The following is a 57,671-nucleotide window of genomic DNA, read 5'->3' as shown; positions in this document are numbered from 1 at the left end:
AAGCGAACCTAGCCCTAACACGGCCAAACCGGCCACCCCCATGCCCATCACGGCCCCACCGGTAAAGGAGACTTCCAGAGCTTTAGAAAGGCTGGTTTTGGCGGCCTGGGCGGTGCGTACGTTGGCTTTGGTGGCAATGCGCATGCCTATGAACCCGGCCAGGGCAGAGAAAATAGCCCCAATCAGAAAAGCCAGGACAATGATGGGGGAAGAGTTCTCGCCCACGTAGCCCAGGTAAAAAAGGAAAAGCGAGGCGATGATGGCAAAGTAGGTGAGCACTTTGTACTCGGCTTTCAGAAAAGCCATGGCCCCCTCGGCAATGTAGCGGGCAATGGTGCTCATCTTTTCGTCGCCGGCGTCTTGCCTGGTAACCCAAGCCGATTTGATGGCAGTGTACAACAAGGCAACCAGCCCGAGGGCCGGAATAGCGTAGAGAATTGTCTGCATAAAGTAAGGCTTTGTTTGGTTAGGTTTGGACTATAAGCGTAGTAGCTCCTTGCAAGCTAACCTTTCTGGCCTAAAAAACAAATATACCTTATACTCTATGCTGCTTCTTTTACAGTTTCTGCATCAGGAGTTTATACAGCGCCACCATAGCGTAAATGTCATCTTTGTGCACGACTTCATCCGGGGTATGGACATTATCTTCGGGTGCCCCTATGAAACACCAATCCCAGGGGATGTTGCCGTAGTGGAGTTCCTTGCCGTCTGAGCCTCCGGCGCTCTCCACCTCTACCTGGAAGGGAATTTCAGATTCTTGCGCCAGTTTGATGATCTTCCGCACAAAACTCCGGCGCGGGATCAATGAATCTCTGAGGGAGATCGCCACGCCCTCCCCGGTCAACACGCCTTCAGTTACCCAGGTGATGTCTGAGATGAGCGCCTGGGTGATGCCGTAGGTCTCATGTATGTACTTAGCCAGGTAGCCCACTGACCCGCCGCCTGTCTCTTCCCAGCAACCAAAGGCAATAATGCCATCCTCCAGCGTCTCGGCCACCTGCAGCGCGTTCCAGACTCCCAGGCGGTTGTCCAGGTAGCAGCTTTGCACGGTTTCCTCGGTCTCCCTGAAATCGCACTTGAACACCAGTTCCGTGCCCCGCTCAATCTCCCGCCCAAAGTCATAGTGGAGCTCCTGTTCTTCCTCATCCACTACCAGCGTACAAGAGATTTTTCCCTGGCTGTCTTCCCCCACCAATTCAAAGCCCGTTTCCAGCCCAGGCCCTCCTATCTTGATGAGCTGCCGGCCATACCGCACCATGAACCCAATGGAGTCCATATGCGCAAAAATCACCGTGCGGGGTTTCCCGAAGACCAGAAGCAGGCAATCCTGAAAGCCTTCGCCCTGGATGATCTGCGGTTTTGTTTTCCAGGAGTCCTGCTTTTCCTGCACGTAGGCCAGCAGAAATTCTTTCATCTTTACCTCATTGCCAGAAGGGGCATGAACCTGGCAGAGTTGGCGCAATAATTCCATAGTTGTGCGTTTTTTCAAAAGTAATGGTTTTCCTTGTAGCGATTAAGCACGTTTTGGCAGTACTTTTGAGAAAACAAGGCAAAAGCGACCTCCGTAGTTTTACGCAAATTGAAACCTACTGAGGCAGACGCATGTTGTGGGGTCGGCTCTCTTTTTACCACCCAGTACCTTAGGCCTTTGTGCGTACAGGAGTGTTTTGGCAGTTTTGAAAAATTAATGAAAAAGATCCTTTTCTTCTTCCTTTTCCTCTTCCCCTTCTTGCAGGCGCAGGCGCAGGTACCTGATTCCACCAAACAGATTGACCAGAAACTTCTGGATTCGCTGCAGGCCACTATTCTCCTGGACTCCGTAGATGTGTTGCCCCAGGCCCTGGACATCAAAGGCTGGCTGTTGCTGAACGAGAGCATCATGAACGAGCTGGGCGGTGCGGTAGACAACATGTACAACTTCAAGTTCGAGACCGCCGAAAAACAGTTCAGATCCCTACGCCGAAGGTACCCCAAACACCCCATGCCTTATTTCCTGATAGGCCTGAGCCAATGGTGGAAGATGGTGCCCTCCAACATCACCGACACCCGCTACGACAATTACTTTCTGGCCTACATGGATACCACCATTACGCTGGCGGAGAACCTGTATGACAAGGACAACAAAAACCTAGAGGCGGCCTTCTTCCTCTCAGCGGCCAACGGGTTTGGGGCCCGCCTGCACGCGGAACGCAAGAACTGGCGCAAGGCAGCCATCATGAGCAACCGGGCCCTGGACTACCTGCAGAAAAGCAAGAAAGCTAACGGCCTCAGCGACGAGTTCCTGTTTGGCGAGGCGCTCTTCAACTACTACTCCATCTGGATCCACGAGAACTACCCCTTGCTGCGCCCCATCCTCTACTTCTTCCCCAAGGGGAACAAGAACCTGGGGTTGAAACAGCTGCAGCAAGTGGCCTTCAACGGCTTTTACACTGGCACCGAGGCGAAGTTCTTTTTGATGAAGATTTACGCAAATGACGCCAAAAACGGAGCCTCGGCCATGTCCTTGTCCCAATACCTGGCCAGCACTTACCCAGACAACCCCTATTTCCAGCGCTTCTACGCCCGCATGGCCTTCACCGAGGGCAACTTCCCGGTAGCCGAGCAGCTTTCCACGCAGATTCTGGACAAGATCAACCGCAAGGTATTCGGTTATGAAGCCATCAGCGGCCGCTACGCCAGTTTCTATCTGGGGTATATCAACCAGTACCGCAACCGGGATTATGCCAAGGCAAAGGCCTATTACCAGCAATGCATTACCTTTGCCGAACAGATCAATGAACAGGAGTCCGGGTATTACATCTCTTCCTTCGTCAACCTGGCTAGAATCAGTGACAAGGAGAAGAACGTGCGGCAGGCCAAGCAGTACTATGAGGTGGTGATGAAGCTGGCTGATGCTAAGACAGATTCAGCCAAAGAGGCGAAAGCATATTTGAGAAAGAACCGGAAGGTGAAGTAAACATACCACAATGGAATTAAAGGATTTATTTCTCACCCCTATATTTTTGATCATCATTTATGCAATTGCATATGGACTAAGATCTAAATTCACCAATAAGCAAACTAGGAAGTACTTTATCCCAGCATTAACATTAAAAATTATTGGAGCACTTTCACTTGGGCTAATATATCAATTCTATTACGGAGGCGGCGACACTTTCAATTACTATAATAGCAGTAAAATTGTAACACAGGCCTTTTATGACAACCCAAGTATTGGGATCAAAATCCTTCTCTCAAATGGAGAGTATGATCCTGAAACAATTCAATACACCTCTAAAATTTATTGGTACCAGTCGCCAACAGAGTTTATCATCATTAAAATAGGAGCACTTTTTGGCATAATAGGCTTGAACACCTATAGTGTTATTGCCATATTCTTTGCCACCTCCAGCTTTGCAGGTATTTGGGCTTTATACACAACCTTTTTGAAAATATACCCAGCCTTGTATAAGCAATTGGCAATACCGTGCTTCTTTCTTCCTTCTGTATTCTTTTGGGGATCAGGCTTTATGAAAGATTCTGTCACAATAGGGGCGCTAGGTTTATTATTCTATGGATTCTATATGTCCTTTATTGAAAAGAAAAAGTTATTCAGTTCTATAACCCTTACCATACTAGCAACTTACCTGCTTTTATCAGTGAAAGTATATATTTTACTTTCTTTTTTACCTCCCGCCCTATTCTGGATATTCCTTGAGAATAACAATCGAATAAAGAATAAACTAATACGTACCATTGCAAAACCAGTATTCATTGTCTTTGGGTTGTTAGTTGCCTATATAGGAGCTACTACGTTGACGGCAGGAGACGAAAGATATGATATTGAGAAAATTGGAGAACGCACCAAAATAAACAGTGAATACCTTAGTGAATATGTAAGCTCAGGCTCTGCTTATAACATAGGCACTTTTGATGGAAGCATTGGTAGCATGATTACGGTAGCCCCACAAGCCATTATTGTGGCATTGTACCGCCCATTCTTGTGGGAGGTGAGAAACCCCATTATGCTATTATCAGCACTTGAGGCCAGTATGTTTATTTTCTTGACGCTGCGTATAATCTTCAGGACAGGCTTCTGGAAGACAGTTCAGCTGATAAGTTCAAAACCTATACTTACATTTTGCATAATCTTCTCATTAGTCTTTGCATTTGGGGTGGGTACCAATAGTGGTAACTTTGGGACTCTAGTACGTTACAAAATTCCATTAATGCCCTTTTACCTTGCTGCTTTGTACATGATGCAAGCTCACCTAAAGAGACCAAGAAAGTTAAGGCGATTAGCAGTAACCGCATAAGTACTTTCTATTTTCATTCTTGCTTCTTTACCTAGTTCAATCCTTCTAGAGGAATTAACCAATAATTCTTCTAGCGCTGAATACCATTGGCTAGGCTCATCACAAATAAAGCCATTGATCCCATGGTCTACCACTTCTGTATTCATCCCAACCGGTGATACAAGGGCAGGTATACCTAAAGCCATGTATTGGAGGGCCTTAAAGGCACACTTGCCTTTGGCCCATTGGTCATCCACCAAAGGCATCACCCCAATATTCATTCTCAGCAAATCCTCAATTTCTGAATCTTTGTTCCAAGGTAAATAACGTAAAGACTTTAACTGAAACACCGGCTCTTTGTTTGATATCACCAAAAACAAAAAAGAATACTTTTCCTCAAGCTTTTTTAATACTGGAACAATCGTTTCAAGATATTTCATGGTAGAATGTGTACCTGTCCAGCCTATGACTACAGGTTCATTTTCCTGCTCTTTTAACCTATTATGATGCCCAACAGTATCAATAGTAGTTGGAATTACAAATGATTCTGAATTGAACTTTCTAGCATATGTCTGCAAGTAAGTGTTGCCACAACTCACTTTATATGCCCATTGACAGATCTGCCCCACTTTATGGTGCCATTTCAAACCTGCCACTATCTTATTAGCTTCTGAAGTATTCGGCATCCAAATGGCATCATCAAAATCATATATTATTTTCTTTTTCAGAACCTTGGCAACAATCCACTCAAACCAGGGAAGACCTATGGGGGTAGCTTCGCGGTGTATAAAGATGAATTTATACTTTTGTATCTTAAACAATAGAATAAGGCGACGAAGAAAGCCCTTGACAATGCCTGAGACCTTAGGCAGAGTATGTCCGGGTTTATAGAGAATATCCCAAGTTGAAGCATCAAGAAAAGGAGCAGTATCATACGTATAACCTGCATCATTTAATATATCTAGATACTGCTCAAACCTAAACCGCTGCGAAGGCGCTTTATGAGAAGGATAAGGGACAACAAATAAAATATTCTGTTCCAATATGAAAATTGTCTTTAGAATTAACGTTAAAGCTTCTCCAAAACATTACCTGAAGAACTTATCTTTAAGTATGTCTTAATCTTTACGTTTAATCTTGGCTTTCATCACCAATGCCACATAAAAAGCAACCTCTTACAGCCAAGCCTCTGTAAAACATAGTGAACGATTGTCTACTCCTTAAAAGTTCTAAATTTATTTTTTACCACATTAAAAAACGGAAAGGGCATAGGCCCTTTCCGTTTTTGAGAGTTCTACTTCTTAATCGTTCTTTCCACAGCAGCCTTAAGACCAGACTTCAAATTTTTAAGTAAACCTCCAGCACCTTCAGTATTTACATAAATAGTGTTATGCTCTTCTGCAATCTCATGAGCAGGCCTATCTTTCGTATAGTAATATACAGCCATAGATTTTCTAGAAAGATGCGGAGGGGTATTAAGAGGTTTAGGATGTCCATGAAAAGACACCTCATTCGTTTCAAAGATAACCAATCTATTGAATAGAGGTTCAATGTACTCAAGTTGCTTTTTCTTTTGCATATCCCAAAGCTCTAGATAGCCATTATAGTCTTTTTTCCAATCTTTGTTCATGTAGACAATTGCATTCATTCTACGGTGATATTTCGTCTTATCATGAATGTTAAAATCGACATGCACATCTAAAAAGGCTCCATTGGTAGATTGGTGCAGCCCCCCCCCAAAAAGGTCTTCATCTGCGAGTAAATTACCCACACCAGTTACAGACTCAAGAAAGTTTAAAAACTTTTTACCGTTCAGTTCGGCAAATACTTGTTGCATAAGTGGCATATCTTCCCCAAACTTAGTCATGGTAAACTTATTTTTTTGATTCACATAAGTTGTACCATTCCAATTCCCAGTTATTACATCAGGATAAGCTGCCAAAATTTTTTCAGCAGCTTGAATGTGGAAGAAATTATCATATACCAAATAATGAAAAGGCTTTTGAGGGTTATGCCATTGCGTATACAATACATCTTTGTTTTCCTCTAAGATTTTAAAGTCAATCAGTTCCATAAATGTTATCTTGAAATACTTTGATAAATAGTTCCTAATTTTTGAGTAGTGTTTACTTTGTCAAACTTCTGCCTAACATACTGTTTTGCTTCGGAAGCAAAAGTAGCCAATTTGGCAGGAGAATCGGCAAGATGAAGAATAGCCTTTTCCATGGCACTGACATCATTAACTGGGACTAGAATACCAGAGACCCCATTTTCAAAAAGCTCTGCTGGCCCACCACAATCTGTGGCGATCAAAGGTGTGCCAAAGTATAGAGATTCAAAACAAGTCAATGAGAACGATTCTGACTCAGAAAAGTTGAGCATTACATCAGCATCTTTGATTTCTTTTTCAATATCATATGTAAAGTCACAAAAAGTTACTATCTGCTCCAAACGATTCTGATGTACCGTTTCCTCTAATGACTTTTTAAACTCTTGATTTTTTTTCAACCCCATATCTCCCCCCACAAACTTTAACCTGATCCTATTATTTTTTTTAAAACAGCTAATAAAAGCTTTTAAACATTTATCCTGTCCTTTGCCTTGTATGTAGTTACTAAGATACAAGAATTTAATTTCCTGAGGTTGATTTATATGGTCAACTACTTTAGCAGGTAACTTTTCTTCAACCAATGCTCTGTCATAAACTAAAATTGCTTTTGGTTCATTTTCAAAGTGATTCAAAACAGCTTGGGAAACACAAATGATTTTATCTGAGAACTTCTTATTCAGTCTAGTCCAAACACCCCCAAATGGCCTTGGAAAAGAGAAAGGCATTCTACGCACATGTGTTACTAAAGCAGCATTATTACCCAATAAACGACTCAATACCCCTGTCATATTAAAAAAATCATTCATATGCAGTATGGATGCTCCCTCCTTCTTTAAAATTTTATTCAGTCTTAGACTATTAATAAACAACTGAGGTAAATATCTGAGCAAGTCTATTGGTCTACGACTTATTTCAACGAAAGGAAGGAAATAGATAGCAAACCCTGCCTCTTTTATTAAAGACGCAGATGTTGAACCTGATGGTAAAACGTAAATAAAATTAAACCTATCCCGAAGCTCCAAACTAGATGCAACGCTAGCTTTTAATGCTCCCGTTATTGCAATTGCATTATCAACAATTATTATACATTTTCTATAACTTCTTCCCATTTGTGTATTATTTTATCTGGCGCTAAAGCAGAAGTTCTTTCAATACCTTTTCTAGAGTAAGATACTCTTAGGCTTGAATTATCTAAGATTTTAATTAATGTATCAACCCAAACAGCTTTGGCCTCAGTAATATCTGAGGAAGATAACATTGGCATCAATACTCCATATTCAGAAAACTCAGCATTTCTAATTGGATGCTCCGGCTGAAAAAGAGGAGACAGAATTTCCCTAGGCCCAGTGGGACAATCAGCAGATATAACTGGTAAACCACAAATCATAGCTTCACATAGGGCCATTGGAAATCCCTCCCAAGCTGATGGAAATACAAACGCAGATGCTTTACTTAAATATTTGAATGGATTTGCCTGATATCCTAAAAAATAAACATCATAACTATTATTAAAGAGATCATTATTCCAAGCTTGGTATAAATTTAATCCACATCGTTTTCCTTCTTCAACTAAATCAGTTCTTAACTCTCCATCGCCAATAATGATTAACTTAGATTCAGGTTTATACTTCTTAACCTCAGAAAGAATAGAAAATATTGGTTTTTGGTTCTTTTGAGTTGCCAAGCGACCAGAGGTTATTAAAATATCACCTCTCTGAAACAATTCAGAATAAGTGGGCTCTAAAGGTTCAGAGGCTTTGGATTGAATTTCTTCAATATTAAAAAAGTTATTTATTGTTATAACTTTATCACTCTTTACTCTAAACTCATAAATTAACTCAGGATTAATATCTCGACTAACAGTCACAATTTTATCTGCGCGATTGTAAAGTGAAGGCATCAATATTTTTTTACGCATAAAACCAAACGCACCAGTAATATTTTTATCATGCAGCTTAGAACCATGTATGCATAAAATTACTTTTTCAGCACCTTTACTTAATAAATTAATATAATCAGCTCCTTCTAAATGGCTAATACAAATATCTACCTCATATTGCCTCTTTACCTTTTTAAGTTTTTGGCAACGTACAATAAAGTTTTTCACTTTTTCAAAAAGAGACCCACCACCAGGCACATCTAAATTAATAAGTTTATTTCCTGAGCTATAAGCTTTTTTCCCATCTGTGTTAAAAACGCACTCAATGACATTATACTTTTTCCCAAATGCAATACTATGATCATTGAAAACACGCTCTGCTCCACCAAACCCAACATTTGGAATTAAGAGTAAAATATTTTTTTTCTTTTCTTGACTCATCACATTTAAATAAACACTAAATATGGCTCACTAATTATGAAAGATTTGAATAAATCTGCACATAATTATTAACACAATTATTCATATCAAATTTTTGAAATGCTTTTTTAGCTAACGCACTATGTGCTAACAATAGATTTCTATTTGAATAATAAGCCATGAGGTAATCATAGAGCTGATCAACACTAAGGCTAGATCCATCAAAATCAAGCAAAAATCCGGCATCTTCTTTTGAAGAAGGATCAAATACCATTGACGGAATCTCACCAACTCTTGTAGCTATAACGGGCTTTCCACAATACAAAGCTTCAATTATCACAGTTGGCAAAGATTCATAGGGGAAAAGAGACGGTAAAACAAAAACGTCAAGTTTAACTATTTCATCCACAGGATTGGGATGAAAACCAACAAAATTAATTCTAGGATGCCTTTCATATTGTTCCTTTAGTTTATCAATATAATCACCTACCCCTACTAAGTTCAATTGGCAATCTTGTGGCATCTTTAAAAAAGCTTCTACCAAAACTGACCAGCCTTTTAATTTCACTCCTCTAGACACCATCCCAATAGTGAACACTTTATTTTGAATAGGTGCTGATTTATTAGAAAAATTAGCGGAAAATCCATTATATAATTTAACAACCTTAGAGGAAGGAAGTTTTAATTCATTACTAAAAAAATCTAACTGCTCATCTGAAATAACCACCCATTTATTTATCCGCTCCTTTATAAAACCTACTTTTTTAAATAAATTCAACCATCTTATATCTTGGCCTTCTTTAGCTTTATTATAATAATCTGAATAATCTCCATGAACAGTAGAAACTACTTTTAAGTCAGGATATTCTTCCTTTATAAGAGAAAACAAATAATCGACCTTAATTAAATGTGTATGAAATACACTATAATTACTTATAACCTTTCTCTCAATCCACTTTTTGGTTAGAAACGTCTGCAACGAAAAATCAACGGACAAAACTCGCAATAAGTTATCCAACCTTTTGATCCACTTCAAAAACGGCAGGGGGACCCTTTTAATAGTTAAGTCTTTATAATAATCAAGTAAATTTGGGTTTTCAATATCAGGATTAAGGTTCAGGATATCACAAGCAATTCCCACTTCGTTTAACTTTCGGCACAACCTCAACACAAATGTCTCTGCACCACCTGCATGCAATGTCTCAGAAACTAAAAGAACTCTCATCAAAAACAACTTCAATTATCAATTAAAAACTACAAACCACAACCAATCTATTGATATTTCTTAACTATATCCACCAAAACAATCGATTTTACATGCGTCTTTAATCTACACCAAGCGAAACAATTAAATTATCATAGACTTATACGTATTCTATACGATAGGTGAAGGTAAATAAGTCTTTACATTAAGCTTGCTTAACTGTATGATATATATATCGCCCTATAGCTTCAGGACTAACGCTATTATCATACCAATCCTTCACAGCCATTGAAAGTTGCTCCATCTTTTTGGTATCTGATAATAAATTCTCTACAATTGAAGTTACTACTCCCCAATCTGGTATTTCAATAATTGGGCACTGATTGAACAACTTCCTTTCAGGAAGAACCTCTGAAATAATGACACACCCTTGCCGCATTGCCTCATACAACCTAAAGCTTTCAACAGAAACACTACCTCCAGGGCAAAGGACAATTTTGCTATCTGCAACGATAGAACTATATTCCTTACTGCTTAATCCAGAATTAAAACCTGATGTAAACCTTATATAACTAGATGGGAATTTATGGTCAAACGTAAGGTTTAGCAGCTTTCTTAGCCGATGTTGCACAAATAATGGGAGTTTGAAACCTAAAAGCCAGCTAAAGAAATCACTTCTTCCCTTATGTAAATTGCCGCTAAAAAACACATTAATACTTCTTTCAGAGATTTTTTTAACTTTACTTTCACGAAAAGAATAGTTATATCCTAATGGTATACAAAAATGATTAGAAGCTTTCAACTCATTTTCAGAAATATATGCTTGAAAAGATACCTTAGATCTATTAATAAGAAAAGAATAATCGTGGCATTGTTCATCAAAAATAAGAAGTATCGTATTTCTATCAATTAGATCTTTGTTCAAAGCTTCACCCTCGTATCCATTTATAAAAACATATGAGTATTCAGATGGATCAACTAATTGTCTTTGGAAAGCCTGAATTACTTTAAACAAATAATCCTTCTCAGCTAACCCAGAATCCTCTAAAACCGATTTTTTATTTCCTATATAAATCTCCACAATGTCACAAAATTAATTGAAGGCTACTGAAAATCTTTGGCCAAATTACTTGGGAAAGAGACCATCATTTTTCAATGGAGACTTCATCAGAAAGTTCCCATACATCTTATACTCAGATTCAAAGAAAAGCATCTTGTCTACAGCCTCCTGCAAAACAGCTAGATCCAGATGGTAGCAGTTCTCTTTGTTTAACCCCCCCCCTATCACCACATCATAATACTTCACCCCTAACGTGTAAGCCAACCAATAATAAAAGCTAGGCATGTAATCCTGGGGCATAACCTCAATGATGTGAGCGTTCTCATGGTCCATAAACAGTTCCTGCACCAGACCCGCGCCATGCAAGGCAACCAAGTACTTTGTCGTCTGGAAAAGCTCCGTCTGCTCCTCCATGGTCAGATTCTCTGCGTAAACCGTTTCAAAACCATAGGAAGCCAGCATTCTCGACACCTCCTCCTCATTGGCAAGGCCCCGCCCGAACCTCTTTGCATCGCGGCTCAGGAAGACCTTCCGGAAACATTTCCTGGGCGGAAGGTTGTATAGCTGCCGTGTCTTCAACCATGGCTCTTTGTCGAAGTGCACACACTGGAGCCGGTAAAGCTTTTCTACCTTATACCACTCATCAGGCTCCTGCACCAACCAATTGAGGCCTCTGAACTTATCGCTCCTTCTGTACAGGTACTGGAAATATTTATGCTCGAAAACCCGTCTACTAACCAGGAAGGGAATGTTGTTTGGCAGATCCACCTTTTCAAGCATATGGATGCTGTTGACACCGTTCAGTAGATGATGGTAGTAGTTTTGGGATACATAGGCATCATAGGCTATAGCTTGTTTTATTTTTTTTGCATTCCACCTGTTGGTAATATAAGGTATAACATAAGGGAGTTGTGGTCCAGGCCATAATGCAGTTTGATCCACAACTTTATTGATTCCTACAATTCCTAAACCCCTGCTTGGTTCAACAAATACATCATTTATCTCTACAACATATTCTTCTTGCAAGGAACACTTCTTACTATCCAAACCAATTGACCCAGAATATGTATTATTCTTAAAAGCAATAGGTAAGTCATCAAAAACCCTTTTGCTTTTTTTATACAAGTATTGAATACTATTTCCGGCATTGATCCTTGTCCAATATAAATAACCAAGTCTCCTATTAACTCCTTTAAGGAGCCTGTCAAAAAACAAATACATATTCTGTTGGCATTACTTCATGATGAATACTGATGATTAAATCAAACTTTTCTAATCAATCCTCAACTAAATCAATTATGAGTAAACTCGGGTATTTAACATTTTAATAACAGCCTTCTCAAGAAGATCAATCTCTAGATAAAAAGCCTCTCCTCCTTGTAATGCCCCCCCTATCACCACATCATAGTACTTTATCCCTAACGTGTAAGCCAACCAATAATACAAACCTAGCATGTAATCCTGGGGCATAACCTCAATGATGTGAGCGTTCTCATGGTCCATAAACAGTTCCTGCACCAGACCCGCGCCATGCAAGGCAACCAAGTACTTTGTCGTCTGGAAAAGCTCCGTCTGCTCCTCCATGGTCAGATTCTCTGCGTAAACCGTTTCAAAACCATAGGAAGCCAGCATTCTCGACACCTCCTCCTCATTGGCAAGGCCCCGCCCGAACCTCTTTGCATCGCGGCTCAGGAAGACCTTCCGGAAACATTTCCTGGGCGGAAGGTTGTATAGCTGCCGTGTCTTCAACCATGGCTCTTTGTCGAAGTGCACACACTGGAGCCGGTAAAGCTTTTCTACCTTATACCACTCATCAGGCTCCTGCACCAACCAATTGAGGCCTCTGAACTTACCGCTCCTTCTGTACAGGTACTGGAAATATTTATGCTCGAAACAAGACCTAGTAATGAGGAAGGGAATGTTGTTTGGCAGATCCACCTTTTCAAGCATATGGATGCTGTTGACACCGTTCAGTAGATGATGGTAGTAATTTTTAGTTGCGTATCCATCATATAAAACAGCACTGTCTATTTTTACAGCATTATAACGGTTTAAAAGATATGGTAGAATGTAAGGAAACTGGCTATCTATTATTGTAGTTTGAAGAATCACTTTATTAGGGTACTTGATAGCTATACCACGTTCGGGTTCAACAAACGCATCCTTTACCAACAAAACAAACTCTTCTTGTTTAGCCCATTTATTGGTATCTTCTAACAGGTATCCATTATATTCAGGAAAATCAAATCGTATAGAAATTTTATTAAAAACATATTTGCTGTTTTTATATAGAAAAACTATATCATCATCTGTCTCAACTTTCTTCCAAAATGATTTTGCTATTAGTTCCCCTAAACCAGTCCGCCATAGAACAGCCCTAAAGATCCTTTTAATATCAAACACTAAGATAAAAGTAAAGATTTGAAACTATACATAGACAAAAACCAATACACTGAATGCAGACTTATTAAAGAAACTAAACCAAAGAGAACAAATACTAAAAGAACATAACACTCCTAAACGAACTTTCTCATTAAACAATAAATGTTCGAATAAAATAACCTAAAGTAGAGAAGTTCTTTAGATAAAAAGGATTTAGTTTAAAACATTTCCCCAATAAACTCAAAGCTTGCTTTCTATCTCTTTTATCAATGGATTTTGCAGCCCAAACCCTATATTGATCAGCCATAAACCTCTTGTTTTTAAGAAGGGAAACTTCCATAGCTTCTAGTGCAGTAAAGTTTTTTTGCTCCAACCAATCAGTCCCTGATAAACTTCTTTGTTTTAAAACTTTATTAAGCATTTCAATTACTATCAATTTACGAGTATTATCTAACACATTAGTAATTGAATCAGGATTATCTCTGTAAGAATATAAAGCATCTCTTAGACAGAATATATCAAAATTTTCATTTGCCTTAACTGTCCAATATAAATCGTCACCCATTCCAGAAAAGTAGTTAGTAAACAATCCCTTTTCCTTGTATACATCCTTGTGAACCATCAATGGCGGGAACCAAAATTCATAAGGCTCCCCAGAATATCCTTTATATAAAATATCAGCACTCGGAGCAATTGTAGCAAAAATGTTTCCCCTAGAATCTATTTTATTATAGCCTGAGGCCACAATTTTTATTTTAGGATTTTTCAAACAAACTTGAACTTGCTTTTCTAGACGAGAAAAGCAAGACACATCATCACTATCGTTTTGAGTTATAAATTCACCTTTTGCTTGAGAAATAGCAAAATTTTTATTTGCCACATATCCCATATTGCGTTCTTGCAAGAATAACCGAACTTTAGGATGATCTTTTAATGTACTAAGCCATTCCCTGGTTCCATCAGTTGATCCATCATCACTAATTATTAATTCAAAATTTAAATAAGTTTGTTTTAAGATTGAATTAACGGCATTTTCAATGAAGGAACGTGTATTATAAGCACACATCACCACACTCACCAACGGATAATTACTTTGTGCAACTTTAATTTTACTCATTGAAATCCAATAAGAACATAAAAACTATTTAATTACCAATTACAACCGTTGGAAATTTTATAAATCAAAGATCTGCTTAGCGTTTAAAGACTACTTCCATGGAATTAGCGCAAAACTGCAGGATTAAGATGCAGTATGATATGCGGAAAACTTTAAGCAATAAATGTTCATTCAAATCAACTTCAAGTTGCTCTTAATTACTGTAAGCTTATTTTTTAACTTAGTTTTAATTACACCAAAAGGATTATTTTTTTTATCATCAATAATATTGGGAAACTTGACAAACAGCCAATCATCTTTAAGCTCATTATACTCAAGGGAGTATGTATTCATTACAGTAGCGTATTGTTTCCATAATGAATACTGTACGCAATGTGTCAAAATCTCATTAACAACGTCTAACTTTTGGGCTTTAATATTAATTTTAACAGCTTCACTAAAATCCTCAATTAATAAATTATCTAAAAGAGTAATCCACTTTTCAAACTTTGTTTTTAGATCTTCAAAAGACCATACCCCCCCTTGATGTATTCTATATACAGCCATCGGAAGTGAAAAGTATTTAATCTTACCAAACTTTGCAAGAAACATGAAAAGAGGGTAATCACCCACTGATGAGTTATAGAACCAAGGAGGAAACTTTTCAATGAGATTATTCCGATAAACTACGCTTAAGGTTGAAATAAAATTACTTCTTGATAAATCTAGTATTGTTAATTCCTTATCCTCGCTTATTTCATTTCTTATTTCTAATTTCTTACTAGGAAGTAGGTTGTACTTTGAATGACAAGAAATTATAAAATCAGGATTTTCACTCAAGAAATCAATTTGCTTCTGCAACTTATTTTCATCGATCCAATAATCATCACCTTCAAGCATGGCAATGTATTCACCTTTGCACGCCTGCAGATTAGCGATCACGTTAGGCTGAGCCCCCATATTTTTCTCCGGCAACCTCAGCTTTATTTTGTCAGGATATTTTGCTTTGTATTCCAAGCAAACTTCTCTTGTTCTATCAGTTGAGCAATCTTCACCTATAACTAATTCAAAATCAAAATCAGTTTTTTGCATCATAACACTTTCTATTGCCTTAGCAATATACTCCACATGATTATATGTAATCATACAAACACTAACTTTCATGATTCTCCAAGTTTTTTTCTAAATTCATTAGATTTCTTTCTCTTTCTTTCAAAAATTTCGCAGGATTACCACCAACAATTGTAAATTCTTTTGTGCTTCTATTAACAAAAGAATGTGCAGCTACTGCTGTTCCTTTTTCAAGTATCACACCAGGCATAATAGTACTACCCGAACCAATTATGCTATATCTTCTCACAATAACTGGAGCAGACTTCGTGCCTAGAAACTCTTTTGGAACTGTGGCATTTGTTAGAGAATTACCACTATAATCATCTGTGGATGAGAAAATCCCAACATAAGGTGCAGTAGTTGTTAGATCCTCCAATACTACATCTTCCATCCCGTTCATAAAATTAAATGCCGAAATTTGAACATGATTACCAATTCTTAAACTGCCAGTACCTGAAATCGCTAATACACAGAAATTATCTATCCTAACATTATTTCCTATATAAATATTAGGAATGTTATAAAGTGTAGCGGTCTTTGAAATTTTCACATTTTTGCCTACTGCTCCAAAACCTAACACATTTATTTCCTCTTCCGAATAGTAACCTATCATAATAATTCATAATTATTGATTAGGACATTCACTTGCTCTTTGGAATTGAACATAAGAACATCTATGATCGACAACCAAGGCACGAATTCACCTTTAAATTGCTTATATTCTATAGCAGTTGGTTTAATAAAACTTAATTTTATTTTTTGTTTCTCAAAATACTCCTTAGAGTACAATTGCAGGCCGCCAATTGGATTTATATAATTTGCAGCTCCTTCTTGCATACATATATCTATAACCCTTTCCTGTCCTTTCATATGAGCATTCAAGTATCCTTGGGAAGTCTCCAGGATTGAAGTATTAATCTTCAAATATTTACAAACCTCTTTTAGACTATTAACAGCAAGATTAGAAATATCACATGTTACATTATCAAAAATTGAACATATCAACGGATTAACTTCATCAAAAAATGGTGCTTTTTTATAACTTTGAGATACGGTTCTATAAAACTTATCTTTCCATATTAAATATAATTTAATATTAACTTTAGTATCTTTTATCAGTTGAAAGCTACTTGCATTCTCTAACGGTATTGTAAAAAGATAAGGATTATTATTTACCAGTATATTATTTCTATTTATCCAACCACTCTTAATAAAATTTACATCATCATAAACAATAAACTTATCAACTGCTGCAATTAACTGAAAGTAACCAATGTAAGGAAGAACATACGGCTGCATTATAGCGACTGTAGACATTTAACTAGTTATTTTGTATTCTTAATAAAACTCTACTAATCATATCCTGCTCTTCCATTGAAAGATCATGATACATAGGTAAACACAAAACCGTTTTTGCTATTCTTTCTGAGAAAGGGCAACTTACTGGACTTACGTAATTCAACTGATTCAAGGAAGGATAAAAATATCTTCGAGGAAAAATACCCTGTAAATTAAGTGCCTCTACTGATTGAAGCAGTTGCTCCTCAGTTTTAAATATTACAGGAAAGTATGAAGCATTATAGTTATCTGTACCCTCAGTTATTGACAGAAATTGTACTTCTAGAGAGACTAACTTCTCTTTATAATAATTCCATTGTTCTTTACGTTTAACCATAATTTGATTAGCATATTTTAATACACATAACCCCATTGCTGAATGCAGTTCAGAATTCTTAGCATTGATTCCTATACCATCAAATGTAGATGGAGTTGTGTGACCAAAATTGCGTAATAAGGCCATTTTCTTCAACAAATTTGGTTGATTTGTAAATACCGCACCACCTTCTACTGTATGAAATAATTTTGTAGCATGGAAGCTAGTGGTACTAATATCTCCATATTGGAATACTGATTTACCTTTATATTTTGTACCAAAACAATGAGCAGCATCATATATTACTTTTAACCCGTATTTATCGGCAATAGTCTGAATTGCCTCTATTTCACATGGATTACCAAAAACATGTGTCGCTAAAATAGCTGTAGTAGTAGAAGTGATAGCTGCTTCTATTTTAGCCGGATCAATATTAAATGTATATGGATCTATATCCACAAATATTGGGTTGCATTGTTCCCAAACAATAGAGGATGTGGTAGCTACATAAGAAAAAGGAGTAGTAATAATTCCTCCCTTTAATTGTAATGCTTTAATAGCAATTTGAATTGCCACAGTCCCATTACTTAAATACAGCATATGAGGCACACTAAGATACTCTTTTAGTTTAAGCTCCAACTCGTTTAACAAGGGACCATTATTTGTAAGCCAAACTGTTTTAAAGATATTCTCAATATATTTCTGATATTCTTCAATGGGTGGTAGAAATGCTTTTGTTACATTTATATTCATTTTATGCTCTCCTTTTTTTACACTTTTGCTCCTACAAAAACATTTTAACTAGTTTACCACAAGTCATATAACTAATCATTAAACATCAATAATTTATTAAAACAACTTCCTTAAAGGTGTTATAATGATTATAAATATTTCAAATTTGAAAGAACTTTAAATACTATTATTACAATACATATTATTGCAACAATCCAAAGTACGGTTCCTTATTATAAAAAACGCAGAAATTAAATCTTTCAAACTACTTCTTTTATTACATCTTCATAAGAACGCTCTGAAACAATTCTTCCCTTATCCATCTCAAAGATTCTGTCACAGTCCCTAAGCGTGGTAATTCGGTGGGCAATAATAAAAATGGTTATATCCGTTTGAGAAAGCCGATCAATGGCCTCACTTACTTCACGTTCAGTATTAGTATCTAAAGCACTGGTAGCCTCATCCAAGACTAACACTTGGGTATTTTTGTATAATGCCCTTGCAATGCCTATGCGTTGCTTCTGACCACCAGACAATTTAGCACCTCTTTCTCCAATAAGTGAATGCACCCCTTCAGGCAATGATTCTACAAAACCTTTTAAAGATGCCTGCTCTATTGCATATTGAAGTCTACTTTGGTCTACATGTTTATCACCTAATGTAATATTATCTTGGATGGAAGACTCCATTAAAAAAGTATCCTGTTTTACATAACTCACAATATCATACCAAGAGAGCTTGTTTTCTTCTGTCAAGGGTTCTCCGTCTATCAGAATATTTCCTTTCTGCTCCACATAAAACCTTAAAAGTATATTCATCAAGGTAGTTTTACCAGAACCGGAAGAACCTATGATACCTACCTTTTCACCTTTCTTGATCGTTAAATTTATCTTATTAATAGTAGACCTTCTTGATTCTGGAAAAGAAAAAGATAGTTCTTTGAAAACAATTTCTTTTTCAAACTTAATGGGTCTATCTGAATTATTTCCTATTAAGGGTTGTCCAAACTCTTCAAAGACCATTAATTCTGTAATAGCGATTTCACTCTGCTTTAAGGTTACCATAGAGGTAAGCAATCTATTAACAGAAGGCATCAATCTATAGGCTGCTGCGGCAAAAAGGCCAACAATAGCTACCAAACTTGATGATCCTTCTATTATGATGGAGTATAGGAAAATAGTTACTACGCCCAGTATAGCAACCATTTCAATAATCTTCAATGGAATCAAAGAAAACAAGTAGGATCGGGCCTCTAACTCTTGGGTCTTTTTTTGGGCAGAAACAAACTGGTTTCTAAAATCACCTATTTTGTTCGCAAGCTTCAGTTCTACAAAACCATTGAAGGTATTGGAGAGAATACCATAGGAAATAGGCCTAAGGGCATTTAGCTGAAAGCCTATATGAGCCGAGCGCTTCTTTAGCAATTGATAGGTTAGGATTGCCGATGGCCCCAGCACACCTATAAGAATCACAAATAACACTGGTTGATATATCAGTATCCCTAATATTATTACCAGAATAATGGTTACCTCAGATAGCAAGGTAAAGGTTGGCCTGATTACTCCATTCACAAAGAACTGGGGCACATTCAATACATTATTCACCAACTTAGCAGAGCCTTCATTTGCAAAATGCCAGAAAGGCAGATTAGAATATTTAGTAAACTGTCTATTTATTATCTTAATCGCAATTTCTGAGGTGAATTTTACTTGTTTATAGCTTATCCAGGTGGTAAACATATTCTTCAATAAGAAAAAAACGAAGATACCTACAATTAAAAATATTAAGAAAAGCTTCTCACTTTGGAAATTAAGTGCTTCATAAACATAAGCCAAGTATTTATTTGACGATATCAAAGATGGTGTTGAAGCGGCCATTATTACAGGCACCAAAGATGCTAACCCAAACACATCTAATATTGATGCTAGCAACAACAATAAAAAGGTAAAAAACGCATAACGCTTTTCACTTTTATTAAGATAATAACTAATCCCCTTAAGTGCTTTAACAACTATATTTTGATCCATATTCCTTAACTTTTTGGCAAATTATGCAATACCTCAGCAGCTGGCACCCGCTTCTTAAAACACTTAATATGGTGCTAAGATCATTTATATAATATTTCCTTAACTATTTCTCTTTAGTAGGATTGATCTCCAAGAGAGAATATATCAAATGAAATAACCCCACGTATTACATCCCACTTCCCCTAAATGGCACCCTATCCTCCTACACCATCCACTTTTTCCACCAATGCTGGAACACCACCAATGCCCAAATGCGGGCGTGAATGTCTCCTGGATTCTTGGAGAAGAGCTGCGCCTTGAGCCGTTGGATTTCGGCCACGTTAAAAATCCCTTGGGCTTCTATAAACGAATCTGACAAGAGGTCATCCATGACCAAGGGACGGAGTTCATTTTGGAACCATTTCAGCAAAGGAACCTCAAAACCATGTTTGGGACGTTTGTACAACTCTGGGGGAAGCATCTGCCGGAAGGCATCTTGCACGATCTTCTTCTTCATGCCTCCGTCAATTTTAGAGGACTGAGGTAACGAGAAGGCGAAGTTCACCACTTTGTAATCCAGGAAAGGCGTTCGTACTTCTAAACTGTTGGCCATAGACATTAAGTCTACCTTTGTGAGCATGTCATTTGGTAACACCAACTGCATGTCAGTCAAAAGTACCTCGTTTATGTCCCCTTTTTGCGAAAGGTGGCTTAAAATCTTCAGGCGGCGTTTCTTATAGGTGTTCTTGGAAAGAATCTTTTTAGATTTCCCGCTGAGCAAAGATTTGGCATCTTCTTCGGTGGCAAAAGAAGCCCAGCGCCAATACCGGTCTTTAGCAGATAGGTTCATCCCTTCGCCAAAGCGTTGGAATTGCCTTATCCGGTTCCCGAAGGAGGAGTTCCTAGATTTAGGCATCATTTCCCACAGGGGCAGGAAGGCAGCCACTGCTTCAGCGGCAAATCCTCCTTGCCGCACCTTGTACTCTGCCATGTGCTTGTTATACCCGGCAAACAGCTCGTCTGCCCCATCACCTGATAAGGCCACCGTAACTTTCTGCCGGGTATAGTGGCTAAGTATATTCACCGCCAAAGCAGAAGAGTCAGCGAAGGGCTCATCTATGTAATCCAGTGCTCTAAACAGGTGTTCGTATAAATCATTATTGGTCAGGGAGAAAACCGTATGGTTGGTTTTGTATTTATCAGCCACCAACTTCGCATACTTCGTCTCATCAAAAAAGGGCTCATCCTTGTATCCAATGGAGAAAGTATTCAGGTGCTTTGTGTGCCGTGAAGCCAGCGCCACAATGGCAGAGGAGTCAATGCCGCCACTTAGGAAGGCGCCTAAGGGAACATCTGCAATCATGCGGCGTTGTACCGCACCATCCATGAGATCCACCAGCTTTTTCTGCTGCGCCTCATAAGAAAGGCTGTTGTTCTTTACCTTCTTCTCGTCGTACGGAATCTTATACCAGCGCTTAACTTCAACTTTGCCCTTTGTACTCACGGTAAGGTAATGACCGGGCATCAGCTTTTTCACCCCCTTGAAAATGGAGGCAGGACCTGGAATATAGTTCAGTTGCAGGTACTCATACAGAGAGGCATAATCTAGTTTCCGGGGAATCCCGAACGCTAACAGGGATTTCATCTCAGAGGCAAACACTAACTTATCCTCGTCTTGGGACACTAAGAGGGGTTTCACGCCAAATCGGTCTCTGGCCACAAACAGCGTTTCCTCTTCCTTATCATAAATGGCAAAAGCGAAAAAACCGTTCAGCTTCTTCAGAAAAGAGGGGCCTTCTTCCATGTAATACTTCAGTAGGACTTCTGTGTCTGACTGCGAGAAGAAGGTATAGCCTTTATTAACCAGTTGCTTTTTTAACTCCTGGTAATTGAAGATCTCACCGTTGAAAACGATAGTATAGCGTTTATCATCATTGTGCATGGGCTGGCAAGCCACCTCGCTTACGTCAATAATGGATAAACGCCGATGACCTAACCCGACGGCACCATGGGTAAAATGACCACAAGAATCTGGCCCCCGAAGCTCAAGAGCGTCTGTTGAGTCTGATAAACGTTGAATGGCCGAACGGCCTTCCTGAGTAAAAGCGAAGATTCCAGATATACCACACATATTGCCGCAAAGTTACGACATATCTATGAAATGGTTTTTACCTAGGCTTTATATATATAACTAAACTACAGGCTCCCGTACTTATCAACCCCAAAATCCAACCTTAAAGACTTGTCTCATAACACTCTACCGGAAAACTCTGACTAACATTAAAATAATATTATTTAACATTATGAAACTAGGTCTTTCCCTTTAGACTCCCTCCCATAACCAATAGGTAGCACAATCAACTAGTTTACAGTAGGCCAAACATTGCTAAGGGATCTCTTTTTTAAGAGACACTTGACCACCACCTAATTCCTTTGAAATCTAAGTTGCGTGCTTTTTTCTTCACCTCCGATCAGCACTTTTCTAGAACTGGCAATCAAGGCAATTTCTCTGGGCGAGCCTCCGTTTTTAGGTCGTTTCCAGGAAACAGGCTAGTAACGGAGACCTGCTTGTCTACGGGCCCAGAACTCTGCTGGAGCCGCCTTTTACAGGCTAGTTTAAGAAAAACAGGCCTGAAATGCGAAACAGGGTTTTATGTTAAACAGAAAGAGCCCTAACGGGAGAAGTAAGAATAGGTAATGGGACAAAATTAACGTTCGTCTAATTTCAACCTGTTATGGAAAGAATGGCAGGGATCAATCTCCCATGTCAAACCAGAACAGCTTTTACTTCTGGGCTAACGCCTCCTTTACCTCCTAAAAACAAAGAGGCTTGCTGTTATGGTGGCAAGCCTCTTTGTTTTTAGGAGGTAATAAGATTTACGAGAACTAGAAGCTTCTGGCCTCCACTTCAGCGGTTTCCACGTGCTCCTTGAAGTACTCCAGGGTCCTCCTCAACCCTTCCGCCCTGGACACCTGCGGCTCCCAGCCTAGGATCTCCCGGGCCTTGGTGATGTCAGGGCGCCTTTTCTGCGGGTCGTTCTCAGGCAGGGGCTGGTAGCCCAGCCTCAGCTCCACCCCCGTCAGGCGGCAGATCTCCTCGGCGAACTCCTTTATCGTCACCTCGCTCGGGTTGCCGATGTTGACCGGCAGGGCGTAGTCGCTCAGCAGCAGCCGGTAGATACCCTCCACCAGGTCGTCCACGTAGCAAAACGAGCGGGTCTGGGAGCCGTCCCCGAAGATGCTCAGCTCCTCCCCCCTCAGGGCCTGGCTCATGAAGGCGGGCAGCACGCGGCCGTCGTTGAGGCGCATGCGCGGCCCGTAGGTGTTGAAGATGCGCACGATGCGCGTCTCCACCCCGTGGTGGGTGTGGTAGGCCATGGTGATGGCCTCCTGGAAGCGCTTGGCCTCGTCGTAGCAGCCCCGCGGCCCCACCGGGTTCACGTTCCCCCAGTACTCCTCCACCTGCGGGTGCACCTCCGGGTCCCCGTACACCTCCGAGGTGGAGGCGATCAATAATCTCGCGCCCTTCGCCCGGGCCAAGCCCAGCAGGTTATGCGTCCCCAAAGACCCCACCTTCAGCGTCTGGATCGGGATCTTGAGATAGTCAATGGGTGAGGCGGGCGAGGCGAAGTGCAGGATATAATCCAGTTTGCCGGGCACGTGTACGTACTTGGACACGTCATGGTTATAAAACTCAAACTGACCCAGCTTGAATAGGTGCTCGATGTTCTGGAGGTCCCCGGTGATGAGATTGTCCATCCCTATCACATGGTAGCCTTCAGCAATGAAGCGGTCACATAAATGGGATCCTAAAAAACCGGCCGCGCCGGTGACCAATACTCGTTTTCTATTCTCTTTTGTCATTTCTAGTTTGTTGTCTCAATAACCGGTTGCACCTCCTGAACCCCTATCCCGTAGTAGGCAAAGCCCAACTCCTGGAGCTCCCGCGCTTCGTATATGTTGCGGCCGTCCATAATGACTTTGTTCTTGAGCAGCTTGCCGATCACCTGAAAGTTAGGGGACCGGAACTCGGGCCACTCCGTCACGATCAGCAGGGCGTCCGCGTCGATAAGGGCCTCGTACTCGTCCTTAGCGTATTCCACCTTTTCGTTATCCCCGATCATATGTTTGGCCTCCTTGATGGCCACCGGGTCATAGGCCTTAACCCTGGCTCCTTCAGCCAATAGCTTCTCTATGATCACCAAAGAGGGAGCCTCACGCATGTCGTCGGTCTTCGGCTTGAAGGAAAGGCCCCACAGCGCGAAGGTCTTGCCGGCCAACTCCCCGTTAAAGTGCCTCATCACCTTATTGAAGAGCACCTCCTTCTGATTCTCGTTAACGGCCTCCACTGACTTGAGGATCTGCATCTCGTAGCCCTGCTCCTGGGCCGTCTTTATCAGGGCCTTCACGTCTTTGGGGAAGCAGGAGCCGCCGTAGCCGATGCCCGGGTAGATGAACTTGTTGCCGATGCGGCTGTCCGAGCCGATGCCGCGGCGAACCATGTTCACGTCCGCCCCCACGATCTCGCACAGGTTGGCGATGTCGTTCATGAAGCTGATCTTGGTGGCCAGCATGGAGTTGGCCGCATACTTGGTCATCTCAGCACTGGGCACGTCCATGAAGATGATGGGGTGCCCGTTCAAGAGGAATGGCTTGTAGAGCTTGCGCATCACCTCCTCGGCCTGCTCGCTCTCCACCCCTATCACGATCCGGTCGGGCTTCAGGAAGTCATCGATGGCGGCGCCTTCCTTGAGGAACTCCGGGTTCGAGGCCACGTCAAAGGGCAACTCAAATGCCCGTTTTCTTAACTCCTCGGCCACCGCCTGCTTCACTTTCCTGGCCGTGCCTACGGGAACGGTGCTCTTGGTCACCACCACTAGGTAGTCGTCCATGTGCTGGCCGATCTCCCGGGCCACCCCCAGCACATACTTGAGGTCCGCCGATCCGTCTTCCCCGGGGGGCGTCCCCACGGCGATAAAGGCCGCATCACACCCCTTTATGGCCGAACTCAGCTCTGTGGAAAAACTCAGTCGTCCTTTCTCCACGTTGCGAAGAACCATCTCTTCAAGACCCGGCTCATAAATGGGCAGGATCCCCTGCTTCAGGTCCTCGATCTTCTTCACGTTCACATCAATACAGGTCACATCAATCCCGACCTCGGCGAAACAGGTGCCTGTGACCAAGCCTACATATCCGGTACCTACTACAGCTATTTTCATAATAAATATGTTTGTTAACATTTGAAATCACGGTTAAATATAGAAAAATATTTATTAAACCATAAATTCAAAAAAAATCTTAATCCTTTTATATAGAGCTCTTACTACTTTCTTCTCACTCTGAGGAATTACCATTTCTAAGAGAAAAATGTTTAGCCTCCGTCTTTAAGTACTTATTAGGTTATACAAATTAATAACATTCTCTCCACATCTTAATCATTAGGGATACTCAGTACTGTAATCAAACCCTAGTTTTAAATAAAAATCACGAAGGACTAAGCCCTATTAATTAAAATTGTAACAACGTTAAGTTTTTTTTTTGGAAATATTAAAGATAGAATTTACATTGACTGGGAATCATTTTAGCTTTTTAATCAGTAAATAAACTTAATCAAATATATGAACACTATTTTTAATAACACATACTTGGTAATAATGGCTGGAGGGGTAGGAAGCAGATTCTGGCCATTCAGCAGAAACAAACACCCTAAACAATTTCATGATGTCCTTGGCACAGGGGAAACCCTTATTCAATCTACCGTGAAGAGGTTTGCCCCTATATGTCCTAATGAGAATGTATATGTAGTAACCAACCGTGAGTATAAAGCATTGGTAGCAGAACAGTTACCTGACCTACAGGAAGGGCAAATTTTACAAGAACCTTTGGCTCTAAATACTGCCCCTTGTATTGCGTATGCATGTTTTAAGATTGCGAACCAAAACCCAGCAGCCACCATTATTGTTGCCCCTGCTGACCATGTTATTCTTCGGGATCAAATATTTTTAACCTGTATCCAGCAAGCCTTAGAGGCATCTTCTCATGAGAGAATTTTAGTAACCCTGGGGATTAAGCCAACAAGGCCTGATATTGGGTATGGGTATATTCAATATCAGGACAATGGAAACCTACCGCTTAAGAAAGTGAAACGGTTTACAGAAAAACCTATGCTTAAGATGGCGCAAGAATTTCTTGAGAGTAAAGATTTTGTCTGGAATGCCGGAATTTTCATTTGGAGTGCAGACAGTATCTTAGGCGCTTTTAAGGAACACCTGGGAGAGGTCTATGATCTCTTTGAAAGAGGCACAGCCATTGCTGCTTATTCTACGGCCGATGAGGAAACGTTTATTGAGGCTGTTTATAAAAAATGCCCGAGCGTTTCAATTGATTATGGCATCATGGAAAAGGCAGACAATGTCTTTGTTATTTTAGGAGACGTTGGCTGGTCAGATGTGGGAACCTGGAACTCATTATATAGTATTTCAGATAAGACGCCTGAAGGCAATGTCATAGATGGAGACACTATGTTATACGATACCCAGAACTGCATCATAAAGACACCACAAGAGAAGTTAGTCGTGATACAAGGGTTACAAGGCTACATTGTTGCTGAACATGACAACATACTTATGATCTGCCAAAGAAAAAACGAACAGCAGGTAAAGGACTTTGTAACTGATGTAAAAGCCAACAAGGGAATGATGTATGTGTGACAGCCAGGTAGCTCTCCTAGCTATAAAGATATTATCTATCCTCAGGCTTCAATAAAGTTAAAATCCATAATCAGGAAAATGATAAAACTATAAGCCCCTTCAAGGAGGACAGCTTGCCAAAATCCAGCACCATCTTCTCTAATTCCTCGCTAATGTCCTTTATTTCCAAAAATTGGAATACCCACACGCGAAGGTTTCAGTTGCACTTCTTATTTATGGTATTCAGGCATTTACCATCCTGGATGAAATCCCAAACATCAAAGTATCCCAAGCAGTTACCAGCAGATTACCTCATATTCAGAGAACTAGCCGATAAAATTGTTTTATTACCTTTTGTTAGCTGTAAATTGAAAAAACCAAAGTTCACGGTTTTAAAAAGGTAGCATTTATGACCTTGAAGAAGTAAACACGCTTGGCGGTCCAAAGCAAAAAAGCACTTGTTGCCATACTACGCTCTGCCTTACCCCATATAGGAAACTGCCGTCTTTAAAGGCTTGTTTTGCCAGAACATGATTAACACTCTCACCATCTTTTCATCCAACACTTGCTGGCATTGCACTACTCTCAAGTATAGGCCATTAATGAGCAAGGCACCATCACCCAATGAGCTACACTTGAAATAAGCGCACCTGACTGGGAGAGTTGGGTAAAGATAATGTTTCTCATAGCAGTTTGTTTGGTAGCCGTTTCCTATGAAGAGAAGAGCGCAGATTGCGTTAAAGGTTAGCCTTGTCTCTGGGAGGTGCGTGTACAGGGGACCGGCGAAAAAAGTATAAATGTGGTAGAGGCACATTGGTGTGAAGGAGTTGGGCATCTGCAACTACAACGCTTGATTTCTTCTTCTGAGAAAAATTGGTATTGGGCTCTGCAAAGAAGCATCTTGAAAGAAAGTGAACCCAGTTTAGCACTGAACCTGAACAGCGCGTTTAAGTTGGTGGGTATGTGGGAACGGCTGGGGCAACTTTTGCCAAGGGCAAGATACGCATATAGTAAAATGGTGCAAGACCATGGCAATTGTCTAACAATACCCTATTTTGGTTTCTTTTGCATTTGGTTTCTTTTGCCTGTTATCTTTGGAAGGATTATCCTGCTTTTATGTCAATTCCCACTACAGCCCTGATCATTGGGGCTGGCCCGGCCGGTTTAACGGCTGCTTTTGAATTGTTACAACATACGCAAGTACACCCGTACGTGGTAGAGGCCACAGACCGTATTGGCGGCATCTCTGCCACCATCAATTACAAAGGCAACCGGATGGATATTGGCGGGCACCGCTTTTTCTCCAAATCTGACCGGGTCATGGACTGGTGGCTTTCCATCCTACCGCTCCAGCTGGAAATAGGCCAAAACCTGGGTACCCTGGCTTATCAAGGCAAAAGCCGGGTTATCCCTACCCTGTCACCTGGAACCAGTTTATATTCGGATAATGTCATGCTGCTGCGCCAGCGGACCTCCCGTATTTTCTTCCGCCGCCAATTCTTCGACTATCCTCTTTCCTTCTCCGTTGGCACTCTTGCCCAGTTAGGGATAGGGTGGTCCACCAAGGCAGTCCTGAGTTATCTCAAGCAGGTGGTACATCCTATCAAGGAGGAAAAAAACCTGGAGGAGTTCTTCATCAACCGGTTCGGGAAACACCTGTACCTAACCTTCTTCAAAGCCTATACAGAGAAAGTGTGGGGGGTTCCCTGCCAGCAGATCAGTGCCGAATGGGGAGCCCAGCGTATCAAGTCGCTTTCTATCACTGAGGCGGTGAAGCACTTTCTAAAGCAACAGCTTTTCTCGCCCTCGGCAGATTTCAGCCAGAAAACGACCCAGACATCTTTGATTGAACAGTTCCTCTACCCTAAACTAGGGCCCGGGCACCTGTGGGAGGTAGTCACTAAGCAGGTTCAGGAGAAAGGCGGGGAAGTGCATATGCAACAGGAGGTTGTGGGGCTTCAGTTAGAAGGAAACCGCATTGCCTCAGCCACCATCCTGGACCAACAGACAGGCGCTACCTATACCCAGGAACCTAGCTATGTGATCTCCACCATGCCTATCCGGAATCTGATCAGGGCGTTAGGGGCAGCTGTTCCGGTAGAGGTGCAAGAAATTGCCGCGCAACTGCCCTACCGCAACTTCATCTCCGTGGGCTTGCTGCTGAACAAACTGGCCATTACCCCAGACAACGGCCTGTTGATCCAGGACAACTGGATTTATATCCAGGAGCCCGATGTTCAAGCAGGCCGCCTGCAGATCTTCAACAACTGGAGCCCATACCTGGTGACAGACCCAGAAAAGGTTTGGCTGGGCGTAGAGTATTTCTGCCAGGAAGAAGATGCCCTGTGGCACATGGAAGAAGAGGATCTAAAGCAATTAGCTATTGACGAACTACAAAAGCTGGGCATTATTTCCGCTGACCAAGTAATAGACGGCACCGTTGTCAAGATGCCCAAGGCTTACCCTGCTTACTTCGGATCTTACTCCCAGTTCCATAAGGTGCAGGCATTCCTGGACAGGATAGAGAACCTTTTCCTGATAGGCCGCAACGGCATGCACAAGTACAACAACCAAGACCATTCCATGCTGACGGCCATGTTAGCAGTAGAGAACATTGCCGCTGGCCGAACCGACAAAGCCAACTTGTGGGCCGTGAACACAGAACAGGAGTACCATGAACATTCTTCCCATGCAAAGTAGCCTGCGCCTGAGCAATCCGGCTTTCGCGCTGCTTTTCACCTTGGTCTATGCGATTCTACTAGGGTGGCTCATGCAGTTCCATGAGCTCTGGTTCGATGAGACAGTACCCTGGCTCTTGGCCTTGTACAGTGACTCTTATACAGAACTTCTGTACAATAAGCGCTATGAAGGCCATCCTAACCTATGGTACAGTATTCTTTTCCTTATTACCCGTTTTACTAAAAGTCTCTGGACCTTGCAGGCTACCCAGTTTGTGTTTGCAGTGGGTTTCGTTTTTATTTTTCTACGCTTTGCCCCGTATCACTTCTTACTGAGGCTGCTTTTCTGTTTCGGGTACTTTGGGCTCTTTGAATATGGGATGATTAGCCGGCTGTATGCTTTGGAGCTCTTTGCCATCTTCTCTCTATGCGCCTTATATCCTAAGAGGTTTGAACATTGGTGGCTATACATGGTAGTACTTGGTGTAACTGCACACATTCACCTTTTTGGATTTATGTTCTCCGGGGCTCTAGGGCTACTTCTCTTTTCTGAAGCCTTTTTCTTAGAGCAAGGTACGCCTCAGAAATGTATGCTATCACGGAAAAAGAAATGGGCAGGTCTTGCATTTTGGGCGTTTGCGTGCGCGCTCTCTTTTTGGAGCATGGTCAGGCCAGAGGAACTCACCGCTGTTAATCCAGAAAGAGTTCTTGGCTATACCACGGGGCAAGCATTCACTTTGCCTAGCCGAGCTTTCTTTCCCATACCTAAATTCCAACTTCATTTTTGGGATACTACCCTAATTAGGGTGCGCTATGCCATACCATTTTCTATCTGCCTCATATTAATTCTTATTTTTTGTTTTAGGTCCGTTACTCGTCTCTTATTGACCCTATTACTTCTATTCACAGGCCTTTTTGTCTTCTTCATATTCAAATATGATGGGTACATGCGCCATCATGCACATTTCTTTGTGTTTGCTTTGGCTTTAGGTTGGATCATGTTCCATTACCGCTCCTTGCCAACCTATAAAATAGGTGCCTTTAAAAAATTACAAGCCTTATTGTTCCTAGCTACCTTCATACAAGTACCTATTGGTGTATTTGCTGTCTATCAAGATGTGAAACATATGTTTCTTCCAGCAAAATCAGTGGCTGAATATTTAAAGAAGAATACCCCTGAAAATTCTATCTTAGTAACAAATCACGAAGTCAGAGCTTCTACGGTAGTGGCTTATTTAGGGCATCCGGTAATAAACCTTTCTAATTTAAAGCCTTCCTCATTTTTTACGCCAGGTGTATCTGAAAAAAGTATTTTAACACCTTTACAAGCCCTTAACGCGTTAAGAGCTTTGGGTCAAAAAGAAAGGCGTCCTATTATTCTTATTTCCTATTCCAAATTGAACTTGGAATCGTATCCTTATCCTATTCAACACATAATCTCCTTTGATGGGAATTACATTCTCCCCAACACTTCAATGTACTTATACCAAGTAAACTACCTCCCTTTACCTTAAGTCGAGTTGGTGGAAGGAGCGTCTACAGCGGTGTTTTTCAATTGGTCAGAATGCCACTATTTAATTAATTCCAATTTTTAATTAACACAACTTAGCCTGTTTCCAAACTAAGTAAAAAGTGCTAGTTTGAGTAGAGTTTTCGGTTGTAAACCGATATCAAATATTAACAAGACCTAACAGTGGGGTATCCAAGCCAATGACGCCACAGGGTTGATCTCCTATGGAAGCCTCCCTACTTGGAAGCCTGCTCCCTTTCCTGCTTATTTTCCAAAAAGCCCCTTAAAACTGATACCGCACCTGTACCCGCACCTGCGTGCGCTGGGGCCCTTGGATCTCCTCTAAACCCGAACTAACGGTGCTTTGCCCGCGGTAATGGGTATGGCTCAGTTTAAACCAAGCATCCAGGTGCCGGATAAGCTGTTGCTGGGCCAGGAAGTAAAGGTGGGTGCCTCGGCCAGAGAAGGCGGGGATGGAGAACGCGTACAGCACATCCTGCTCAGGTACATACAGGCGGGTGTCATAGTCATCGGTGTCAAAGAGGGCGTAGCGGGCGCTGAGGCGGGTGTGAGCATGCTCCCAAATAATATCCTGGGACGTGAAATAGCCCGCGCGGGCGGGGCCGCTTTGCCGGAAATGGCTGGCCTGCACCCGGGACCGTAATCGCAGCGAAGGCACGGGACTTACGTCCAACAGCAGCAGGTACCGGTGCGCGTTGGTGTCCTTCACCCGCCGCAGCGGCTCACCGCCCACAGTTTCATTGCGAGCCTTGCGCTCAAATTGGTACTGCCCATACAACAGCGTGGTCTTGGAGGGCATGAACTGCAGGCGCAGCAGGTATTCCTCGCCAGTTGAAGGAGCGTCTACCCGGTACCGGAGCCACGGGAATGCGAAACGATCATAGTACCCGGTCACTTGCCAGCGGTGGCCCAGTTTTAGTTTTATGCCGGTATATAAGCCGCTTTCATTCTGGTTTCGGCTCCCTTCGCCGAAGGCGGCCCCGTACAGGCTTTGGAAATCACGTGCGTAGTACCGGTACAGCAGGGCCACCTCAACCCTTTCAGAAAGGCTGGCCAGCACCCCATTCACCGTGCCTACCCCACCGTTGCCGGAGCGGGCAGATTCACCGAAGAAGGAAAAGTTCTGCCACAGGTAGCTGTAGTGCAGCCCCACGGCTACATGCTGCTGCCCATTAAAGGAAAAAAATTGATACGGCTGCGTTTGAGGTTGCAGCGGCACCCCGTACGTGGTGCGCAGCCCGGTGAGCCCCAGGCTCAGGGTTTGCGCTGGATTTCGATACGTAACATTACCACCCAGCACCTGCTCCCTGGCACGTTGCCGGTTCCGTAGTTCAGAGGGTGTGCGGTGCAGGCCCGAGGACTGTATACCTCCCAAAGTAAATGCGGTAGTATCATCAGCCAGCGGCTCCCCCTCTGAGGCATCTACCCTTCTGTTGGAATAGAAAAGAGTGGTTTCCAGCCGTCGCCACCGGTGAGTAGCCGCGGCGCCCCTAAAGAAGTTTGTCTCCAAGGCAGAAGTATGCGGTCTTATGCCCAGTTGGCTTCGCCGAACAGTAGTGATGGTCTCGCTTCCTTTGCCCATGCCCAACCCACTGGACAATAACAGGCCCTGCCCAAACTGGAGCTGGTAATCCCCCAGGGCAATGGTTTTAAAAGCTCCGCGGTCATGGACCAGGGCGTGGGCTGAGTAGAAATCAAACCCGTATTGGCGCTGGCTGGGGTTCCACGTGAATTGTTCCCCGGCGTCTTTTTCGGCGGTAAGGCCAAAGCTGAAATCACGCGGGTGACTGAGGCGGTAACGGAGCAGGAATTGGTCAGGAGAACCAGAATAGCGGGTCAAAGACCGTCCTTCAGGCGGAGTATAGCCCCTCCGCTGCTGCAAGGTACGGCCATACCGAAGCAGAAGCGTGTGGATGTCGGCGTTTTTGAGGCGTTGGCGCCAGGGCTGCTGCCCTAGTTGCCCAAAAGCGGCCACCGTCACAAAGGGCAGGAGCCGCCGGATGGAAATAAGGTCAAACCCGGCAATGGACTGCAACTCATAGAGGCTGGACAGGCGACCGTTTTCCTGGATGTGCTGGAGGAGGGCGGATATCTGGCCTTCAGAGAGAAGCCAGAGGCTGCGTAGTTCTTCGCGGGAGGCCCGGTTAAGGTCCAGGGGTTGGCGGTAATACTGCAATAAGGTTTCGTAGAGGTCTTCATAAGCCACATCTGATTCCTCATCGTCCTGCTGCGCAAGGAGTTCCTGCACCAACAGTTCCACGTCTACCGCCGGACGGAGCATTTCCTGGGCAACCACGGCCTGTTTTACGACCATTATCAGCAAAACAAGCCAGAAACAGCACCTCATGGCAGTTTCTCCTTCGCCAGCACATACGCTACAGATAGGTAGTTGCTCATGCCCAGCTGGTGTTGCGCCCCGACGGCATACGCTACCTGAAACTGCCGGAACGTGACATCCACGCCCGCAGTGCCCGCCCTGGTGCCGGAGTGGAACCCAGTCCGTAAACCCAAGGCGGGTACTACCCGGTACTCCACCCCTCCTTTCACCGCCGCCGGATACTCCAATTCTTTCTCGGCTTCCAGTACCAGCAGGACTTTGGCAGCGGCCTGGAACCCCAATCCCAGTTTCATGACGGTAGGCACCCGCTCGTCCTGGAACTGGGCCAACTTGGCTTGGTTCAGGTTGTAGATATGAGCCCCGAAGGTAAGGCCCGGCACCAGGTCAGATTGCAGTCCCAGGCTGAGCGCAACCGCTTTCCGGCTGCCCCACTCCTTGACCCGTACCTGCAGCAAATCGGCTTTCAGGCCCAGCCTTACCACCCCCAATTGGTGTGCCACGCCCAACCCTAGCCGCTGCTCATTGTAGGCTTCCCCGCCAAACCGCTGCACATCCACGCCCACCACTCCTACCCGCGGCACAGGAGAGATGGCCAGCAACCCCACGGTGGAAAGTTCTTTCAGCAGGAAAAGGTTGTGAGCGTAGGCGCCGGCCACCGGGTTTTTCAAGGTAGCTATCCCGGCGGGATTGTTGCTCAACGCCCACACCTCTGGTAAGGTGACCGAGGCGCCTCCTAAACCGAGGGCCCGAGCCCCTACCGGGGAATTGTTGAGTTGGCCCAGGGAGGATAAGGGAACAGCTAATACATAAAGAAGAAGGCAAATGCGTAGCGCGTGCGTCATAGGCAGGAAGGTTAGGCGGTTTTCTTCCTACGAAATATCTTATTTTAATGATTTATTTTCTTATAATATTTCTGTTATATAATTATTCAGGGCATAAAAAACGCCCGAAGAAGACTTCGGGCGTTTTAGGGGTGAAATCAGGAAAGAAGGCGGAAAAGGATTAGCTCTTCTGTTTCTTGGTTTCTTTTTTGATTTTAGTTTCGTTCTTTTTCTTCTTGATTTTGATCTGGCCTTCTGGCGTCTCAATTTCTACCTTCCCGTTCATCTTCACATCATTGATGGCGGGGTTGAAGACCGTGTTGGGGTTGCCTTTGTCTACCAGGGTCATCTCGTTCACCAGGTGACCGGCACCGGAAAGTTTGTCTATCACGAAGAGCACGTACTTGATGTCTACGTTGATGCTGCGCTTGTACTCAGGGTCAAACACCAAGTCGCCGGTCATGGCTTCCCAGTTGCCGTCAAAGGCCAGTCCCATCAATTCGCCGCGGCCATTGATCACCGGTGAACCGGAGTTACCACCTGTGATGTCATTGTTGGTGATGAAGCCCACGCGCAGCTGGCCGTTCTCGCCGTAGCGGCCGTAGTCCTTCTTGCGGTGGAGTTCCATCAGTTTGGCGGGCACAATAAATTCTGGGTTCGTAGGGTCTTCTTTCTCCGCTAAGCCATCCATGGTGGTGTAGTATTTGTATTCTACGCCGTCACGGGGCTCATAGCCTTTCACGGTACCGTAGCTCAGACGCAGGGTAGAGTTGGCGTCTGGGTAGAACACTTTGTCGGGGTGCATTTCGCGCAGACCGGCTACGTACAGACGGTTGGCTTTGCCTAAGGCCGCGTTGTACTCATTCAGTTTAGGCAGAACATTGTCCTGGTAATTGGTCTGTACCGCCCGAACGAACTTGAAAGCCGGGTCTGTTTCCAGGGTCTTTAGCGTAGGATTGGCCAAAAACGCGTTGGCCTTGGCCTCAGAGGCAAGCAGCGACTTTGAGTAAATATCGGCGGCCCACTTCTTGAAGTCTCCTTTGTACGTGGTGGTCAGGTCTTTGAAGATATCCGCGTGCTGCGCTTTGGGCACATCCTGGTAGTACATCTTCATCAGTTCGGCGAAGATCTTCTGGTCAGAAGAGGGCACGTAGCTGGCGTAGAACTCTTTGTTCATCTCTTTGTAACCCTCTACCAACTGCTGAAGTTTGGCTTTGTCTACGTTGCCCGCTTTGAGCATATTGTACAGTGGCGTGTACTGGAAGGCATGCGCCATCAACTGCGGGGCCAGAGCGGCCTCTGAGCGGTAAATAGCCGACAGGTTGTAGTTCCGTTGGCCAGCGTAAGAGGCGTTGATGTCTGCCAGGGCGCTACCGTAAAGGCCTTTGCGGGTGGCATTGGCATCAGCCCAGGCCTGGAAGGCTTTCTCTTCAGTGGCTTTCTTGTCAAGGGTCTTCATGCGTTTGATGCCCTCGTTCTGCCCAATGAAGTATTTGTAGTAGTTGCTGATGCTGGCGTAGTTAGAGGCCAGTTTCAGGCGGTCAGCGGGCGAGGCATCCATGGCTTCTTTCATAAGAGCCAGGCGGCGCTCCCGCAATTTGATACGGACAGGATTTGACTGCTCTACCGCCATGCCCAGGCCAGAACCGGCCATGAAACGCGTGGTACGACCAGGGAACCCGAACACCATGGCAAAATCACCTTCCTTCAGGTTGCTCATGGAAATGGGCAGGTGGTGTTTAGGACGATACGGCACGTTCTTCTCAGAATACGTGGCCGGTTTGCCGTCTGGGCTCATGTACACCCGGAACACGGAGAAATCGCCGGTATGGCGCGGCCACATCCAGTTGTCGGTGTCTCCCCCGAATTTCCCTATGCTTTCCTGCGGCGTTCCTACCAGGCGCACGTCTGTGAAACGCTCGTACACGAATAGATAGAACTCGTTGCCATTGAAAAAATCACGCACGTAGCCCACGTACTGGCCGTTGTTCTTGGCGGCATCTGCCAGCGCTTTGGAACGCTCGGCTACCAGTTTGGTACGCTCCTGCTCTGGGGTCTGGGGCGTGATGCCCTGCAACACTTGGCCAGATACATCTTCCATGCGCACCAGAATGTCCACGAACAGGCCGTCGTTTTTCTTTTCCTGCTCCCGGGTCATGGCCCAGAAACCGTTTTTCAGGATATCATCCTGGGGGGTGGAGTTGGAGGCGATGGCGTCATAGCCGCAGTGGTGGTTGGTGAGCAATAAACCTTCCTTAGACACGAACTCACCGGTACAGAAACCGCCAAACTGCACAATGGCGTCTTTGAGGCTGGCGTTGTTCACGTTGTAGATTTCCTCAGCGGTGAGTTGCAGGCCTTGTTTCTGCATATCCACGTGGTTGAGGCGCTTTACCAGCAGCGGCAACCACATGCCCTCATCGGCACGGGCCGACAGGGACAAGCCCAAACAACCGAGAAGAAGTAGACTATAAACTTTTTTTAGCATAGCATATGTTAGTTAGAAAGCCCAAAGGTAAGGATTTGTGGCCTTTTTTCCCGAAACTCGCAGCATATGCCCATCATCAACTGGCTTTTCAAGCACATTTTTCTGGCTCTGGTATGGATGTACCGCTACCTGATCTCGCCGCTCACGCCGGGCAGTTGCCGGTTTACGCCCACCTGTTCTGGGTACGCGCACCAGGCCATTGTCAAATATGGCCCGTTCAAAGGCGGCTGGATGGCCCTGAAACGCATAGGCCGCTGCCAACCCTGGGGCGGGCATGGGTATGATCCGGTGCCTTGACTTTTTCCCCGTACCGGCAGAGCAACGTTCTTAGGTGTTTGAAGGGTATTTTCTTAAAAAGAGGGCAAAAACAGCAGATTCTCCCCTAAACCTTCCAGGAGATGTAAGTAAATACTCAGCCTCATCTATACTTTTTGTCCTCCTGGAAAGATTTTGGGGGCGAGCTAGAATGGCTCTTCTGAACCGCCCTTACCGTCCGCTGCCAAGATCCTTTCAGGATGACAAAAACAATGGGCGGTGGTTTGTGGCTTTGTACTTATCTTCAGGTGATACGAAGATTTATAAAACTTCCGGTTAGTGATGACGCGAGGAGTTGTATCAATTCGGCCTAATTTTCCGTTAGAAGGACTTAAGCTTCAGCTACATGCCCTTCACGTTCTCCCACCCGGCTATTGTCTTGCCGTTTCTCTCGCTGCCTTACCGCTGGCGCTCCACCACAGGATTGATTGTGGGCAGCATGGCCCCCGATTTTGAGAAATTCATCAGGATGAGCCTGCATGATCCCTACAGCCACACCTGGCCCAGCATCTTCTATTTTAACCTGCCCATTGGCATTCTGGCCTGCTTTGTCTTCCACCTCATCATCAGGGACACGCTCATTGACCACCTGCCTGGTTTTCTGCGGCAGCGCCTGAACCGGTTTAAACGGTTTGAGTGGAAAAGCTATTTCAAAAAGAACTGGCCCATTGTGGTGCTCTCCTTGTTGGTGGGCATAGTCTCCCACTTGGGCTGGGACGCGTTTACCCACAGAACTGGGCTGGGTGTGCGGCTTTTCCCTATCCTGGAGGAAAGAATCCTGCCTGAACCCTACCGCAGGCCTTTGTTCGCGTTCCTGCAGCAGGTTCTGTCTGTGATTGGCGGAATCATCATGATGGTGTTCGTTTTCCGGCTTCCGCCGGAGCAGCGGCCCCTGGAAAAGAAACCTTTGGTTGGTTTCTGGAGTACCTCAGCGGTGATCGTGTGCGTGGTAGTGACCTTGTGGCTCCTGGCGGGTGGCAGGTTGAACCGGTACTACATCATGATAGCGGCCCTTTCAGCGGGTTTGCTCAGTTTAATTATTCTACCTTTCCTCATCAGGATCAAAGACCAGTTATTCTCTAAAACATGAATGAATTTTTGCAGGCCGCCCTGGAAGAGGCGAAGAAAAGCTATTCCGAAGGAGGCATTCCCATCGGATCGGTCTTAGTACACAAAGGCAAGATCATCGGCAGGGGCCACAATAAACGGGTACAGAACGGCAGCCCTATTTTGCACGGCGAGATGGATGCACTGGAGAACGCGGGCCGGCAACCGGCCAAAGTGTACCAGGAAAGCGTGTTGTATACCACCCTGTCGCCTTGCCCCATGTGCTCGGGCACCATTCTGCTGTATGGCATTCCTACGGTAGTGGTGGGTGAGAACAAGTCTTTCATGGGCGAGGAGGAACTGCTCAAATCCCGCGGGGTACAGGTAACAGTAGAAGACCACCCAGAGTGTTATGACCTCATGCAGAAGTTCATCCGGGAGAAACCCACCGTCTGGAACGAAGACATTGGGGTGTAAAGCCTCTCCAAAAGAAGAGAAGGAAATGCGGGCTTCTGTTCAGGTGCTGTTTTATGAAAAGCAGGGCCTAAACAGAAGCCCGTTGATTTGGCGCCCCGGCAAAATCCTGCAAACTTTATAAGGAACCAGATTGTTCTGGCCATACAAGCCTCTTTTCCATTTTTTCCGCCTAATGAAATACACCTTCCTTCTATACGCTCTTCTGCTGCTGCCCATGTTAAGCTGCCAGCGGAGCACTCCTCAGGCCGCCTTACCTGACCAGGCTCCCGTGATAACGACCTCGCAGAAAGTGGCACTAGCGCCGCAGCAGACCAAAAACCCGTATTACTCCCGCACTGACACGGCCAAATTGCACGTCTCAGACGCTGAGTGGAAGAAAGTGCTGCCCGAAGATGTGTACTATATCTCCCGCAAGAAGGGCACGGAACGGGCTTTCACCGGTAAACTCTGGAATTTCACGGGCCGGGGTACCTACTACTGCGCCGCCTGCGGCAACAAGCTGTTCAAGTCAGATGCCAAATTCGCGAGTGACTGCGGCTGGCCCAGCTTTTTTGAGACCATCCGGAAAAACGCCGTGGTGTACCAGGAAGACCTGACCCTGGACATGGAGCGCATAGAGGTGCTTTGCGGCCGCTGTGACGGGCACCTGGGCCATGTGTTTGATGATGGCCCGCCCCCTACCGGCAAACGCTACTGCATGAACTCCATCGCCCTGGACTTTGAACCTTTGGCCGGTGCCTTCCAGGTCCATTGATTCAGGCAGGTGGTTATGTACAGGCCCCGTTCTCTTTACAAGAGGCGGGGCTTTTCTTTTAGGCGTCTTTTCTTAGAACAGGCCAGAAACAAGACTGGTACCTAACTCAGGTTAACCAAAGGAAAGGCTTTGCGTTAAAAATGGGCACGGCCCAGCCGAAAAGATGTCGTATTCCCCCTAATACCTTACTTCATGAACCGTTTCGCCTCTTTCAAAGGGTGTTTCTTTTTGAGTCTTCCGTTAGCGTTTACCCTCAGTAGTGCAGCGCCAGCCTTCGCCCCGGCGGCCAACACGCTTACCCGCTTGGCTAAACTGCCCAGCGCCGTGGTAGAGAGCTCTGGCCTGGAACTAGCCGATGAACCCCACACCTACTGGACCCATAATGATGCTGGCAATGCCCCAGTGCTTTACAAGATAAACGAGAAAGGAAAGTTGCTGCAGGAGATAGCCGTGCCCGGTGCCACCAACATAGACTGGGAAGACCTGGCCCGTGACACCCAGGGCAACCTTTACATTGGAGACATGGGCAACAACAGCAACAAACGGCAAAACCTGCGCATCTACAAGGTAGCCCTGAAAAACGGGTTCAAGCCCCAGGAGATAAACTTCACCTACAGTGACCTTCCGGCCGGCAAGATTCCCAAAGAAGCCCGAAACTTTGACTGCGAGGCTTTTTTCTGGGCCAACGGCAAGCTGTACCTGATCTCCAAAGACCGTGGCGCGGGCCGCTACGCCAAACTGTACGAACTTTCAGACGACGCCGGCACCCACACGGCCAAACTGCTGGGCAAGAAAGAACTGCCCGGCATGGTCACCTCCGCTGACCTGAGTCCCGACGGGAAGCACCTGGCCGTATTATCCTATGGCAAGCTGTACCTATTCCCTACTTCTAAAGGAGTGGGCCAGTTCCTGACCCAAACTCCGAAGGTTCTGGAATTGATAGAGGGCGGCCAAGCCGAAGCCGTTCTGTTCAAAGACAACAAGAACCTGATCATCACCAATGAAGAAGGCAACCTGTTCAAATTCTCGCTGTAAGCTGAGAGAACAAATCAGGCCTCTTTATAAACAGGAAAGCCCCGCAACCATGGCTGCGGGGCTTTCCTGTTTATAAGCTATTTTCTTAAAAGGAGCTTGAATTAGGTTAAGCAGGTATCTTGTTAGGCGTTCTGGGCTGCCGGGCCGCGTAGATCAAGACGCCAACGCCCACCACTACCAACGGAATACTCAGCCACTGACCCATGTTCAGCGGCAGGGCATTCTCAAAGTCCTCCTGGTTTTCTTTCAGGAACTCCACCAGAAACCGGAAGCTGAACAGCAACGTCACAAACAAACCAAACAGCAAGCCTCTGATCTGCCCGGCGCCTCGTTTCCAGAGAAAGTACAGCAGAACAAAGAGGAACACGCAGAAAAGGCTTTCATACAGCTGCGTGGGGTGGCGCGGGTCTATATACGCCGGCACGCCGTTGAATATCTCCGTGTTCCGGACGAATTTGAATGCCCACGGCACATCAGTGGGGCGGCCAATGATCTCTGAGTTCATCAGGTTTCCTAACCTGATACAGGCTCCGCCCACGGCTACCACAATCACAATACGGTCCAGCACCCACAGGTAATCAAACTTGTATTTGCGGCAGAACATGTACAGGGCCAGCAAAATACCCAGGGTTCCGCCGTGGCTGGCCAGGCCGCCTTCCCAGATCTTGAGGATCTCCAGCGGGTTAGAAAGGTAATAGCCGGGGTCATAGAACAGGCAGTGCCCCAGGCGGGCGCCAATCACGGTGCCAATGATCATGTACATGGTCAGAATGTCCACGTCCTCATCGGTACGGCCATCTTTGCGGTAAATGTACTTCTCAATGGGTTGCGTGAGCACAAACGCCATGGCAAACAGCAGACCGTACCAGCGTACCGTCACAGGCCCCAGCGAGAAAATATCGGGCGAAACATCCCAGGTGATATAGTTCAGCATGTAGAAACAGTTAGTGGGGCTAAAATTACAATTTAATCTAGGAGTGACAAGAATCACTTCATCACTTCAGCTTCTTGGGAAACACTTTAGCGGAAAATGATGTTACTTTGTGGGCGCAAACCTGAAAGTTGTTTTCAGGCGCGCGCGCGACCTATAGTGGCAGAAAAGCAGATGCCCGCCTGCCAGTTAGAATTACTAAACCATTTATGTCAACTGTAACTACTGATATCTGTATAATTGGCGCTGGGCCGGTAGGGCTTTTCGCTGTGTTTGAAGCAGGCCTCCTTAAAATGAGGTGCCACGTGGTAGACGCCCTGCCCCAGGTAGGCGGCCAGCTTTCCGAGATCTATCCCAAGAAACCCATCTATGACATACCCGGCTTCCCGTCTATCCTGGCCGGTGAGCTGATCAAAAACCAGATGGAGCAGATCGCTCCTTTCCACCCTACCTTCACCCTGGGGGAACGGGTGGAGGACCTGGAAAAACTGGAGGACGGCTCTTTCCGGCTGGTGACCTCTGAGAACACGGAGATCTACTGCAAGGTAGTGGTCATTGCCGGCGGCCTTGGTTCTTTTGAGCCCCGTAAACCCGCCATTGACAACCTGGCCCACTATGAAGGCGGCAAAGGCGTGAACTACATGATCCTGGACCCCGAGTTTTACCGTGACAAGCGCGTAGTACTGGCCGGTGGTGGTGATTCTGCCCTGGACTGGGCCATCTTCTTAGCCGATGTGGCCAAAGAACTCACCCTGGTGCACCGTGGTACCACCTTTAGAGGCGCACCGGAATCTGCCGCCCGCGTGGCCAGCCTGGCCGAAGAAGGCCACATGCGCCTGTTGCTGAAATCAAACGTGACCGAGGTACACGGGGACGGTAAACTGGAGTCCGTGACGCTGGTACCAGACGGGTCAGAGGCTTACCAGATAGAGACAGATTACTTTATCCCGCTCTTCGGGTTGGTGCCTAAATTGGGCCCATTGGAGAACTGGGGCCTGGAACTGGAGAAATCTGCCATTGTGGTGAACACCGTAGATTACAGCACCAACATACCCGGCATCTACGCCATTGGCGATATCAACACCTACCCGGGCAAGCTGAAACTGATCTTGTGCGGTTACCATGAGGCGGCCCTGATGGCCCAGAGTGCCTATTCCTTCATTTACCCAGACAAGAAGTTCGTACTGAAATACACTACCGTGAACGGAGTGCCAACCCTGTAATGCCATGCAAGAAGACATCACCGTTTACGTAGAGAATGCCGCCGGCGAACGCGTTGCCGTTCCCGTACCCACTGACATGGGGTTGAGCCTGATGGAAGCCCTGAAGGCGAACGAGTTCGATATTCTGGCCACCTGCGGCGGAATGGCCCTTTGCGCCACCTGCCACGTGGAACTGGTGGAAGCCCCGGAGCTGCCAGAGCCCTCAGATGATGAACTGTACATGCTGGAGAACCTGCCCAATCTGCGAGACGGTAGCCGCCTCTCTTGCCAGATCAAGATCACCCCAGAATTGGACGGCACGGTGCTACGCCTGATGTCTGACCACTAGGTCTTTACCACCTTATTATAAAGCCCTGGTTCTTTCCTTGCAGGAAAGGCCAGGGCTTTTCGTTTCTGGGCCATTCTAAGGAAAACAGCCGCTAAACCAACGGCTGCTTCTGCTTTTGTTCACTACATGCAATAGGCGGCTTCATGACCAAAATGTTACTTTTAAACTTTTTTTCATTCAAAAAGCTGTATTTCTTGATAAGTGCGTATCTTCCATACAATACCCAAAAGCCCTGTTCCAGATTCTATTGTTTTAACCTTACCTGACGAATGGAATTACTTGCCTTTAAGGAAGCGCAGAAAATATGGAAGCAAATCTCTAAAGAAAGCACGGTGCCAGAGCTCAAGTTTGAGCTGGAGATCCATAAAAGGCTTCTCAATATCTTCCAGGTAGGGGATTATTACTATTACATCTTCAATTGCCAGGAGGCCGCCATTGAGTACGTACATGAAAACGTCACCGCGGTACTGGGCTTCCAGCCCCATGAGTTCAACGTTCCCAACATCATGGACCACATGCACCCAGATGACTTGCCCTGGTTCCTGAACTTTGAGAATGCCGTTACCCAGTTCTTCCTTCAGTTACCGCCCGGCAAATGCCTCAAGTACAAGGTGCGCTATGACTACCGGATCAGAAAAACCAACGGTGACTACCTCCGCATCCTTCAGCAGGTAGTCACTATCCAAACCGACGAGACCAGCGGCGTGTTACGCACCTTGGGGGTACACACAGATATCTCGCACCTGAAACAAGACGGGAAGCCTGTATTATCTTTCATTGGTTTGGATGGAGAACCGTCTTACCTGGACGTGAACGTAAAGGCTATTTTCTCCTCAGACAAGGGAATCCTGAGCAAACGCGAGAAGGAGATCCTGGGCTTGCTCATTGCCGGTCACCACAGCTCCCAGATAGGCGAGAAACTCTTCATCAGCCAGCACACCGTCAATACCCACCGCAGGAATATCCTGGCCAAAACCGGAGCGGCTACCACCTCAGAACTGGTGGCCAGGGCCGTGCGCGAAGGCTGGCTGTAGTCCGTTTTATCCCTCTTTTCCTGAAAACCGCCGGAAAACCTTAACCCTGTGCCCAAGGCTTGTTTGGGCTAATAGGTTTTCTCACTACTGAATTCTCCTAAACAAGATGGAGAAGCGCACTCGGCATGCCTGATGGCCTTGCCCGCGCCTGCTTCTAATGCCGGTTAAACAATCCCGCTGTTTTCTTGCGCTGGCGGATGAACAGATCAATCTCCATTTTGGGAAAGACCCATTAAAACTTCCTTGGAGAATTTCCAACGCTTTTCATGCCTTTTACGGGACAAACCACTCATACCCTTAGGCTTAGTACTTCCCTCCAAGTATATAGAAAGTTAATATTTTGTTAAAACTCTCCTTTTTAGGCAGCCTCCTGTAATAATCCTCTGCCTGCTCATACTAATGCAACAACTTGATAGATACGAAGCGCCCTGTGGAAGCTTGATTCCGGCCGAGGCCCCACAGCTTGCTTCCTTCTTCTAATTAGTTGCCAGACTTCTACCCTTTAACACCTTTATGAAAAAACTTCTGCTCTTAACCTTGTTAAGCTGCGCCTCCTCTGCCCCATTATGGGCACAGAACCCAGTGAATACCCCACGTCCGCAGGGCGCTCCCACCAGCACTGCCCCAGCCGCACCAGCGGCCCAGGGAACCGGAAGAATTACCGGCACCGTAGTGGACTCAGAATCATCCAAGCCGGTTGAGTTCGCCACTATTGCCTTGATCAATGCCACTATCGGAAAAACCGTAGACGGCACCGTCACCGATGACAAAGGCCGTTTCACCCTGAACCGCGTGGCCAACGGTTCCTACACCCTCAACATCAGCTTCATTGGCTATGAAACCAAGGAGATGAAACAGGTGACCATTTCCGCAGGAGACCAGAATGTGAACCTGAACAAGGTAGCCTTGAGCCCCGCCCAAACCAAACTGCAGGAAGTAACCGTGGTGGGTGAAAAGCCATTGATTGAAGACAAGGTAGACCGCTTGGTCTATAACGCAGACAAAGACCTGACCAACACCGGCGGAACGGCGGCAGATGTGATGCAAAAAGTCCCCTCCATTGCCCTAGACCAGGATGGCAACATCCAGATGCGCGGAAGTTCCAACGTGCGCGTGCTCATCAACGGCAAACCATCTTCCGTGATGGCGGGTAGCGTAGCAGATGCCCTGAAGCAGATTCCAGCCGATGTAATCAAAAGCGTAGAGGTGATTACCAGCCCTTCGGCCAAGTATGACGCGGAGGGAACGGCAGGTATCATCAACATCGTGACCAAGAAGAATGCCCTGCAGGGGGTGACTGGTTCCGTTTCCCTTACCGGTGGCACCAGAGCCAGCAACGGGAACGCGAACGTAGGCATTAAGCAAGGCAAGCTAGGCATCAACGTGAATGCCGGTGCCAACCGGTTCTACAGCAAAGGGGGCATGAACATGACCCAAATGAACCAAGCTATTCTGAAAGACGATCCCGAAACACTCCGTGAAGAAGGAGATAACCCTAATACCTTGTTCCTGGAGAAAGCAAGGACCGTGGAGAACACCAACTCCCAGTTGGGTACCAGCACCGTAGACGGTATGTTCGGGTTTGGGCAGTTAGGCCTGGAGTATGACATTAACGAGAAGAACAGCCTGGCAGCTGGCATCAGGGTCAATACCGGGAGCTTTAAAATGCGGTCCCATCAATTGGCCAGCTTCACCCAGGCAGACCAGAACGAAGCCCGAACCGGGTTCACCGACCCGCGGCTGGTGGACGAATACAGGTTGTCTATGAAGAACAACAACCAACGGCTGAGCATGGACCTGAACCTGGACTACACCCACCAATTCAAGAAACCACAGCAAGAACTAACCTTGCTGGCCCTCTACAGCCAAACGCAGCAGGACAACACCGTCAACCAAAACAGGTTTGAGCTGGAAGGCCCGCTACGCTCTATCACCCTCAATGAAAACGAAGGGTTAAACCAGGAACTGACCTTCCAGGCAGATTATGCGCACCCCATGCCCAAAAACACCTTGTTGGAAATCGGCTCCAAAGCCATCCTGCGTGACGTTTCAAGCGAATCATTGTATAATGGAGTTGATCTGAACAGCGATTTCGATTATGACCAGAACGTAATGGCCTCTTATGTGTCATATGGTTTCAACCTGAACAAGAAAACTGCCCTGAAATTTGGGGGTCGCTATGAATTCACAAAGGTGGCCGGAGATTTTATAGACCCTTCTCAGGACTTCTCCAACAGTTATGACAACTTCATCCCTAACATCACGCTGGCCTATGACTTGAAGCCTAATATGAAGCTTCGCACCACTTTCACCCAGCGGATTCAGCGGCCCCAGTTGTTTTTCCTGAACCCTTACCGCCAGAGACAGGGAGATAACCTGATCGTGTATGGTAACCCTACCCTTGATGCCGAACTGACCGATTCTTACGAGATCAACTACAGCACCTTCTTCAAGACTACTTCTATCAACGCCTCGGCCTACATGCGCATCACCGACAACGCCATTGAGCAGGTGTCTGATGTGGAAGAGAACATCACCTATGTCACGTTCAACAACATCGCCAAAAACAAGACGTATGGCATTACCTTGTCAGGCTCCACCAAGCCGGTTCCTGCCTGGAACGTGAACGGAAACGTGAACCTGTACTACGTGGAATTGAACGCACCCATTGCCTCTAACTCAGGCATGATGTACAACATCAACGTAAGCTCCGGCTATACCTTTGGCAAAGGGGTGAGCGCCCAATTCTCCGGCGGTTTCAACTCTGACCGAATCTCCTTACAAGGCCATAACTCTGCTTTCTCTTACCATAACCTGGCCATCAAGAAAGAGCTGTTTGAGAAGAAAGGAGCCATTAGCCTGGGCATGGACAACCCGTTCAGGAAAGCCATGAAATTTGACAACCGAATTGTTGGCTATAACCAAGGCACCGGTCTCCCCTTCAGCACGACGGCGCTGGTGACCCAGTACAACCGTGGGTTCAGAATGAGCTTTGAATACCGGTTTGGAAAGTTGCAACAGCAAGGTCCGCCTAAACGCAAGAAATCCATCAGAAATGATGACGCCAAACAAGGTGATGGAAACAGCGCTCAATAAAGCTTAACCACCTCCTATCATGAGAAAAAGGAACGCCAGGACAAACCCGTCTTGGCGTTCTTTTTTCGTTTGTTTTCAGGCTGTTTTCAATAAGAAACGTCATCAACAAAGCTTAAATAGAAAGGCATATAAATAAATTATTTCGGCTATATATACTATTGCAATATTCAGTCCGTTTTCATTTTGATTCTGACAAAACACCGGCTCTAGGCACTGGCCACACACTGGTTCCTTGACCGAAATCATTTCTATCTCATATTTTATACTGTTATCCTAAACTCTTCTTGCATGAGATAACCCCCGGTATCTTGTGCAAGAATTCACCCTATCATGAAGCAATTCTGCCTGGCTTTTGCTTTCCTTTTTTTCCAAAATTCCGGGACAAGCTCCCCTGCTTTTTCAAACCCGGTTTTGGCAAAAAAGCAGACGGACAGTAGTTTCACTGTCTCTGGTTTGATCCAGAATAGCCAGACCAAAGAACCCATTGCCTACGCCAGCATTGGTCTTTTACAGGAAGCGAAAGGCACTATCTCAAACGCTAAGGGGGTCTTCCGTTTTTCTCTACCGACCAACCAGAAAAGTGGTATTGTGAGAATATCAGCTATTGGATATGAGGCAAGGGAATTGGCAATAGAAGAATTGCTTACAACCGGTTCCCAAACGCTGTTACTAGAGTTGGTTCCTACCGCTGTGCCGCTGCCCGAGGTACAGGTAAAAGCAAAAACCTGGAAGACCAAAGAACTTGGCGGAAATGCCGGGCCCATCACCTTTTTCCATCACAATTTCGGGGTGTTCCAGCGCCCTATTGAGGAAAACCTGGGCAGGGAATTAGGCATCTTCATCCATAACAGAGACAAGGTTTCCTTTATCAGCAAACTCAACTTCTGCCTCACCTCCAACAAATATGACCAGGTAACCTTTAGGGTAAAGATCTATACCCTGCAAGAGGGAAAACCAGCCCAAAACATCACTCCTTCCAACATCTTGCACACGGTCAAGAACAAGCAAAAGGGTTGGATACAGGTAAACCTGGAGCCTTACAACCTGTACGTAGACCAGGATTTTGCCATAGCCCTGGAATGGGTAGACTGCGCTCCCAGATCTCAAGACAATAGCCTGACCATAGCCGCTTCCCTGCCCGGTTTCCATACCACCTTCTACAAAGACGCCAGCCAGGCCACTTGGGACAAGATGTCTTCAATTGGTATGGGCATGAACGTGGTGGTGCAGCGGGAGAAGTAACCCGACAAAGGAAGCCAACCGGTTTCTGTTCTGTTTTTTGAAAAGAAGCCAACTACCACCCGCCTAATCAGGTGGCTATACGCAACCAAGTGGTTGAAGAAATACTTCAGCTTAGCAAAATATTGCTCTGCCCCCAGTATTGCCCATTTTTTGTAACCTTCCTATTCCCCTGGAAATCTAAAATTGAACTATAAAACCCTCCTCTACCGGTATGAAAAACAAAGTTTTCCCCCTCCTCTTGCTGGTTGTCTTGCAGGCCTCGGCTTTCCAGACTGTTTCTAAAAACCCGCTTGAAACCCAACAAGGTCTTCCTGCTGAAAAGACAATTATTACCGGCAGAGTGATTGCCCAAGACACCGAGGAACCGATCGCCTATGCTAGTGTGGGAATCCTGAACGGGTCAATAGGAACCATTTCAAGTGAAGAGGGGGCCTTTTCCTTGCCTATTCCGGCGGGCCACCAGGAGCAGACGGTAAGAATATCGGCGCTAGGGCATGAAGCGCGGGAGATCAAAGTAAAAGACCTTTTGGCAATGGGTACCAAAACCGGGCTGGTTACCGTGGCCTTACCCTCTAAACCTGTGGCCTTGGCCGAGGTAAAGGTGAGCCCTAAAAACTGGGTTACAAAGGAACTGGGCGGCACGTTGGGCCCTAACTCCAAATTTGCCCATAGCTTTATCATCAACCCCAGGCCTATACAGGCGAATCTGGGGCGGGAGATCGGGATCCACATCAACAACGGCCAAAAGTTATCTTTCCTGAGCAAACTGAATTTCTGCCTGAAATCAAACAGGTATGATCTGGTACGGTTCAGGCTGAATGTGTATGACCTCAAGAATGGCAGACCCCACCAAAACCTACTCCCAAAAGACATCTACGTGACCGTGAAAAACCGGAAAACAGGCTGGATACAGGTAGACCTGGAACCGTATGATATTTACGTGGAACAGGATTTTGTCATCTCGCTGGAATGGATTGACTGCCGACCTAAAACCCATTCCACGAGCCTCTCAATTCCGGCGGCTATGCCTGGTTTACAGACTGCTTTTCATAAAGACGCCAGTCAATCTAAATGGCAAAAAATACCGGCGGCAGGCATGGGCATGAACGTGTTAGTACAGCGCGAGAAGTAAGCCATTTAATGTTGGAAACACTTACCAGGAACTGCTGTTTTTGTCTTACTTTTAGGTAAACAAGTCCAAAATAAGAAAACGACCCTCCTAAAAGCAACTTTTCCCTTTTATGCGTGTCTATGAGGCGAAGGTAATGGGATGGCAGAGGTCTTATGCTTACCTGTTTTGCCCAGAAGGCCCATTCTTTCTTCTTTTCAGCCAGCTTCTCTGTGCCTAATTACCTATGCTTTTTCACCCGTTTACAGCAGTACATTTTATAAAATAATTTATCAATTCGCCTCCCTTCAATCTTTAATCTAACCTTTTATTCTACCTCCTATAAACCCTCTACATGCGTTACCCTTTCTTAACAGCCCTGCTTTGCGTGGCCACCGCATTTTCTCTGCGAGCCCAGGCTCCTGCTCCCCCATCTTCTTCCGTTGTCCCAACCGGAAGCATTCAACGTGGCTCCGGCAAGATCACCGGGATAGTCACTGATTCCTCTACCAGCAAGCCAGTGGAGTTTGCAACTATCTCTCTCATTAGCGCGGCCACCGGCAAACCCGTTGACGGCACTGTCACTGATGACCGGGGCCGGTTTACCTTGTCTAAGGTAGCCATGGGCACGTACTCCATGACGGTGAGTTTTATTGGCTATGAGACTTTTACCCGATCCACTTTCACGGTCTCTGAGAAAGACCCCGAGGTGGAATTAGGCCGGATCGTGCTCAAACCCATCCAAAATAAACTAAAGGAAGTAACCGTGGTGGGCCAGAAGCCGCTGGTGGAAGACAAGGTTGACCGCATGGTCTACAACGCGGACCAGGACATCACCAACATTGGCGGCAACGCCTCAGATGTGCTCAAGAAGGTGCCTTCCCTTACGGTAGACCTAGACGGGAACGTACAGTTACGCGGGTCTTCTAACGTGCGGGTGCTCATCAACAACAAACCCTCCAGCATCATGGCCAACAGCGTGGCAGATGCTTTGAAGCAGATTCCTTCAGATATGATCAAAACGGTAGAGGTGATCACCAGCCCCTCCGCCAAATATGACGCTGAAGGCACCGCCGGTATCATCAACATCATCACCAAGAAGAACACCCTGTATGGCGTGAACGGGAGCGTGAGCACCTCAGTGGGTTCCCGCAGCTCCAACGGCAACGGCAACGTGAATGTGCGCCGTGGCAAAGTAGGCTTCAACGCCAGCATGGGCACGCACCAGCAGTACAACAACAAAAACGAGAGTGAGCTGAACCGCTCCACCAAAAGCCTTCCCAATCTAGAAAACTATGATACTTTCTTGGAACAGTTAGGCGAATCTAAACGGCGCGGTGGCGGCCTGTACGGTCAGGTAGGCTTTGATGCAGATATTGATTCCTCTAACAGCATCAACGCGGGTATCAATTTTTACCAAGGGAATCACAGAAATCAGGGAATTCAGCAGTCCCTTACCCAAAGCGCCAGTACCCCCCTGCAGGAGATCGAAAATAACAGCCGGGGCAAAAACAAAAATGCCTCTGTTGACATGAACATGGGGTATACCCACATCTTCAAACCCCAGCAAGAGCTATCTGTGCTGGCCCAATGGAACAAAGGTTTTAACAACAGCACCACCGACCAGGACATCTACCTGAACCGGGACTACTTCCTGGACACGCTGCTGCGCAATACCAATGAAGGTATGAACCGAGAGATGACGTTTCAGGTGGATTACGTGCACCCGTTCCAGAACAAAACTCAGTTAGAGGTGGGTACCAAGGGCATTCTGCGCCACGCCGAAAGTGACGCCATGTATCGCAGGTTACGATTGTCCACCCAGGCCGAAGAATTACGCCCCAATGAGTTCAGCTATGACCAGGATGTGTATTCCACCTATGCTTCTTATGGGTTCAAATTGCGCAAGAACTACAACGTTAAATCAGGAGCACGTTTTGAGTATACCAACATTGACGGCCAATACATACAACCCTACCAAGACCCGTTCACTGACAATTACTACAACTTCATCCCCAATATCCTTATCTCCCGAACCTTTAAAAGCCAGACCTTCAGGGTAGGGTACACGCAACGCATCCAGCGGCCGCAGATCTGGTACCTGAACCCGTACGTGAATATCATTGATGCGAAGAACGTAGCTTTTGGTAACCCAGAGCTGGAACCTGAGTTATCCCACGCATATGAACTGGGGTATAGTAATTACTTCAAGACCAGTTCCATCAACGTGTCTTTGTACTGGAGACAGACCAACAACGCCATTGAGTCTTTCCGGAGCATTGTGGGAGAAGATGATGTCCTAGACGAGACATGGGAGCAGCCCGGTGTTTCCTACACCACGTACCTCAACATCGGCAGAAATGCCACCTACGGGCTTAGCCTCTCAGGGAACACCAAGCCCGTGCCCAAGTGGAACGTTGGTGGGTCTTTCAACCTGAACTATATCTCCCTCCGGAGCACGATCCAAAGCAATTCTGCCATGCAGTACAACGTGAACGTAAACTCCGGCTATGACTTCGGGAAAGGGCTGGCAGCGCAGTTCTTCGGGTCGTTCAGTTCTCCAAGGCCTACCATCCAAGGGAAATTCTCCGGTTATTATTACTCCAGTTTCAGCGTCCGCAAGGAACTCTGGAAAAAGAAAGGCAGCGTGAGCCTGGGCATAGACAATCCCTTCAGCAAGACCATCTCCTTCAAATCTGAACTGGCCAATGATTACTTCCGGCAGACTACGCTGAACCAGAACTACAACCGCAACGTGCGGGTGAGCTTCTCGTACCGTTTCGGGAAAATGGAGATGAACCAGCAGCCGCGCCGCAAGCGATCCATCCGGAATGATGACGCCAAAGCGGGGGAATAACCTGGCTGGAGAGAGTTTTCTTAGAAGCACCTTTTTACGGTGTTTCTAAGAAAACTCTCTTAAAACAAAACGCAACGACCTGAGCACCAGAGACTTTTACGGTTACGCATGGAATCTCTCGCCGCCCCTTCCATGGCCTTCAGGAACGCTTTGGTCTTGTTTTGCAAAAACCAAGGTAAAAACGGTGCAGCTTACCCAAGCCTGCACAGTCAGTTTTCAAGAACTGGAATTGGTCACACGGCTAGGCTGCCTTGTTCCTGCCCCCCGAAGCTTGGCATGGCGCATGAAGGTACCCTGCACCTCTGCTTTAAGGTATTGGGCAAGATTGCATCACTTGAACTTATCCCTCCTTTCATAGAAATAGCATGCGTCTACTTTTCCTCTTCGCAGCGGCAGCGGTGGCTCTCTTTGTTTCTTTCCCGCGCGTGGTTTCTGCCCAGGCCCCTACCGGAACTATTACCGGCCTGGTACTGGACTCCGCCTCCTCTAAACCGGTGGAGTTTGCTACCGTAACCCTCACCAGTACTACCACCGGTCAACCCATAGACGGCACCCTCACCAATGGCAAAGGCAGCTTCACCTTCTCTAAAGTAACTTTTGGCACCTATTCCGTCACCGTCAGTTACCTGGGGTACGCAGCCAATTCTCTGTCCGCTTTCACCCTTTCGCCCCAAAAACCGGAAGTAACCTTTGTCAGGATCCTGCTGCGGGCCAACCCCACCAAGCTTCAGGAAATAACCGTGGTAGGTCAAAAGCCTCTGGTGGAAGACAAAGGGGACCGCCTGGTGTACAACGCCGAGCAGGACCTCACCAACCGGGGCACCACCGCCTCTGATGTGCTCCGGAAAGCGCCCTCTGTCACGGTAGATGGGGAAGGGAACGTGCAATTACGGGGTAGCAGCAATTTCAGGGTTTTGATGGATGGCAGACCCTCCAGTATTCTGGCCAATAACCTGGCCGAGGCGCTCAAACAGATTCCGGCTGATATCATCAAAAGCATTGAAGTCATTACCAGCCCCTCCGCCAAATATGACGCCGAAGGCACCGCGGGCATCATCAACATCATCACCAAAAAAAATACCCTGGAAGGCCTGAACGGCAAATTGGGCGCCACGGTAGGTAACCGGTCCAACACCGCCAACGGAACCCTGAACGTGCGCAAAGGCAAGTTTGGGGTGAACACCCAGGCTTCTATCTATGAAAGCCGCTTCGGCAGAGGCTCTTTGGTGGAACGTACCGGGGGAGACTTCTTCCGGCAGGAAGCCACCGGAAAAACGAGCAACCATGGGTTCTACGGCCAGACCGAGCTTACCTTTGACCCAGACACGCTCAATGCCTTCCACCTGAGCGGAACCCTGTACCGCAGCTTTTACACCAGCCGGTCAAACCAGCGCACCTTTGACCGGCAGAACCAGTTCCTCTCTTACCTGGAGAATCTCTGGAATTCCTCTGGCCATGACCTTAACCTTGGGTATACCCACACATTTAAGCCCCAGCACGAGCTCTCCCTTCTGGCCCAGCTCAGTTATAACAACTCCCATGACCTGTACCACAACCAACAGTTCACCGCAGAAGATGCCCAGCTGCTAGACCAGGCCAATGATAACCTCTCGCCCACCCGGGAGACCACCGTACAGATAGACTACAACCGCACGTTTGCCAATGAAAGCAAACTGGAGGTAGGGGCCAAGACCATTTTACGTGATGCCCGCAGCAATACCACCTACAATTATTCCTTCCTGGCCAGGCAAGACTCTGTGGTTATCAATAACTTTGACTATTACCAGCATGTGGCGGCAGCCTATGTCACCTATGCGTTCAAAGTCCGGAAGAAATACAATTTTCACCTGGGTACCCGGTATGAGCGCACCGCTTACAAAGGACTTTTCCTGAACACGGAATGGGAGAAGGAAACCAAGTCAAGCCGCCTGGTGAACAGTTTCTTCCAAGATCTGTACAAGAATGTTATTCCCAGTCTGACGGTATCGCGCACCCTTGATTCCATCCATACGGTGCGGGCCAGTTACACTCAGCGCATACAACGGCCGCAGATTTTTATCCTGAACCCGTTCTTGCAGCTGGAAGACTTCAACAATGCGTTCCGGGGTAACCCTACCCTTGATGCAGAGCTCACCCACTCCTTTGAACTGGGGTACAGCACCTATTTCAAAACCACCTCCCTGAATGCAGCCCTGTACCTACGCCAGACAGACAATGACATCCAGACCGTGGCCCGGCCTGAGAAAATAATGATAGATGGTATAGAGCGCGATGTATTGTTGGTCACCTATGATAATGTGGCGAAGAACAGGGCGGTTGGGTTTAGCTTATCGGGCTCTACCAAGCCTTTTCCGGCCTGGACTATCAGCCCCAGCGTGAATGTGACCTATCTGGTCATCAAAAGCGACTCCCTCAGAAACAAAGGCCTGCAGTACAATGCCAACCTGAACACCAGCTATGAAATTGGCAAAGGCTGGTCTGCCCAGGCCTATGCCTCCTATTACTCTGGCACGCGTACCCTGCAGGGCGAAAGGGGTGCGAACCACTACTCCAATTTGTCAGTGCGCAAGAAAATCATGAAGGAAAAAGGCAGCATCAGTTTTGGCGTTACCAACCCATTCACCAAAACCCTTACTTACAGCTCTACCTATGAAACACCCCAGTACGTGCAGGAAAGCCATCACTTCAACTACAACCGCACTGTCCGCCTTACCTTTGACTGGAACTTCGGGAAAATGCAGGCCAGCCAGCGGCAGAAAAAAGCCATTCAGAATGATGATGCCGCCGGCGGTGGCAAATAAAGGCAGTTTACTTTTAATTTGTCTGTAACATCTCCTTCAGGCCTGTTTTTTGAAAAGCAAGCCCAAAACTGGTGGGTTTACGCCGCATCTGGGTCTTCAAACGCCCTGTTGATCCGGTCTTCCTCCAGTTTGTATAGCGCCTTCTGCACCTCGTAGCAGGCCAGCAGGTACAGCCTGAACGGCTCCGCTTTCTTAAGTACTTCCAGCAAAGCCACAATCTCCGGGATGTACACGCGCGCGAAGCTGAAGTCGTGCTCCAGGATGTCTCTGGTGTTGTCAATGATGTCGGCAAGTTTAATGGTCTGGGCCCGGGCCGAAATCCGGGACAGGCGTTCTACTTCCATCTGTTTCCTGCGTTTGCGGTTGTGCCCGGGCGCCTGTTGTTTGGTGAACTGGTCAGTGAGGTCGATGACCAGTTGCAGTACCTGGGCGGGTTTCACAATGGTCCCCTGACACACTTCTTCCAGAAAAGCCTGTAATTCCTTTTCGGTCACGGGCGTGTCTTCCAGCACATCGTGCAGGAGCGCCCCCATGACCATGCCGGTGGTGCCGCCGTAGGCCATCACAGTCTGCGCCACGCGTTCCAGGTGCTTCACATACGGCTCCTGGTGGTATTTCCGCCGCTGCTCACCGTGGGCGACCACGGCAAACCGCCACACCTTCTGCTCCAGCGCATTCAAAAACAAAGGGCATTCCAGGTATTCCATGCGGCATCGGGTATAAGCGTGGGCCAGGGCCCTGGGTGGGGCCGAGGGCGTTTCAGGGCTGTTTTACGGAAAACGGGCCTGAAACAGTTATTCCCCTTTAAGAAAAAGCCATCACCGGTCAGAAAACCCTACCAAGCATTGCAAGGGTGAAAGCCTTCTCCCTTTAAAACAAAAAAGCCTGGCACGGGGCCAGGCTTTTCAGGGAATAAGGAGATGCGCGTTTAGCGGGTTGCCTTATCTTTTCACGATTTTAAGGACCTGCACTTTGTTCCCGGTAGTAATACGCAGCAGGTACAGACCTGCCGGATTGCTACCCAAGTTCATCTGGTGCACTTCGCTGCTGCTGCTCAGGGTCACGTTCTTCCGGGATACTTCCTTCCCGGTCATATCAGAAACGCTCACCATCACTTTCTGCTGCGCCTCGCCCTTCAGCACCACATTGTACTGGCCGTTGGAAGGGTTCGGATACACCACCGCTTCGTTCAGGCTAAGGTCGGTTCCGTCGGCGGCTTTACTTTCTTCAGAAGAGGTAACAGAGACCGTGGCAGGGGCCGTCACCACCACTTGCATGGCTTTGGTGGCCACTTTAGCATCGCAATTACCGGCTACTACCAAGGTGATAGTGTACGTGCCTGCTTTGGAGAACACCACGGCGGCTTTTGTAGGGTCATACACGGCAGAAGAGACATTTTCTCCCATCCGGGCCAAAGTTCCGCCGCTTACCTGCCAGTTGTAGATTTGTGCTTTCTTGCTCTGGCTGGCATCCAACTGGAGGGCCTCGCCTACCGCTACCGTAGTGGCAGAGGCGGTGAAGTTAGCAACCGGAAGCTTGTCAATGTTCTCAAAGGTGCCTACGCCAATAGCGTAATCGGTCTGCAGGCCCACCAGGTCTTTCAGCGAATACCAGGCGCCTCCGTAGAAAATCAGAGAGCGGTCGCCCATGGCAGGGCCCGCCAGCTTAGAGCCTACGGCCATGTTGTCGCCGGCGATGTAGTTAATGGTGAAGCCTACGTAGATGCGGCCTTCGGCCGGAACCACCACATGCTGGTCAAGCACCACTTCCAGGTTGCCTCCGTTGGAAGCCACTGCCTGCATCAGTTTGGTGTAAGATACCTGCGCAGAGCTGATAATCTGGCCAGGAGCGCCCTCCGGACCGGCGGCATTCCAGACATTTACCGTGATAAACGAGGCGGTTGGCGCCGCGGCCGCGGCGGTGAGAATATTCAGCATGGCTTTGGTGACCACCGTACCGGCCGTCAAGTCAAAGGCCTTGGCATAGGTGGCCATTCTATAGCCATTGTGCCCGGAGAAAGTACCACCGGCCGCGGTTCCGAAACCGGTCAGACGGGCAGGGAAAGGGAAGTCCACGGTGCCGCAATCCTGACCAGCCGTGAAAATCTCTACATACTGCTTCTTGGAAGACTGAGACACCTCGCCGCCCGGGTTACGGGTAATCAGGGTCACGTCATACTTGCCTTTGGTGTTGAAGGTCACCACCGGGCTTTCCTCCGCGGAGGTTATTTTCGTTCCGCCCTGAGAAATCAACCACTCGTAGCTGGTGGCGTTCTTGGTGCTGTTGGTGAAGGTGATGGTTGAGCCTACATTCGCTGACAACGCAGAGGCCTCAAAGGCCGCCAGCGGAGCCACGGCACAATCAGCTACCCGCACCATTTGAGAGAAGGACTGGCGCAGCTCCACCGGATAAACGGCAGTGCCTTTGGTGATGTTCATGGGACGGGTGGCTACCAAGGTAGGGGTGAAAGTACCGGCAGCGGTATAGGTGGCGGAGGTAACCGCGTCTACAGAAGTAGCCCCATTACCGAAATTCCAGCGGTACGCCGAGGCGTTGTTCACGCCGGTAGCGTTAAAGGCCACCGCACTGTCAAGACAGGCCTCTGTGGTAGAGACCGCAATCTTTCCGGCAGGAAATTCAGCCGCATCCGCTAAGATAGGGAACATGGCAAAGGTCCAGGCGGCTCCCACCTGGCCGTTTACCTGCCAGCTGTTGTTGAAGAACAGCATGGAGTTGGCCCCGTTGGAAGCGGAATGGTGGATGTATACATTGTCCTTTTTGCCATAGTCAATCTCATAGCCTACAAAGAACTGATTGTCGGCGGGTACGGGTACGGGCTTGTCAAAGTAGAAGTAATTAGGCCGAAGCGTAGCATTGGCCGTGCTGGCCACCAGGTCGCTGATTTTCACCACCTGGGTGTGCAGCACGCGGCCGGGAGCTCCTCTTTC

43 protein-coding genes (2 of these 43 running past the window's edge) are annotated in these 57,671 nt (G+C 46.2%); 18 read left to right on the top strand and 25 right to left on the bottom strand.

Going from position 1 to position 57,671, the window contains the following annotated elements; all coding sequences use genetic code 11:
• Both FOE74_RS03730 and FOE74_RS03725 read right to left on the bottom strand, forming a co-directional pair.
• Nucleotides 1-447, bottom strand: the 5' end (the start) of a protein-coding gene (locus FOE74_RS03730) for a sodium-translocating pyrophosphatase (RefSeq protein ID WP_149097242.1). It extends 1,782 nt beyond the left edge of the window; 447 of the gene's 2,229 nt are visible here — the first part of the coding sequence; its start codon is at nt 445-447; its stop codon lies off the left edge, out of view.
• Nucleotides 448-556: 109 nt separating this feature from the next.
• Complete coding sequence (locus FOE74_RS03725; protein ID WP_149097241.1) at nt 557-1,471, bottom strand: aminopeptidase; 915 nt, start codon at nt 1,469-1,471, stop codon at nt 557-559.
• Nucleotides 1,472-1,687: 216 nt separating this feature from the next.
• On the opposite strand from FOE74_RS03725, the gene FOE74_RS03720 reads away from it, so the two are divergent.
• Nucleotides 1,688-2,956: a tetratricopeptide repeat protein gene (locus tag FOE74_RS03720; protein WP_149097240.1), complete on the top strand. Its 1,269-nt coding sequence runs from the start codon at nt 1,688-1,690 to the stop codon at nt 2,954-2,956.
• A gap of 10 nt (nt 2,957-2,966) precedes the next feature.
• Nucleotides 2,967-4,295 carry a hypothetical protein gene (locus FOE74_RS03715; RefSeq protein ID WP_149097239.1) on the top strand — a complete coding sequence of 443 codons (1,329 nt, stop codon included), beginning with the start codon at nt 2,967-2,969 and terminating at the stop codon, nt 4,293-4,295.
• On the opposite strand, the gene FOE74_RS03710 is transcribed toward FOE74_RS03715, so the two are convergent.
• From FOE74_RS03710 to FOE74_RS03630, 17 genes are all read right to left on the bottom strand, one after another.
• A complete protein-coding gene (locus FOE74_RS03710; RefSeq protein WP_149097238.1) occupies nt 4,247-5,317 on the bottom strand; it encodes a glycosyltransferase family 4 protein in 1,071 nt (356 codons plus the stop codon). The two genes, FOE74_RS03715 and FOE74_RS03710, sit on opposite strands and share 49 nt — an antisense overlap.
• A gap of 251 nt (nt 5,318-5,568) precedes the next feature.
• Entirely contained in the window at nt 5,569-6,348 is a 780-nt protein-coding gene (locus FOE74_RS03705) for a 2OG-Fe(II) oxygenase (protein WP_149097237.1), read from the bottom strand.
• Between the two features lie 5 nt (nt 6,349-6,353).
• Nucleotides 6,354-7,493, bottom strand: a complete 1,140-nt coding sequence (locus FOE74_RS03700; protein ID WP_149097236.1) for a glycosyltransferase family 4 protein — start codon at nt 7,491-7,493, stop codon at nt 6,354-6,356.
• The gene (locus FOE74_RS03695; protein WP_149097235.1) at nt 7,466-8,704 is read right to left on the bottom strand and encodes a glycosyltransferase; all 1,239 of its coding nucleotides are present in this window, start codon (nt 8,702-8,704) and stop codon (nt 7,466-7,468) included. The genes FOE74_RS03700 and FOE74_RS03695 overlap by 28 nt, the downstream gene beginning before the upstream one ends.
• A 34-nt stretch (nt 8,705-8,738) precedes the next feature.
• On the bottom strand, nt 8,739-9,908 hold the full coding sequence (locus FOE74_RS03690) for a glycosyltransferase family 4 protein (RefSeq protein WP_149097234.1): 1,170 nt from the start codon (nt 9,906-9,908) through the stop codon (nt 8,739-8,741).
• A gap of 184 nt (nt 9,909-10,092) precedes the next feature.
• Nucleotides 10,093-10,968, bottom strand: a complete 876-nt coding sequence (locus FOE74_RS03685) for a hypothetical protein (RefSeq protein WP_149097233.1) — start codon at nt 10,966-10,968, stop codon at nt 10,093-10,095.
• Nucleotides 10,969-11,013: 45 nt separating this feature from the next.
• Nucleotides 11,014-12,168, bottom strand: a complete 1,155-nt coding sequence (locus FOE74_RS03680) for a glycosyltransferase family 61 protein (RefSeq protein WP_149097232.1) — start codon at nt 12,166-12,168, stop codon at nt 11,014-11,016.
• Between the two features lie 75 nt (nt 12,169-12,243).
• A complete protein-coding gene (locus tag FOE74_RS03675) occupies nt 12,244-13,350 on the bottom strand; it encodes a glycosyltransferase family 61 protein (RefSeq protein WP_149097231.1) in 1,107 nt (368 codons plus the stop codon).
• Between the two features lie 130 nt (nt 13,351-13,480).
• Complete coding sequence (locus tag FOE74_RS03670; protein ID WP_149097230.1) at nt 13,481-14,446, bottom strand: glycosyltransferase family 2 protein; 966 nt, start codon at nt 14,444-14,446, stop codon at nt 13,481-13,483.
• A 171-nt stretch (nt 14,447-14,617) separates the two neighbouring features.
• Nucleotides 14,618-15,589 carry a glycosyltransferase family 2 protein gene (locus FOE74_RS03665; RefSeq protein ID WP_149097229.1) on the bottom strand — a complete coding sequence of 324 codons (972 nt, stop codon included), beginning with the start codon at nt 15,587-15,589 and terminating at the stop codon, nt 14,618-14,620.
• Nucleotides 15,579-16,151, bottom strand: a complete 573-nt coding sequence (locus FOE74_RS03660) for an acyltransferase (RefSeq protein ID WP_149097228.1) — start codon at nt 16,149-16,151, stop codon at nt 15,579-15,581. The genes FOE74_RS03665 and FOE74_RS03660 overlap by 11 nt, the downstream gene beginning before the upstream one ends.
• Nucleotides 16,148-16,855, bottom strand: coding sequence for a WbqC family protein (locus FOE74_RS03655; protein ID WP_149097227.1), 708 nt, complete (start codon nt 16,853-16,855; stop codon nt 16,148-16,150). The genes FOE74_RS03660 and FOE74_RS03655 overlap by 4 nt, the downstream gene beginning before the upstream one ends.
• A gap of 4 nt (nt 16,856-16,859) precedes the next feature.
• The gene (locus FOE74_RS03650) at nt 16,860-17,945 is read right to left on the bottom strand and encodes a DegT/DnrJ/EryC1/StrS family aminotransferase (RefSeq protein ID WP_149097226.1); all 1,086 of its coding nucleotides are present in this window, start codon (nt 17,943-17,945) and stop codon (nt 16,860-16,862) included.
• A 239-nt stretch (nt 17,946-18,184) separates the two neighbouring features.
• Complete coding sequence (locus FOE74_RS03645) at nt 18,185-19,951, bottom strand: ABC transporter ATP-binding protein (protein WP_149097225.1); 1,767 nt, start codon at nt 19,949-19,951, stop codon at nt 18,185-18,187.
• 202 nt (nt 19,952-20,153) lie between these two features.
• Entirely contained in the window at nt 20,154-22,061 is a 1,908-nt protein-coding gene (gene asnB / locus FOE74_RS03640; protein ID WP_149097224.1) for an asparagine synthase (glutamine-hydrolyzing), read from the bottom strand.
• 755 nt (nt 22,062-22,816) lie between these two features.
• A complete protein-coding gene (locus FOE74_RS03635) occupies nt 22,817-23,794 on the bottom strand; it encodes a UDP-glucuronic acid decarboxylase family protein (RefSeq protein WP_149097223.1) in 978 nt (325 codons plus the stop codon).
• 2 nt (nt 23,795-23,796) lie between these two features.
• Nucleotides 23,797-25,149, bottom strand: coding sequence for a UDP-glucose dehydrogenase family protein (locus FOE74_RS03630; RefSeq protein WP_149097222.1), 1,353 nt, complete (start codon nt 25,147-25,149; stop codon nt 23,797-23,799).
• Nucleotides 25,150-25,548: 399 nt separating this feature from the next.
• On the opposite strand from FOE74_RS03630, the gene FOE74_RS03625 reads away from it, so the two are divergent.
• The 3 genes from FOE74_RS03625 to FOE74_RS03615 all read left to right on the top strand — a co-directional run bounded on the left by FOE74_RS03625 (nt 25,549) and on the right by FOE74_RS03615 (nt 30,811).
• Nucleotides 25,549-26,640, top strand: coding sequence for a mannose-1-phosphate guanylyltransferase (locus FOE74_RS03625; protein ID WP_225840616.1), 1,092 nt, complete (start codon nt 25,549-25,551; stop codon nt 26,638-26,640).
• A gap of 1,095 nt (nt 26,641-27,735) precedes the next feature.
• Nucleotides 27,736-29,319, top strand: a complete 1,584-nt coding sequence (locus FOE74_RS03620; protein ID WP_149097221.1) for an NAD(P)/FAD-dependent oxidoreductase — start codon at nt 27,736-27,738, stop codon at nt 29,317-29,319.
• Nucleotides 29,294-30,811, top strand: coding sequence for a hypothetical protein (locus FOE74_RS03615; RefSeq protein ID WP_149097220.1), 1,518 nt, complete (start codon nt 29,294-29,296; stop codon nt 30,809-30,811). Before FOE74_RS03620 ends, FOE74_RS03615 begins: the two co-directional genes overlap by 26 nt.
• Before the next feature lie 279 nt (nt 30,812-31,090).
• Here FOE74_RS03615 and FOE74_RS03610 read toward each other — a convergent pair whose 3' ends face one another.
• From FOE74_RS03610 to FOE74_RS03600, 3 genes are all read right to left on the bottom strand, one after another.
• The gene (locus tag FOE74_RS03610; protein WP_225840614.1) at nt 31,091-33,142 is read right to left on the bottom strand and encodes a ComEA family DNA-binding protein; all 2,052 of its coding nucleotides are present in this window, start codon (nt 33,140-33,142) and stop codon (nt 31,091-31,093) included.
• A gap of 29 nt (nt 33,143-33,171) precedes the next feature.
• Nucleotides 33,172-34,008: a PorV/PorQ family protein gene (locus tag FOE74_RS03605; RefSeq protein WP_149097218.1), complete on the bottom strand. Its 837-nt coding sequence runs from the start codon at nt 34,006-34,008 to the stop codon at nt 33,172-33,174.
• Between the two features lie 160 nt (nt 34,009-34,168).
• Nucleotides 34,169-36,475 carry a S46 family peptidase gene (locus FOE74_RS03600; protein WP_188686284.1) on the bottom strand — a complete coding sequence of 769 codons (2,307 nt, stop codon included), beginning with the start codon at nt 36,473-36,475 and terminating at the stop codon, nt 34,169-34,171.
• Between the two features lie 66 nt (nt 36,476-36,541).
• On the opposite strand from FOE74_RS03600, the gene yidD reads away from it, so the two are divergent.
• The 5 genes from yidD to FOE74_RS03575 all read left to right on the top strand — a co-directional run bounded on the left by yidD (nt 36,542) and on the right by FOE74_RS03575 (nt 40,103).
• Nucleotides 36,542-36,772: a membrane protein insertion efficiency factor YidD gene (gene yidD / locus FOE74_RS03595; RefSeq protein WP_149097217.1), complete on the top strand. Its 231-nt coding sequence runs from the start codon at nt 36,542-36,544 to the stop codon at nt 36,770-36,772.
• A 364-nt stretch (nt 36,773-37,136) separates the two neighbouring features.
• The gene (locus FOE74_RS03590) at nt 37,137-37,880 is read left to right on the top strand and encodes a DUF4184 family protein (RefSeq protein WP_149097216.1); all 744 of its coding nucleotides are present in this window, start codon (nt 37,137-37,139) and stop codon (nt 37,878-37,880) included.
• Nucleotides 37,877-38,314, top strand: a complete 438-nt coding sequence (locus tag FOE74_RS03585) for a nucleoside deaminase (protein WP_149097215.1) — start codon at nt 37,877-37,879, stop codon at nt 38,312-38,314. Before FOE74_RS03590 ends, FOE74_RS03585 begins: the two co-directional genes overlap by 4 nt.
• A 172-nt stretch (nt 38,315-38,486) precedes the next feature.
• On the top strand, nt 38,487-39,068 hold the full coding sequence (gene msrB, locus FOE74_RS03580) for a peptide-methionine (R)-S-oxide reductase MsrB (RefSeq protein ID WP_149097214.1): 582 nt from the start codon (nt 38,487-38,489) through the stop codon (nt 39,066-39,068).
• 192 nt (nt 39,069-39,260) lie between these two features.
• Nucleotides 39,261-40,103: a hypothetical protein gene (locus tag FOE74_RS03575; RefSeq protein WP_149097213.1), complete on the top strand. Its 843-nt coding sequence runs from the start codon at nt 39,261-39,263 to the stop codon at nt 40,101-40,103.
• A gap of 106 nt (nt 40,104-40,209) precedes the next feature.
• On the opposite strand, the gene lgt is transcribed toward FOE74_RS03575, so the two are convergent.
• On the bottom strand, nt 40,210-41,037 hold the full coding sequence (lgt, locus tag FOE74_RS03570) for a prolipoprotein diacylglyceryl transferase (protein WP_149097212.1): 828 nt from the start codon (nt 41,035-41,037) through the stop codon (nt 40,210-40,212).
• A gap of 206 nt (nt 41,038-41,243) precedes the next feature.
• Here lgt and FOE74_RS03565 point away from each other — a divergent pair, with 206 nt between their 5' ends.
• From FOE74_RS03565 to FOE74_RS03530, 8 genes are all read left to right on the top strand, one after another.
• Nucleotides 41,244-42,257, top strand: a complete 1,014-nt coding sequence (locus FOE74_RS03565) for an NAD(P)/FAD-dependent oxidoreductase (RefSeq protein ID WP_149097211.1) — start codon at nt 41,244-41,246, stop codon at nt 42,255-42,257.
• A gap of 4 nt (nt 42,258-42,261) precedes the next feature.
• Nucleotides 42,262-42,585, top strand: coding sequence for a 2Fe-2S iron-sulfur cluster-binding protein (locus tag FOE74_RS03560; protein ID WP_149097210.1), 324 nt, complete (start codon nt 42,262-42,264; stop codon nt 42,583-42,585).
• A gap of 269 nt (nt 42,586-42,854) precedes the next feature.
• Entirely contained in the window at nt 42,855-43,619 is a 765-nt protein-coding gene (locus FOE74_RS03555; protein ID WP_149097209.1) for a LuxR C-terminal-related transcriptional regulator, read from the top strand.
• 513 nt (nt 43,620-44,132) lie between these two features.
• Nucleotides 44,133-46,715: a TonB-dependent receptor domain-containing protein gene (locus FOE74_RS03550; protein WP_149097208.1), complete on the top strand. Its 2,583-nt coding sequence runs from the start codon at nt 44,133-44,135 to the stop codon at nt 46,713-46,715.
• Nucleotides 46,716-47,126: 411 nt separating this feature from the next.
• On the top strand, nt 47,127-47,957 hold the full coding sequence (locus FOE74_RS03545) for a carboxypeptidase-like regulatory domain-containing protein (RefSeq protein WP_188686287.1): 831 nt from the start codon (nt 47,127-47,129) through the stop codon (nt 47,955-47,957).
• A 211-nt stretch (nt 47,958-48,168) separates the two neighbouring features.
• A complete protein-coding gene (locus FOE74_RS03540) occupies nt 48,169-49,089 on the top strand; it encodes a carboxypeptidase-like regulatory domain-containing protein (RefSeq protein ID WP_149097206.1) in 921 nt (306 codons plus the stop codon).
• 331 nt (nt 49,090-49,420) lie between these two features.
• Nucleotides 49,421-51,922 carry a TonB-dependent receptor gene (locus tag FOE74_RS03535; protein WP_149097205.1) on the top strand — a complete coding sequence of 834 codons (2,502 nt, stop codon included), beginning with the start codon at nt 49,421-49,423 and terminating at the stop codon, nt 51,920-51,922.
• A 365-nt stretch (nt 51,923-52,287) separates the two neighbouring features.
• Nucleotides 52,288-54,723, top strand: a complete 2,436-nt coding sequence (locus FOE74_RS03530; RefSeq protein WP_149097204.1) for a TonB-dependent receptor domain-containing protein — start codon at nt 52,288-52,290, stop codon at nt 54,721-54,723.
• 77 nt (nt 54,724-54,800) lie between these two features.
• On the opposite strand, the gene FOE74_RS03525 is transcribed toward FOE74_RS03530, so the two are convergent.
• Both FOE74_RS03525 and FOE74_RS03520 read right to left on the bottom strand, forming a co-directional pair.
• A complete protein-coding gene (locus FOE74_RS03525; protein ID WP_225840612.1) occupies nt 54,801-55,430 on the bottom strand; it encodes an HD domain-containing protein in 630 nt (209 codons plus the stop codon).
• A 234-nt stretch (nt 55,431-55,664) separates the two neighbouring features.
• Nucleotides 55,665-57,671: the 3' portion of a S8 family serine peptidase gene (locus tag FOE74_RS03520; RefSeq protein WP_149097203.1), read on the bottom strand. The gene runs 1,944 nt beyond the window's last position; the window shows 2,007 of its 3,951 coding nt (coding positions 1,945-3,951); the start codon falls outside the window, past its right edge; its stop codon occupies nt 55,665-55,667.

This window comes from Rufibacter glacialis (assembly GCF_008271745.1).
Lineage (GTDB): Bacteria > Bacteroidota > Bacteroidia > Cytophagales > Hymenobacteraceae > Nibribacter > Nibribacter glacialis.
The sequence above is the reverse complement of the archived record's forward strand: the minus strand, read 5'-3'. Positions and strand labels throughout refer to the sequence as shown.

Excerpts from the sequence above, each read along its gene's own strand:
- FOE74_RS03725 (WP_149097241.1), bottom strand. The coding sequence starts at position 1,471 with ATGGAATTATTGCGCCAACTCTGCCAGGTTCATGCCCCTTCTGGCAAT.
- FOE74_RS03720 (WP_149097240.1), top strand. The coding sequence starts at position 1,688 with ATGAAAAAGATCCTTTTCTTCTTCCTTTTCCTCTTCCCCTTCTTGCAG.
- FOE74_RS03715 (WP_149097239.1), top strand. The coding sequence starts at position 2,967 with ATGGAATTAAAGGATTTATTTCTCACCCCTATATTTTTGATCATCATT.
- FOE74_RS03705 (WP_149097237.1), bottom strand. The coding sequence starts at position 6,348 with ATGGAACTGATTGACTTTAAAATCTTAGAGGAAAACAAAGATGTATTG.
- FOE74_RS03700 (WP_149097236.1), bottom strand. The coding sequence starts at position 7,493 with ATGGGAAGAAGTTATAGAAAATGTATAATAATTGTTGATAATGCAATT.
- FOE74_RS03695 (WP_149097235.1), bottom strand. The coding sequence starts at position 8,704 with ATGAGTCAAGAAAAGAAAAAAAATATTTTACTCTTAATTCCAAATGTT.
- FOE74_RS03690 (WP_149097234.1), bottom strand. The coding sequence starts at position 9,908 with ATGAGAGTTCTTTTAGTTTCTGAGACATTGCATGCAGGTGGTGCAGAG.
- FOE74_RS03680 (WP_149097232.1), bottom strand. The coding sequence starts at position 12,168 with ATGTATTTGTTTTTTGACAGGCTCCTTAAAGGAGTTAATAGGAGACTT.
- FOE74_RS03670 (WP_149097230.1), bottom strand. The coding sequence starts at position 14,446 with ATGAGTAAAATTAAAGTTGCACAAAGTAATTATCCGTTGGTGAGTGTG.
- FOE74_RS03665 (WP_149097229.1), bottom strand. The coding sequence starts at position 15,589 with ATGAAAGTTAGTGTTTGTATGATTACATATAATCATGTGGAGTATATT.
- FOE74_RS03660 (WP_149097228.1), bottom strand. The coding sequence starts at position 16,151 with ATGATAGGTTACTATTCGGAAGAGGAAATAAATGTGTTAGGTTTTGGA.
- FOE74_RS03655 (WP_149097227.1), bottom strand. The coding sequence starts at position 16,855 with ATGTCTACAGTCGCTATAATGCAGCCGTATGTTCTTCCTTACATTGGT.
- FOE74_RS03650 (WP_149097226.1), bottom strand. The coding sequence starts at position 17,945 with ATGAATATAAATGTAACAAAAGCATTTCTACCACCCATTGAAGAATAT.
- FOE74_RS03645 (WP_149097225.1), bottom strand. The coding sequence starts at position 19,951 with ATGGATCAAAATATAGTTGTTAAAGCACTTAAGGGGATTAGTTATTAT.
- asnB (WP_149097224.1), bottom strand. The coding sequence starts at position 22,061 with ATGTGTGGTATATCTGGAATCTTCGCTTTTACTCAGGAAGGCCGTTCG.
- FOE74_RS03635 (WP_149097223.1), bottom strand. The coding sequence starts at position 23,794 with ATGACAAAAGAGAATAGAAAACGAGTATTGGTCACCGGCGCGGCCGGT.
- FOE74_RS03630 (WP_149097222.1), bottom strand. The coding sequence starts at position 25,149 with ATGAAAATAGCTGTAGTAGGTACCGGATATGTAGGCTTGGTCACAGGC.
- FOE74_RS03625 (WP_225840616.1), top strand. The coding sequence starts at position 25,549 with ATGAACACTATTTTTAATAACACATACTTGGTAATAATGGCTGGAGGG.
- FOE74_RS03620 (WP_149097221.1), top strand. The coding sequence starts at position 27,736 with ATGTCAATTCCCACTACAGCCCTGATCATTGGGGCTGGCCCGGCCGGT.
- FOE74_RS03615 (WP_149097220.1), top strand. The coding sequence starts at position 29,294 with ATGAACATTCTTCCCATGCAAAGTAGCCTGCGCCTGAGCAATCCGGCT.
- FOE74_RS03610 (WP_225840614.1), bottom strand. The coding sequence starts at position 33,142 with ATGGTCGTAAAACAGGCCGTGGTTGCCCAGGAAATGCTCCGTCCGGCG.
- FOE74_RS03605 (WP_149097218.1), bottom strand. The coding sequence starts at position 34,008 with ATGACGCACGCGCTACGCATTTGCCTTCTTCTTTATGTATTAGCTGTT.
- FOE74_RS03600 (WP_188686284.1), bottom strand. The coding sequence starts at position 36,475 with ATGCTAAAAAAAGTTTATAGTCTACTTCTTCTCGGTTGTTTGGGCTTG.
- yidD (WP_149097217.1), top strand. The coding sequence starts at position 36,542 with ATGCCCATCATCAACTGGCTTTTCAAGCACATTTTTCTGGCTCTGGTA.
- FOE74_RS03590 (WP_149097216.1), top strand. The coding sequence starts at position 37,137 with ATGCCCTTCACGTTCTCCCACCCGGCTATTGTCTTGCCGTTTCTCTCG.
- FOE74_RS03585 (WP_149097215.1), top strand. The coding sequence starts at position 37,877 with ATGAATGAATTTTTGCAGGCCGCCCTGGAAGAGGCGAAGAAAAGCTAT.
- msrB (WP_149097214.1), top strand. The coding sequence starts at position 38,487 with ATGAAATACACCTTCCTTCTATACGCTCTTCTGCTGCTGCCCATGTTA.
- FOE74_RS03575 (WP_149097213.1), top strand. The coding sequence starts at position 39,261 with ATGAACCGTTTCGCCTCTTTCAAAGGGTGTTTCTTTTTGAGTCTTCCG.
- lgt (WP_149097212.1), bottom strand. The coding sequence starts at position 41,037 with ATGCTGAACTATATCACCTGGGATGTTTCGCCCGATATTTTCTCGCTG.
- FOE74_RS03565 (WP_149097211.1), top strand. The coding sequence starts at position 41,244 with ATGTCAACTGTAACTACTGATATCTGTATAATTGGCGCTGGGCCGGTA.
- FOE74_RS03560 (WP_149097210.1), top strand. The coding sequence starts at position 42,262 with ATGCAAGAAGACATCACCGTTTACGTAGAGAATGCCGCCGGCGAACGC.
- FOE74_RS03555 (WP_149097209.1), top strand. The coding sequence starts at position 42,855 with ATGGAATTACTTGCCTTTAAGGAAGCGCAGAAAATATGGAAGCAAATC.
- FOE74_RS03550 (WP_149097208.1), top strand. The coding sequence starts at position 44,133 with ATGAAAAAACTTCTGCTCTTAACCTTGTTAAGCTGCGCCTCCTCTGCC.
- FOE74_RS03540 (WP_149097206.1), top strand. The coding sequence starts at position 48,169 with ATGAAAAACAAAGTTTTCCCCCTCCTCTTGCTGGTTGTCTTGCAGGCC.
- FOE74_RS03535 (WP_149097205.1), top strand. The coding sequence starts at position 49,421 with ATGCGTTACCCTTTCTTAACAGCCCTGCTTTGCGTGGCCACCGCATTT.
- FOE74_RS03530 (WP_149097204.1), top strand. The coding sequence starts at position 52,288 with ATGCGTCTACTTTTCCTCTTCGCAGCGGCAGCGGTGGCTCTCTTTGTT.
- FOE74_RS03525 (WP_225840612.1), bottom strand. The coding sequence starts at position 55,430 with ATGGAATACCTGGAATGCCCTTTGTTTTTGAATGCGCTGGAGCAGAAG.